Here is a 49,095-nt window from a genome sequence, read left to right on the forward strand (position 1 = left end):
AGCGCGGCTTCTCCGGCGTGCTGAACTTGTCGCAGGCGGCGCGCGCCAGGCGGGCGGCCACGACGTTCATCTCATAGGCGAGGTCCGCCATCTTGTAGTCTTCCTGCGCCACGCGCGTGGCCCCGAACGTGTTGGTCTCGATCAGGTCCGCGCCGGCGGCAAGGTACTGCTCGTGGATCTCGCGGATGACTTCCGGGCGCGTCAGCAGCAGCAGTTCGTTGTTGCCCTTCACGTCGATGCGATGGTCCGCAAAGCGCGTGCCGCGATAGTCGGCCTCGCCAAGCTTGTAGCGCTGGATCATGGTGCCCATGGCGCCGTCCAGGATCAGGATGCGGTCGCGCAGCAACCGGGGCAGGTTGGCGGCCCGCGTGTACGGACGGACAGGTGTGGGAGTGGCGCTCATGACGGGGCTGGGGCGGAAGACTGCCGAATTTTTGGGTAAGAGCGGGATTTTATCAGGGTAATCAAGGCATTGCGGGCAGAAAGGACATCGGAAACCCCGCTATTCCGCGCCGCGCCCGGGTTGTCAGTGCCGGGCGCGGCGGCCTACACTGGGAGACGTAATCGGCACCGCACTTGTTCCCGTCCGCCCAAACCCGCCCTAACCCGCCCCAACCCGCCCCAACCCGCCCGAACCGCATGCAACACCTGAGCCCCGCCGACGCCCGCGCCCTGCTCGACAGCGCCCCCGATGCGCTGTTCATCGACTGCCGCAGCGAGATGGAATACCTGTTCGTCGGCCATCCGCAGGGCGCCCACAACGTGCCCTGGAACGATGGCCCGGACTGGGAGGTGAACCCGCATTTCGTCCAGGCGGTGAAGAAGCTGGCCGGCCATGCCTCGGCCCGCCCGGTGCTGCTGATCTGCCGCAGCGGCAACCGCTCCACGGCGGCGGCGCGTGCGCTGGAGGGCGCCGGCTTCACCACGGTGTACAACGTCCTGCACGGTTTCGAGGGCGACCTGGACCCCCAGCGGCATCGCAATACACTGAATGGCTGGCGCCACGACGGGCTGCCGTGGGAACAGTACTGACACCGGCTGTTGACCCGCCCGCGCCATGAAAAACGCCCGCTTGCGCGGGCGTCGTCGTATCGCGGTGGGGCAGACGGTGCCGGGTCAGTGCATGACCAGCGGGTTGTTCATCACCGTATCGAACTTGCCGAGGAATTCATCCACCTCTTCCACGGATGGCTCGCTCTCGATCAGACGCGTCACATCGGCGCGGAAGGTCTCGGCCATATGGCCGCCGAGGAAAATTTCGCGTTTCAGGTTCTTGTCGACGATTTCGTAGCCGCCCGAGGCAAGGGGCGCATGCTCGACATCTGCTCCAAACTCGACAATGCAGTAATTGTCGCTGTTGTAGATCATTTGCATTGCGCTACCTCCTGGCGTCATGGTTGGCGACAATCCCGCAGATTATTGCGGTTTCCGGCGTTAAACCGGCGTGAATGCCGCGATTTCACCTCCAAGCTGAGGGTAGTCGTCCGTAATTCAAGTTCTGCTGCCGGACGAAACCTTGCGTGCCATTGCTGCCCTCCTAGGTTGGGCATCGGCGCCGCACGCAAGTTTCTTGAGCGCCGAGCAGTTCTGTATTCCAAATCTTTCAGCGTATTACTAGGGCACGTCGCATTGACCGCCGCATGCCGCATTGCCGAGGAACGCATCGAATACCGCGAAGAAGCGTTCCGGCTGTTCCAGGAACGGCAGGTGCGCGGCCTCGGGCAATACCTCCAGCTTCGCACCATGGATCTTGCTGGCAATGGATTGCGCCATCGAAACGGGCGCACCCTCGTCGTTTTCGCCCACGATCACCAATGTGGGGCAATGAATCCGGCCGATGGCCTCCGAGAGGTCGAAGGCCACGATGGCTTGCGCCACCCCGACGTAGCCTTCCACCGGCGTACCCAGAAGCATCCTGCGGACCCGCTCGACCGCCTCCGGATGCGCTTCCCGGAATCCGGCCGTCAACCACCGCTCCAGCGTGGCGTTGACCATGCCCGCCATGCCATGTGCCTCGGCCTGGCCGATGCGGTTGGCCCACATCGGGTGGGCCGTCATCGGCGTATGGTCGTGCGTGTCGACCAGCGTCAGCGACAGCAGCCGCTCCGCATGCCGCACGCCGAGCGTCTGCCCGATCATGCCGCCCACCGACACCCCGCAGAAATGCGCCTGCGGAATCTCGAGGGTGTCCATCAGCGCCGCCACGTCATCGGCCAGGCGCGCCATCGTATAAGACCCGATCGGGGCATCGCTGCCGCCATGGCCGCGCAGGTCGTACCTCAGTATGCGATACCGGGGCGCCAGATGCCGTGCGGTGTCGTCCCAGAGCGACAAATTCGCACCCAAAGCGTGCGCCAACACCACCCACGGGCCGTCCGAACCGTCGATGCGGACCTGCAGGTCCACGTCGCCAGTGCGTATTCGTCGGGTGTTCGTGTCAGCCATATGTCGATCTCCGGAGTGTCACGGCACGAATGATTCTCAACGTCCCTCAGTACTACGATAGACGAGATCAATCTGAGTGCCATCGGGTTCCGTCTGACGCAGACGCGCCGGCAGCCATTTCAGCGCGGGCGCCAGCCACACTTCCACGCGCCGTTTATCGCCCGGATGACGTGGCAGGCGCACGAAGTGCTTCGTGGTGACCATGCCATGCACGCCGATCTCGATGGTCTCCTCCCCCACGTATTGCACCTGCATCGGCTCCACCTCGCGGGTATCGGCCACATTGAAGGTGTCCGTCACGCCCGGCGCGGCGTAGCGCTGGGGGTCGGCGGCGACCCATCCCACCAGTTGGAGGAACACGCTGAAGCGGTCCTGGAAGTTCTGCGGCATCGGCGCCTGGCCGCCACGCGTTTCAAACACGATCAGCCCGGCCGCAGGGTCGAAGCGCGCCACTTCCTTCTTGCTGCGGCGGGCTTCCTCGTAGCGCAGCGGGGTCAGCCCGCCCGGCCCCATCTCGCCGGCGCTCTGGAACACGAAGCGGAACCACAGCACGCGCGTCTCCACCACCAGCCGGTAGCGGCCGCCGTCCTGCTCCCAGCGGATCAGGCCGTCCGGGTTCTGCACGCCATTGACGTAGCTCGAGTAATGCATGGTGGCCGATGGCGGCGGGGTGTACTGGGGTGATGCCGGCGCGGGCGGGGCCGGGGGGGCCGGCGCGGCGGTGGCGCTGGTACCGGCTGGCGCGGCACCCTCCCCGCCGATGCCGGTCACGGCGCTGGTCTCGCCAGATGGCGCCGTGGCCAGGTCCGGCGCCGCCTGGGGCTCGGCCGGCGCGGGTTGCGGCTGCGGCGTCGGCTGGGCCTTGGGCATGGGGCGCGGCCGGGGGCGCGGGGCCGGGGCGGGCGGGGTGGGCGGCGGCAGCAGCACCGCCTCCATCGACGGCGGAATGCTGATCTCGGGCAGGCCCGGCAACGGCATGCGCAGCAGCCCGAGCAGCACCAGCAGGTGCGCGATCACCACGCACACGGCGACCACGATCACCGCGACCCAGCGCTGCCTGAGCCGCCTGCGTGGTTTCGTGCTAGCGCGAGGGGTGGCCGGCGGGTCCGGCCGAGTGGCTGGCGCCAAGGTATCCGAGTTCCGAAGATATCTGTCGGGCGATGTCCCGCACGCGGCGGTCCACCGAACCGCCCCATTCTGCATCGAATACGCTCTGCGCGCCGAGCACAATCAGCGCCATCGACAAATGCCCGTTGGCGTCGAACACCGGCAGCGAGATCGCGTTGATGCCCGGCAGTACGCCGCCGCGCGTGCGCGCCGCGCCCTGGGCGCGGACTTCGGCGCAGATGGCGTCGTATTCGGCCAGCGAGGCGGGCATGTCCGGCAGCGGCGTGGCGCCGCGCGTGGCGAATTCCCGTTCGATCAGCGGCAGCGTCTGGCGCCGCGACAGGTAGGCGCCATACAGCCGCCCCGTGGCCGAGTTCAGCATCGGCATGACATCGCCCAGCCGCAGGCTCACGCTGACCGGATGGCTCGATTCCTCCCAATGGACGATGGTCGGCCCGTGGTTGCCCCACACGGCGATGCCGGCGGTCTGGTCGATCTCGTCGCGCAGCTGCGACAGCAGCGGCCGCGCCTTGCGCACCGGATCGAGCCGGTTCAGCCCCGCCAGACCCAGTTGCAGCGCGAACGGCCCGAGGTCATAGCGCCCGCTCACGGCGTCCTGCGCCACCGCGCCGAGCCGCTGGAAGCTCACCAGGTAGCGGTGGGCCTTGGCCGGCGGCATGTCGGCCGCGGCGGCCAGGTCGCGCAGCATCATCGCGCGCGGCGAGGCCGCCAGCGCCTGGAGCAGCCGGAAGCCGACCTCGATCGACTGAATGCCCGCGCGCTTGCCATCGTCCTCACCGGCGTTGTCGTCCGGGCGGTCGGCGGCGTCATCGAGGCGGGAATCGTCGTGTGCGGTCATGCGGGGCGAAGGTGGGAGCGGCGTTGCCGGCCATTCTATACGGCGGACGGCGGGCGGCACCCCGGCGTCCGGTAGACTTGCGGCCACCGCACATCGACGATTGCCCGAACCCCCATGAAACTCGCAACCCTGAAGGACGGTTCGCGCGACGGCCAGCTCGTGGTCGTCTCCCGCGACCTCAAGACCGCGCACTTCGCCACCGACATCGCCGGCACGCTGCAGCGCGCGCTCGACGACTGGTCTTTCCACGCCCCGCAGCTCCAGGACCTCTACGACGCCCTGAACGCCGGCCGCGCGCGCCATCCGTTCCCGTTCCAGCCGAAGGACTGCATGGCGCCGCTGCCGCGTGCCTACCAGTGGGCCGACGGCTCGGCCTACGTCAACCACGTGGAACTGGTGCGCAAGGCCCGAGGCGCCGAGATGCCGCCCGAGTTCTGGACCGATCCGCTGATGTACCAGGGCGGCTCGGACGACTTCCTCGGCCCGCAGGACGACATCGTCTGCGCCAGCGAGGCGTTCGGCATCGACTTCGAGGCCGAGGTGGCCGTGATTACCGGCGACGTGCGCATGGGCGCCACGCCCGAGCAGGCCGGCGAGGGCATCCGCCTGGTGATGCTGGCCAACGATGTCTCGCTGCGCAACCTGATTCCGGCCGAGCTGGGCAAGGGCTTCGGCTTCTTCCAGAGCAAGCCGGCCACGGCGTTCTCGCCGGTGGCCGTCACGCCGGATGAACTGGGCGAGGCCTGGCACGACCGCAAGGTGCACCGCCCGCTGACCGTCCACTGGAACAGCAAGAAGGTGGGCGCGCCCGACTGCGGCACCGACATGGTGTTCGACTTCGGCCAGCTCATCGCGCACATCTGCAAGACCCGCAACGTACGCGCGGGCAGCATCGTCGGCTCGGGCACCATCTCGAACGTGGACCGCAGCAAGGGCTACTGCTGCATCGCCGAGCAGCGCATGATCGAGACCATCGAGGGCGGCCAGCCGGTCACCGCGTTCATGAAATATGGCGACGCGGTGCGCATCGAGATGCTCGACGCCCAGGGCCAGTCGATCTTCGGCGCCATCGACCAGCTCGTGGCGCCGCGCTGACGCGCAATGTGCCTATAATTGTCCGACCGACCGGTCGGACAATTGATCCCATGCCGGCGGGACCACCCCTTGCCACGGAAGCCGCCCCCATGACCGCAGAGAACCCCGAGACCCCGGACACCACCCTCTCCCCGCGCCTGGCGCGCTATGCGTCGCTGACGCTGCGCCGCCACGGCCCCGTGCTCGAGGTCATCATGGGCGCGGCGCAGTCCGCCAACCAGAAGCTGGCCACCGCCGACGCCGGCATGCACCGCGAGCTGGCCGAGATCTGGCGCGACATTTCCGCCGATCCGGACATCCGCGTGGCCATCATCCGGGGCGAAGGCCGCGGCTTCTCGGCCGGTGGAGACCTGTCCCTGGTTGAGGACATGGCCAACGACTTCGCCACCCGCACGCGGGTCTGGCATGAAGCGCGCGACCTGGTCTACAACGTCATCAACTGCGACAAGCCCATCGTCTCGGCCATGCACGGCCCGGCCGTGGGCGCCGGGCTGGTGGCGGGGCTGCTGGCCGACATCTCGATTGCCGCCAAGACCGCGCGGATCGTCGATGGCCATACCCGGCTGGGCGTGGCGGCGGGCGATCATGCGGCCATCGTGTGGCCGTTGCTGTGCGGAATGGCCAAGGCCAAGTACTATCTGATGCTGTGCGAGTCGCTCAGCGGCGAGGAAGCCGAGCGCATCGGCCTGGTCTCGCTGGCAGTGGACGAAGACCAGCTGGTGGCCAAGGCGTTCGAAGTGGCCAACCGGCTCGCGGCGGGGTCCCAGACCGCCATCCGCTGGACCAAGTACGCGCTGAACAACTGGCTGCGCATGGCTGGCCCGGCGTTCGATACCTCGCTTGCACTCGAATTCATGGGCTTCGGCGGCCCCGATGTACATGAAGGCATGGCGAGCCTGCGCCAGAAGCGGCCGCCCGAATTCCAGTAACCGGCCAGCCAAGGTGGAATGATCGGCCCTGGCGGCCCCCCCACGGAGCGTGCGCGACCATGTTCGGACAGATCCCCGATTTCACCAATGGCTTCGAATTCCTGCGCCGTATCTGGAGCGCCGGCGGCAGCCTGCCGGGCGGCGGCATGATGCCCGGCCTGAGCGCGATGACCCCGCCGATGGACCTCGAAGAGATCGACAAGCGCATCCACGACCTGAAAGCCGTGGAAGGCTGGCTGCAACTGAACGCGAGCCTGCTGCGCACCACCATCCAGGGGCTGGAGGTACAGCGCGCCACGCTGGTGGCGCTGCAAACCTTCGGCAACGCGCTGTCCCCGGAAGCCATGCAGACCGCGATGGAGAACGTGGCGCGCGCGGCCAACGCGCCAAGCACCTCGCCGCCGCACCCCTTCCGTCCCAGCGCCGCCCCCGAGACCGTCTCCGAAGCCGAAGCCGACGCGGCCAATGCCGAGGACGACGACGACTTCGACGCGCCGCCCGACACCGCCGCCGAGGCCGCCGAAGCCGAGGGCGACGAAGCCGCAGAATCGGCAGAATCCGCCGAAGCCGGCCCCGCACCGTTGCCACCCAACGCCAGCCTGTGGTGGGACCTGCTCCAGCAACAGTTCAGCCAGATCGCCAGCAGCGCGACGGCGGCCACCACGGCACCGTTCGGCAACCTGGGCGGATTTGGCGCGATGGGCGGCATGGGTGCCCCCGGCGCGGAGGGCGTGGAGCCTGCCGCTCGGAGCCATCCTGCCCCGAACGGCAAGTCAACGCCGAAGCCGGCGGCCAAGCGCGCGGCGGCCAGGAAGCCTGCCGCGAAGAAGGCTGCAACCAAGACTGGGACCAAGGCTGCAACAAAGGCTGCGACAAAGGCTGCAACAAAGGCTGCGAAGGCCGCCACCAAGAAACCCGCCGCGAAAAAGCCCAGGCAGCCCGCCGCCAAGACACCCGCCGCGCCAGGCACCCCCGAGGACAGCGTCGAGTGAGCCGCCAGTGAACGTCGCGCACGCCGACCCGGCCATCCGCGCCAGCCAGCGCCAGCGCACGGCGCTGGTCATGATGGGCGGCGGCGCACGGGCGGCCTACCAGGCCGGCGTGCTGGCCGGCATCGCCCGCATCGCTACGCGGCATGGCCTCGGGCATTGCCCGCTGCCGTTCGGCATCGTCACCGGCACCTCGGCCGGGGCGATCAACAGCGCCGGCATGGCGGTGGGCGCTGCGGACTTCCAGGCCGCCACCGATCGCCTCGGCGCGCTCTGGCACGGCATTCATGCCGATGACGTCTATCGCACCGGCGTGCTGGGCGTGGGCGTCTCCGGCGCGCGCTGGCTTTCGTCGCTCGCATTCGGCTGGATCACGCGCCAGGCCCCGCGCGCGCTGTTCGATAACGCCCCGCTCGACAGCTTCCTGACCGAGTTGTTCGAACCCGGCCGCGTGCAGGCCAGCCTGGACGCGGGCGTGCTCCAGGCTTTCGCCGTGACCGCGCTGTCCTACAGCACCGGCCGCCATGTCACGTTCTACCAGTCGCACCGGCGCATCCAGCCGTGGCAGCGCAGCCAGCGGCTGGCCGTGGAAGCGCCGATTGGCGTGGACCACCTGCTCGCTTCCTCGTCGATTCCGTTTTTGTTCCCGTCCGTGCCGCTCGAGATCGAGGGCCATCACGAGTGGTTTGGCGACGGCACGATGCGCCAGATGTCGCCGCTCTCGCCGGCCATCCACCTTGGCGCGTCGCGCATCCTGGCCATCGGCGCGGCGTCGCGCCAGCGGCCGGGCTGGTTCGATACCGTACCGTCCGGCGGCTATCCGTCGCTCGCGCAGGTGGGCGGGCAGGCGCTGGCCAGCATCTTCCTCGATGGCCTGCAGGCCGACATCGAACGGCTGACGCACATCAACCGGCTGCTCGCGCGCATGCCCGAGGCCGCCGGCGATACCGACGGCTGGCGCCCGGTGGAAGTCATGACGATTGCCCCGAGCGAGCCGATCGAGGCCATCGCCGCCCAGCATGTGCACCGCTTGCCGCGCACGGTGCGCGCGCTGCTCGCCCCGCTCGGCGGGACCGAAGCGCGCGGCGCCGCGTTCGCGAGCTACCTGCTGTTCGAGCCGGAATTCACCCAGGCCCTGCTGGCGCTGGGCGAGCGCGATGCCGCGGCGGAGGCTGACGCCATCGCGGCCTTCCTCTATGGCGTGGTGCCCGAAACCGGGCACGCCACCGCGCGCGCCACGGATCCCGCTCTGGCGCCCTAAGGGCCCCCTGAGCAGCCGTCCCAGCGCCGCTTTTCAGGCTCCCACGTCGCAATTCGTCCACTTTCCCGGGGCAAACCTCGCTGATTCCTCAGCCATCGCTTCCCAGAAAAAGGGCAACGTCTGTTGCAATCCCTCGTAATCGCACTAAAAAGGAACTAGAGAAAAGATTCGAGAATAATTCCCATCTGGTAGAATCCGCCCGTAATTTCAAAGGCTTACCATGCTCTACCCCGAACTGTTCAAATCATTGGAATCGGTCCGCTGGCACATGGACAAGGACATCCCCTGGGATTCCTTCGACCCCAGCCTGCTGACGGACGATCAGGCGAAGACCATCCGCATGAATGCCATCACCGAATGGTCCGCCCTGCCGGCCACGGAGATGTTCCTGCGCGATAACCGCCATGATTCCGACTTTTCGGCGTTCATGAGCATCTGGTTCTTCGAGGAACAGAAGCACTCGCTGGTGCTGATGGAGTACCTGCGCCGCTTCCGCCCGGACCTCGTGCCGACGGAAGAAGAGCTGCACGCGGTGCGCTTCGAGTTCGATCCGGCCCCGCCGCTGGAGACGCTCATGCTGCACTTCTGTGGCGAGATCCGCCTGAACCACTGGTATCGCCGTGCCGCCGAATGGCACACCGAGCCGGTGATCAAGCACATCTACCGCACGCTGTCGCAGGACGAAGCCCGCCATGGCGGCGCCTACCTGCGCTATATGAAGAAGTATCTGGCGCAGTTCGGCGACTCCGCGCGCGCCGCCTTCGCCAAGATCGGCGTGCTGATGGCTTCGGCCCGCCGCACGGAAAAGCCGCTCCACCCGACCAACCTGCACGTGAACAAGGCGTTGTTCCCCAACGACACCGTGCAGTCCCGCCTGCCGGACCCGGACTGGCTCGAGCACTGGCTCGACGAGCAGATCCGCTTCGACGAAGTGTGGGAAAAGAAGGTGATCGAGCGCATCCTGCACAACATGTCGCTGCTGTTCGAACGCACGTTCGACACCGTGCAGGAACTGAACCGCTACCGCAAGGAACTGAACGCCAGCCTCGTGGCGGCGGGCCAGCAACCGGCCTGACCCCGCGACCCGCGCCGTTTCATGACCGCTCCCGCCTTCGAATCGAAGCTCGTTCCCGCTGACGACGCGGCCGCGCTGCGCGCCGCCGTGGCCGCCCTGCCGCGCCCGCTGGTCTTCACCAACGGCGTGTTCGACATCATGCACCGGGGCCACGCCACCTACCTCGCGCAGGCGCGCGAGCTGGGCGCGGCGCTGATCGTGGGCGTGAACAGCGACAGTTCGGTGAAGATGCTGGGCAAGGGCGATGACCGCCCGCTGAACCATGAGTCGGACCGCATGGCGCTGCTCGCGGCGCTGGCCTCGGTCGATCTCGTGGCGATGTTCCGCGAAAAGACGCCGGTGGAGCTGATCCGCCTGGTGCGGCCCGACATCTATGTGAAGGGCGGCGACTACGACATCGACACCCTCGAGGAAACCCGCCTCGTCCGTAGCTGGGGCGGCCAGGCCTACGCCATCCCCTTCCTGCACGACCGCTCCACCACCAAGCTGCTGACCAAGGTACGCCAGCAGGGCTGATCAGCCTCGCTGTTCAACCTTCGGCGCCAGTGCCTGGCTGCTTCGCGCCGCGCGCCTGCGTGCCGGCACGGCAGGCCTGGAGCGACTCCGCGCCATAACGCAGGCGCACTTCATCCATCCTTGCCCGCACCGCGTCGTCCGAGGACGTCACGCGTAGCCATTGGCGCGATACCGGCCGCGGTGCGTCCGTAATCAGCGCCGTGCGCACGCCCTGGGCGCGCAGGGATTCGAGGAAGCGGTCGGCGCGCTCGCGCTCCCGGAACAGTCCCAGCGACACGGTATAAGACGCCGGCGACGCCTCGGAGGCACCCTCCTCGCTGCTCACCACGGACACATCGGTCACCTTGCGGCGCTTCAGCTCCGCCAGCTTGCGGTCAGCGTTCTCGCGCGTGGGCTGCGCCGGCAGGTGGACCCACCAGCGCACCTGTTCGGTCCGTTCGAACTGCTGCACCGGCAGCGTGGCGCCGGCGGCGATGGCGGCGAGGTCTTCACGCGCCCGCGCCACGGTCTGGGCCGAGAAACCGCCGATCTCGAAGCAGGCATCGGCGCGCGGGGCCGGCTGGGCCACGGCCAGCGAGACATTGCCGGCAGGCGTGGGCGTCAGCGCGCCGCGCGGTGAACCTGCCGGGGCCGGGCGCCCGGTGGCGGTGTCGGCGGGCGGCTCCAGCCGCATCCGCTCGCCGCGCACTTGCTGGGCCACCCGCTGCGGCTCGCGCGGGCTTTCCATCCAGCCGGCCAGCGGGTCCGGGCCAAACCCGCCCAGCACGGCGGCCAGCAGCAACGCGTTGACGAGCAGCAGGATCAGCAGCAGGGCAGTCTGGCCTTTCTGGGACATGGAAGACGGATTCGGTTGGCGATGCTGGGAAGCTTGGATGCTGGGCCGCCTGGCGGCTGCCTCAGGCCCCCGTGGCCATCGCGTGCAGTCCAAGCAGCACGAGATTATCGTGCATCTCGAACGGCATCGCGAGTGCGCCGGAGAGCGCCTGTCGCGCGCCGCCCGAAAGCAGGCAGCGCACCGGCCCGCGTTCGCCCAGCGCCCGCCAGGAGCGCTCCACGGCGCCAGCCTGGGCGGCCAGGCAGCCGGCGGCGATGGCGTCATGGGTGTTGTCAGCGCCCAACGCCCGCACCGCCCGCGCTGCGCCCGCGCCGGTATCGAGCACGTCCAGCGCCGGCAGTTGGGCCGTGTTGCGGGCCAGCGAGCCGAGCATCAGCGCCACGCCGGGCAGGATCAGCCCACCCTCGAAGCGCGCGCCGCCATCGGCCTGCGCGGTGACGATGTCCAGCGTCGTGGCCGTGCCGGCCGTGACGATCAGCAGCGTCTCGCCGGGCAGCCAGCGGTGCGCGCCGATGCTGCCGACCCAGCGGTCCACGCCCAGTTGCGTGGGCTCGCGATAGCCGTTGACGAGATCGCCATGGGTGGCCGTGGTGCGTACCCATTGCAGCGTTGGGGCGGCTCCGAAGGCGTCGGCCAGCGTGGCCGTCACCGCCGCGCCGATCGCCGCCCCGGCCACGTTGGCGATCCAGACCGATGGCACGCCGCCGTCCGCCAGCCCCCGCCACGTGCCGGCCAGCGCCGCCAGCTCGTTCGATGCCGCCGGGGCGGCGTGGGTGGCGGCGCCCGCGTGGCGCCACGGGGTGGGCAGGGTGCCGGCCGGCGCGGTCGCGTCGGTGTCATCCGTGCTCCACGCCCACTTGAGCCGGGTATTGCCGATATCGATGAGCAGGCGCGCGCTCATGCCGCCGCTTCGCGCAAGGACACCTCGCCGCTGGCGATCCGTTGCAGCCCGTCCGCCGTCTCCAGCAGCAGGTGGCCGTCGCCATCCACGCCCCGGGCGAGGCCCTCGGCCAGCAGCGTGCCGTCGTGCAGCAGCCGCACCGGTTCGTCGCGGAAGGCATCGCGCGCGGACCAGCGGGCCGCCATCGGCGCGAAGCCTTCGGCCAGGAACACGGCGCGCATCGCCGCCAGCCGGTTCAGCACCGCGCCGAGGATCCGGGTGGGATGGTGGGCCGGGTCGAAGCCCGGCAGCGCCTCCGCCACGCCGGCCAGCGGACGGCCCAGCGCGGCTTCCATGCGGGCATCGCGCACCAGGTTCAGGCCGATGCCGATCACCGCCCAGAGCGCGCCGGGCCGCGCCGGCACCGATTCGATCAGGATGCCGGCCAGCTTACGGCCATCGATCTGGAGGTCGTTGGGCCATTTCAGGCCCACGCGGGGGCCGAGCGCCGGGTCCACATCCTCGAGCGCCTCCGCCAGCGCCAGTCCCACGGCCAGGCTCAGCCCGCTCAGGCGGGCCGGCGGCAGGGCCAGCGGCATGGCCACCGAGAAGGTCAGCCCCGCCTGCCCCTGCCACGGCCGGCCCTGGCGGCCGCGCCCGGCGGTCTGGCGATAGGCCACGCGCACCTGCGCGCTGTCTTCACCCTCCACCCAGCCGGCGCTGCGGCAGGCCTGGGTCAGGTCGGCGTTGGTCGAGCCGGTTTCCTCCACCACGTCCACGGTCCAGCCGCACGCGGGGCCGGCGTCCAGCGCGGTGCGCAGCATGGCGGCGTCGATGTGCCACGCGGGCAGCGCGGCGGCATCGTCGGCAAGGCTGGGAATGCTGGGGGGCGAGCGGTCGGGAGGCGCGGTCATGCAGGGCGGGTCAGGGTCAGCGCGAGGTCGTGCGCGGGTTGGGGGTGGCTTGGGGCAGTTAGCCGCGATTGTAGCCGCGTCGCCCGATTTGGCCGGATTGGCCCGATGGCGTGGCTGTCGGACGGCGCCGCGTGGCCGTGTCAGAGGATGCCCGGTCGCCACGTCACGGCCGGTAGCATAGAATCGAGACTCCCCCATCACATCGCCGCCCCCCTTTGGATTCACCCTTGGATCGCCCATCGACGCCGGCCATCACGATTTCGCGCCAGGACGAAGCCTGCAGCATCGCACTGCAGGGGGACTGGACCGCACTCGCGCTCGCCGGCTGCCACGAAGCGCGTGGGCTGCGCGCGCAGTTGCACGAACTGACCGAGGCGCCCCAGCACGCCGCGTGGTCGCTGGCCGGGGTGAACCGGCTCGACCATATCGGCGCGCAGCTGATCTGGCAGGCGTGGGACGGCAAGATGCCGGCGAACGTGGAGCTCAACGACGGCCAGCGCCGCGTGTTCGACCGCATCGCCTCGCTGCGCCGCGACGGCTGGAAGAAGCGCATGGTGGACCGCTTCAACCCGATCACCATCCTCGGCGCGAGCCTGCTGTCGTTCTTCGCCCAGTTCGCCATCGGGGTGACCATGCTGGGCCAGCTCACCTTCGACCTGCTGCGCTTCGCGCGGGCGCCGCACCGGGGGCCATGGCGCGAGATTTCGGCCAACGTCTATAACGTGGGATACAAGGCGCTGGGCATCACGGCGCTGGTGGGCTTCCTGATCGGCATCGTGCTGTCCTACCTGTCGGCCAACCAGCTGCGCACCTTCGGCGCCAGCACCTTCATCGTCAATATCCTGGGCATGGCCGTGATCCGCGAGCTGGGGCCGGTGCTGGCCGCCATCCTGATCGCCGGGCGCTCCGGGTCCGCCATCACCGCGCAGATTGGCGTGATGCGCGTGACCGAGGAACTCGATGCGATGCGGGTGATGGGCATCTCGCACGGCTTCCGGCTGATCATGCCGCGCGTGATCGCGCTGGCCGTGGCCATGCCGCTGCTGGTGGCCTGGACCGACATGATGGCGCTGCTGGGCGGCATGACCGCCGCGCAGTTCCAGCTGGGCATCAGCTATTCCTTCTTCCTGCGCCAGCTGCCCGAGGCGGTGCCGGTGGCCAACCTCTGGCTCGGGCTGGGCAAGGGCGTGGTGTTCGGCATGCTGATCGCGCTCACCGCCTGCCACTTCGGCCTGCGCATCCGGCCGAACACGCAGAGCCTGGGCGAAGGCACGACGGCCTCGGTGGTCACGTCGATCACCGTGGTCATCATCGCCGACGCGATCTTCGCCATCCTGTTCAAGGACGTGGGCCTATGAACCATCCGGCCAATCCCTCCCCCGCCCGCCGCGAGACGATCATCGAGGTGCGCGACCTGGTCAAGCGCTACGGCGACAACGTGGTGCACGACCACCTCAACCTCGATGTCTATCGCGGCGAGGTGCTGTCCATCGTGGGCGGCTCGGGCACGGGCAAGACCGTGCTGCTGCGCCAGATCGTCGGGCTGGAACGGCCCACGTCCGGGACCATCAAGGTCTTCGGCGAGAGCCCCGCCAAGCTGAAACCGGCCCAGCTGCAGGCGCTGCGCAACCGCTGGGGGCTCCAGTTCCAGCGCGGGGCGCTGTTCTCGGCGCTCTCGGTCATCGACAACATCGCCCTGCCCATGCGCGAGTTGCGCGCCCTGCCGGACAACCTGATCTGCCAGGCCTCGCTGCTCAAGCTGCAACTGGTGGGACTCTCGGCCAAGGACGCCGACAAGATGCCGGCCGACCTGTCCGGCGGCATGATCAAGCGCGTGGCGCTGGCCCGCGCGCTGGCGCTGGAGCCGGAGCTGGTGTTCCTCGACGAGCCCACGGCCGGCCTGGACCCGATGGCCTCCGACGACTACGTGGCCCTGATCCGCGAACTGCGGCGCGAGCTGGGCCTGACCGTGGTGATGATCACCCACGACCTCGACACCCTGGTGGCGCTGTCCGACCGCGTGGCCGTGCTGGCCGACCGCAAGGTGCTGGCCGCCGCCCCGATCCCCGAACTGGTGAAGGTGGACCACCCCTTCATCCGCGAATATTTCCTGGGCGACCGCGCCCAGCGCGCGTTGCAGGCCCTGCCGGCCCCGAGCCGGCCCGAGGCCCCGCGCCCCCCTTCCGGAGACACCTGATGGAAAACAAGTCGAACGCCTTCCTTGCCGGCGTTTTCACCATCGGACTGGCCGTGCTGGTGCTGTTCTCGCTGTTCTGGTTCAGTTCCGACCACGCCGTGCGCGTGCCGTACGACCTCATCACCCGCTCCACGGTGAACGGCCTCGGGCCGCAGGCCGATGTGAAGTATCGGGGGCTCGACGTGGGCAAGGTGGTGTCGATCAAGTTCGATCCGCAGGTGCCGGGGCAGATCATCGTGCGCATCAGCGTGAACCAGGACACGCCGATTACCCGCACCACCTACGCCACGCTGGGCTTCCAGGGCGTGACCGGCATCGCCTACGTGCAGCTCGATGACACCGCGCGCGAGGCCGGCAACGACAAGGCGTCGCCGCCGCTGCCCACCTCGGCGCGGGCGCCGGCGCGCATCGCCATGCGGCCGGGCTTCTTCGAGGAACTGGAGAAGCGCGGCGACTCGCTGCTGACGCAGACCGAGACGCTGATGGCCTCGCTCAACGAGATGTTCCAGACCACCAACCGCGACGAGCTGATGGCCGCCATCCGCTCGGTACACAAGACGGCCGAGGATTACTCGAAGCTGTCCGCCTCGCTCCAGCCGGCCGCCGCCAAGCTGCCGCAGGCGGTGGACAACCTCAACGCCACGCTGGCCTCCACGCGGCGCCTGGCGGACGAACTGGCCAGCCCCAGCGGCACGGTGTTGCGCACGGTCAACGGCGTGGGCACCAACCTCCAGGGCGCGGCGGACTCGGTGCAGTCGGCCGCCGGCATCCTGAGCGAGGAAACGCTGCCGCAGCTGAACGGTCTGGCGCGCGATGCCCGCCAGACCGCGCGCACCATCGACCGCGCCGCCGGCACCTTCAACGACCGGCCCAGCAGCGTGCTGTTCGGCGGCCCCTCGCCCACGCCGGGCCCGGGCGAAGCGGGGTTCAGCGCACCATGACCATCGCCCATCGCTCTCACTTTCATCTGGACCAAGCCATGACGCCTGTAGGACTCGTACGAATCGCTGCTTTGGCCGCACTGCTGGCACTGGCCGGATGCAGCGCGCTGTCGCCGGGGCCGTCCGCGCTGACCTACGACCTCGGGCCGATGGCCGGCACGCCGTCCCAGTCGCCCGCGCCGCTGCCCAAGCTGCGCGTGGCCCAGACCGATGGCCCGGTGTGGATGGACAACCAGTCGCTCTACTACCGCCTGCAATATTCCCAGGCGCAGCGGCTGCAGGCCTATGCCACGCAGCGCTGGGTGGATTCGCCGCCCCGGCTGTTCGATGCGCGGCTGCGCGATGCGGTGTCCGGGCGCGGCGCGCTGACGTGGTTCGGCGATGGCTCGGTGCCGGCGCTCAAGGTGGACCTGCTCGCCTTCGAGCAGGTGTTCGACAGCGCCACCGCCAGCCGCGGCGTGGTGCGGGCGCGCGCCACCGTCTATCACAAGGGCCTGATCGGGCAGAAGACCTTCGTGGCCGAGCAGCCCGCCCCCAGCGCCGATGGGGCCGGCGGCGTCAAGGCGCTCTCCACCAGCAGCGATGCGGTGATCGCCGCCATTCTCGACTGGGCCGCCACGCTGCCGCTGGCTGCCGCCACGGCATCCGGCCCGGCCACGCTGCCCGCCGCCAACCCGCCCGGCGCCAATGCGGTGCCGCTGCCGGCCTCGCCGCCGTCACCGAATCCGCCCCGGCCGTAACGGTTCTTCGGGCCCCTCGCATTTGAACGCATGACACTGGTCGCGCCCCCGACATCTCCCCCGCCCCCGCCGCAGCAGCCGCGCCAGACGGAGCTGGACGGCTGGCTGCCGCGCCACTCGCCGCTGGCGCGCGTCGGGCTGATCTGCTTCACGCTGCTGGTGGCCTACGCCAGCCTCTATCCGTTCACGGGATGGGTCAACAACGGCATCTCGCCGATGGCCTTCCTGACCGCGCCCAAGCCGCGCTACATCACCGAGTTTGACCTGATGACCAACGTGCTCGGCTATTGCCCGTTCGGGGCGCTGGTCGTGCTGGCGCTGCACCCGCGCATCTCGGGCGCGCGCGCCACGTTGATCGCGCTGGTGGCGGGCGCGCTGCTGTCGGCGGTCATGGAGGCGTTGCAGACCTGGCTGCCCAGCCGCATCTCGTCGAATATCGACCTGATTACCAACGCACTCGGCGCGCTGCTGGGCGCGGCCATGGTGGCGCCGTTCACCAGCGCGCTGGTCGATCGCGGCACGCTCACGCGCCTGCGCATGGCCTGGTTCGAGCCCCATGCCAGCTTTGCGATCCTGCTGGTGCTGCTGTGGCCGTTCGCGCAGATCTTTCCGCAGGAGCATCTGTTCGGCATGGGCGGCATCGTGCGGGAATGGATGACCGACCCCGATTCCTGGCCGATGGAGATCCTGCAGAGCTACTTCCCGGCGCTGCTCGACTGGCAGAACAACGTGGGACTGCGGCCCGACGACATGCAGTCCCAACTGATGCTGGAAACCATGGTGACCGCGTGCAGCTGGATCGGCACGGGGCTGTTCGCCTCGCTGGCGATGCGGCGCACCGCGCCGATGCTGCGCATCCTGGCCGGGCTGCTCGCCTTCGCCCTGCTGCTCAAGGCCACCGTGGCCGAGTTGCAGTTCGCGGACGACAACACCTTCAACTGGCTGTCCGAGGGGGGCCGCTTCGCGCTGACCACGAGTTCGCTGGTGCTGGTGCTGCTGCTGCGCCTGCCGCGCTGGCTGCGCGCGCTGCTGGCCATCGTGGCGCTGGCGGGACTGGTGGTGCTGACCAACGTGCTGCCGCCGAACCCGTATGCGTGGATTTCGGAGCAAGGCTGGCGCATGGGACGTTTCGTGCACTTCAACAGCCTGGCCCAGTGGCTGGGCTGGCTGTGGCCGTTCGCGGCGTTCTTCTATGTGCTGTGGCGCGTGGAGCAGATGAGCATGCGCCGGCGGCTGCAGCGGCTGGCGCGGCGGCGTGCCACGGCGCGCGCCGTGGCGGCGGCGACGGACCGGCAGGCGGATGCCGGCCCGGGTCCGGGCCAGCCCTGATCCCGATCGAATCGATTAGTGGAGCTGGCCGCCCTGCTCGCGGATATCCGTGTCGGTGGCCAGCGTGGTCTGCACCGCCACGCGCAAGCCGGCGATCAGCGTGTCCAGCGCCAGGCTCGGCGCGCCGGGGTGCCGCGCCGCCTGTTCCGGCAGATAGGGAATGTGGATGAAGCCGCCGCGCGTGCCGGTCAGGCCCTGCCGCGCGATGGCATCCATCAGCCCGTAGAACACATGGTTGCAGACGAAAGTGCCGGCGGTCTGCGACACCATCGCCGGCACGCCCGCCGCGCGCAGGTCGCGCACGATGGCCTTGATCGGCAACGTGGCGAAGTAGGCGGCCGGGCCATCGGCGGCGATGGTCAGGTCGATCGGCTGCGCGCCGGCGTTGTCGGCGATGCGCGCATCGTCCACATTGATCGCCACGCGCTCGATCGACAATTCCGTGCGGCCGCCAGCCTGGCCCACCGCAATCGCCACATCCGGCTTCACCGACGCCAGCAGCGCCGACATCGCCTCGATGGCCGCGCCGAACACGCACGGCAGCTGGCGGGCGACGATGACCGCATCGCCCACCTGCTGGCCGTCCAGCGCCCGCACCGCCTCCCATGAGGGGTTGACCGGTTCCTTGTCGAACGGCTCGAAGCCGGTAAGCAGTACGGTACGAAGGGCGGCAGGCAGGGCGGTACGCATAGCGCGTGTCTCCATGGGTTACATCAGGAAGTACAGCAGGACGATATTGGCGGCCAGGATAGCCAGCGCCGTCGGCACCTGCGCGCGGATGACCGCGTTCTTGTCGTCCAGCTCCAGCAGCGCGGCCGGCACGATGTTGAAATTGGCCGCCATCGGCGTCATCAGCGTGCCGCAGTAGCCCGAGAACATGCCGATGGCCGCCATCACGGCCGGGTTGGCGCCGAACATGCCCACCAGGATCGGCACGCCCACGCCGCCGGTCATCACCGGGAAGGCGGCAAACCCGTTGCCCATGATCACCGTGAACAGCGCCATGCCCACGCAGTACACCGCCACGGCCACCAGCTTGTAGTCCATGTTGATGTAGGCGGTGGCCAGGTGCGCCACGGCCTTGCCCACGCCGGCGTCGGCGAAGACCAGGCCCAGCATGGCCAGCATCTGCGGCAGCACCAGCGCCCAGCCCAGCGACTCGATCAGCCGGCGCGACTCGCGCATGCCTTGCGTGACGGTGTCACGCGTGAGCCAGCACACCACGGCCAGCGAGACCAGACAGCCAATGCCAAGCGACACAAACGTCACGTTCTTCGGATCGAGCAGCGGCACGCCGGCCAGCTTCACGTCCTTGAACAGCACCGTGCCGATCACGGTCACCAGCGGAATCAGCAGCGCCGGGATGAACAGCTTGTTGCCCAGGCGCTTGGCGCTGGCGCGGCGCTCCGACTCGGGCAGCGTGCCGTGCTTGCCGTGGCCCACGCCGCCGAAACCGGCGATCAGCGCCATCAGCACGGCGGCGATGCCGACGATGGCCGGCGGGATCTTGTCGCCAATCAGGAAGATCGCGGCGTACAGCGCCCAGAACAGGCCGGTGGACAGGCGCCGCGGGTGCGTCTTGTCCGTGAAGGTCATCAGGGCGGTGATCGCCAGCACGAAGCCGGCCAGCCAGTAGAGATAGTCGATGGATACGATCATGGCTTACTCCCCAACCTTGCCGGATGCAGCGGACGTGGCCGGCGTGCCCGCCGGCGTCTTGCCCAGTTCGCGCTCGAGCCAGCCGTCCAGCCGCTTCAGGCGCACCGCGTGGATCAGGAACGCGCAGATCGCGGTGGGAATGCCCCAGACGGCGATGTGCAGCGGCTCCACGTCGATGTTCGACGACAGCAGGAAGGTGTGCATCAGCGCGATGGCGCCGAAGGCCACGAAGATGTCCTCGCCGAAGAACAGGCCCACGTTGTCGGTGGCGGCGCAGAACGCCAGCACGCGCTGGCGCACCGGCTCGGGCAGGTGCCCGAAGCGGTTCTCGGCCGCGCCCTCGGCCATCGGGGCCAGCAGCGGACGCACCATCTGCGGATGCCCGCCCAGGCTGGTCAGCCCCACGGCGGCGGTCAGCTCGCGCACGGCGAGGTAGACGATCAGCAGGCGGCCAACCGTGGCCGAGGCGATGCGCGAGATCCACGCCTGCGCGTGCTCCCGCAGGCCGTGGCGCTCGAGCAGGCCGATCACGGCCAGCGGCAGCAGGATGATCAGCGGCAGGTTGCGTGCCTTGACGAAGGCCGTGCCGATTGCGGTGAAGATCTGCATCAGCGGCATGGAAGCGGTCAGCCCCGTGACGATGGCGGCAAGCGCCACCACCAGCATGGGATTGAACCGCAGGACAAAGCCGATGATGATGACGCCGACCCCGAGCAGGGGCCAAAGATTGACAGCCGATTCCATGGGAAACACCAGATAGATAGGTGAAGCTAACGGTGGAGCAAAGCCAGCGCGGGCGGGGGGAGGCCCGTCAAGCGCCAGCCCGGATGGCGATGCCTTCCGCGCCGAGCCGTTCCCGGATGCGGCGCGCGAAGGCAAGCACGTGGGCGCCGTCGCCGTGCAGGCACACGGTTTCGGCGCGGATCGGTACCCAGGTGCCGTCGATCGCGCGCACGCGTTGGTCGCGCACCATCGACAGGGTCTGGTCCAGGGCAACTTCCTCGTCGTCGTGCAGCGCGCCCGGCGTGCCGCGCTTGACCAGCGTGCCGTCGGGGTTGTAGCCACGGTCGGCGAACACTTCTTCCTTCACGCGCAGCCCGGCGTCGCGCGCCAGGGTGATCATGCGGCTGTTGGCCAGGCCGAAGAAGACGAGGTCAGGGTTGTAGTCGCGCACGGCACGCACGATGGCGGCGCAGAGGGCTTCATCGCGCACGGCCATGTTGTAGAGCGCGCCATGCGGCTTCACGTGGGCGAGCTGGCCGCCCTGGGCGCGCACCATGGCGTCGAGCGCGCCGATCTGGTACAGCACGTCGGCGTAGACGGCTTCGGGGTCGCGCTGCATCTCGGTGCGGCCGAAGTTCTCGCGGTCCGGGAAGCTCGGGTGTGCACCAATCGCCACGTTGTTGGCGATCGCCCATTTCACGGTCTGGAGCATGGTGGCGGCGTCGCCGGCGTGCCAGCCGCACGCCACGTTGGCGGAGCTGATCAGCGCCAGCAGGGCTTCGTCGTTGCCGCAGCCTTCGCCCAGGTCGGCGTTCAGGTCGATTTGCATGGGGGTTCTCCTTGTTCGGTGGGGTCCAGCCAGCGTTACGCGACGAAGCGCGTGGTGGTGCGGCGGCGCGCGGCGATCTTCATGCCATCGCCCTGCCATTGCAGCGCCTGGTCGATCTGCCGCAGGTAGCGGTCCAGCTCCGCCTGCGCGGCGGCGGCTTCGTCGAGCGTGGCCTGCACGAAGCGCACGGACGCGCCGAGCGGCACCTGCGCCAGCCGCCAGAGGTCGGCGCCGATCACGACGCCAATCTTCGGATAGCCGCCCGTGGTCTGCGCATCGCTCATCAGCGCGATGGGCTGGCCGGCCGGCGGCACCTGCATCACGCCCGGCACCACGCCGTGCGAGAGCAGGTCGCCGCTGCGCTCGGCGCGGCGCGCCAGCGCGGGGCCCTGCAGGCGCAGGCCCATGCGGTTGCTCTGCGGCGTGATGGTCCAGTCGGACTGCCACAGCGCAGCCTGCGCGGCGGGTTCGAAATCGGGATATTCGGGGCCGGGCAGCATGCGGATGGCCCAGGCGTCGTCGATGCGGTTCACGGGCAGCGCCCAGCCCGGGGCGGCCACGCCGAGCCAGTCGCGCTCCTCGTCCAGGCCCGGACGGCCGGCGGGCAGCTTGTCGCCCTCGCGCAGCACGCGCCCTTCGAAGCCGCCATAGCCGGACTTCAGGTCCGTGCTGCGGGAGTTCATGACCAGCGGCACGTCGATGCCGCCCGCCACGCAGAGGTAGGTGCGGGTGCCGCCGCGCGGGGACGGCAGCGTCAGGGTTTCGCCGCGATGCACATCGAAGGCGTGCCAGCACCAGACCGGCACGCCGTCCAGGTTGGCGCCGCACTCTGCGCCGACCAGCGCCACGCGCATATCGACATGAAAGCGCAAGGCCGCACGGCCCAGTGTGAATTCGATGCCGGCGGCGCCGGGCGCGTTGCCGAGCAGCCGGTTGCCCACGTGAAGCGCCAGGCTGTCCGCCGCGCCCGAGCGGCCCACCCCGAAGCGGCGGAAGCCCACCCGGCCGAGATCCTGTACGGACGCCTGCGCGCCGGGACGAATGATTTCGATCACGCCAGATACTCCTCGACGATGAAGCGCACGGTGTCGCCCGGCGCGAAGAGGGACGGCGGATCGCGGTCCGCCACGAAGAGCTGGGCGTCGGTATGCCCGATCAACTGCCAGCCGCCGGGCAGCACGGCCGGATAGATGCCGGTCTGCTCGCCGCCGATGCCCACGGCACCGGCCGGCACGGCCAGGCGCGGCTCGCGCCGGCGCGGCGTGGCCAGTTCGGGGGCCATGCCGCCCATATAGGCGAAACCGGGCTGGAAGCCAAGGAAATACACCACGTACTCGCCCGCCGCATGCCGGCGCACCACTTCCTGCGGCGTCATGCCCGTATGCGCGGCCACATCGGCCAGATCGGGGCCGAACTCGCCGCCGTAGCGCACGGGGATCTCCACCAGCTTGCCGGTGGCGTTGCGCGTCTCGCCGGACGCCCACGCCACCTTCAGATTACGCTCCAGCGCGGCCACGTCGGCGGTGTCGTCGAAGACCACGGTGAGGTTGTTCATGCCGGGCACCACGTCCACCACGCCGCGCCAGTCGGCGGCGCGCTCGGCCATGGCCCAGATGCGGCGCTGGACGTCGAGCGAAGCGGGCGGCGCCACGCTATAGAGCAGCGCCTGCTCGGCCAGGCGATGGACGGTGCAATCGGGCATGTGGGGCAACCAGTGAGGATGGGGCGGATGGTTTCGGACCGAATGTGACCCAGTCGTATTTCATCGACGATTTATCGATAAATTCATCATAACGAAACATGCCAACGCCCAGCACTCGGGGTTGTCCCTAGGGTGTTATGCACCGTTAGCGACAAGATGACGCCAAGACGGGGAATAAGTGCCTTTCACGCATCTTTTAATGAAAGGTACTTGAAAGCCCGTGTGCAGACATTCAGGACGCCCCTTGCCTGCTTGTCGGAACGACAGGCAATAAAAAAGGCCGGGAGCATGTCCCGGCCTTCCTTGTTCCTGCTAACAGCCCGCTTCAGGCAAACCCGGCCTGATGCGCCTGCTGGTCGGCGTGGTACGAGCTGCGCACCATGGCGCCGACGGCGGCGTGGGTGAAGCCCATCTTGTAGGCCTCTTCCTCGAACATCTTGAAGGTGTCCGGATGCACGTAGCGCATCACCGGCAGGTGGTGGTTCGACGGCGCCAGATACTGGCCGATGGTCAGCATGTCGATGTCGTGGGCGCGCATGTCGCGCATGACCTCGAGGATTTCCTCGTCGGTCTCGCCCAGCCCCACCATCAGCCCAGACTTGGTCGGCAGGTGCGGATTCCGGCGCTTGAACTCCTGCAGCAGCTTGAGCGAGTGCGCGTAGTCGGCGCCCGGGCGGGCCTGCTTGTACAGGCGCGGCACGGTCTCCATGTTGTGGTTCATCACGTCGGGCGGGGCGGCCTGGAGCACGTCCAGCGCCTTGTCCAGACGGCCGCGGAAGTCAGGCACCAGCACCTCGATGCGCGTGGCCGGCGACAGCGCGCGGGTCTGCGAGATGCAATCCACGTAATGCTGGGCGCCGCCGTCGCGCAGGTCGTCGCGGTCCACGCTGGTGATCACCACGTAGTTCAGCTTCAACTGGGCGATGGTGCGCGCCAGGTTGCCCGGCTCGTTCACGTCGAGCGGATCGGGGCGGCCATGGCCCACGTCGCAGAACGGGCAGCGGCGCGTGCACTTGTCGCCCATGATCATGAACGTGGCCGTGCCCTTGCCAAAGCACTCGCCGATGTTCGGGCAGCTGGCTTCCTCGCACACCGTGACGAGGTTGTTGGCGCGCAGGATGTCCTTGATCTCGTAGAAACGCGAGTTGCCGGTGGCCGCCTTCACGCGGATCCACTCCGGCTTCTTCAGCTTCTCGGCCGGCACGATCTTGATGGGGATGCGCGCGGTCTTGTCGGCCGACTTCTGCTTGCGGGTCGGATCGTACTCGGCGGGGGATTGCGGGGCTTCGCTGGACGGGGCGATCAGGGCGTCGCTCATTCTGTTCTCCGCACGCTTGGCCGCGTGCATGTTTGGCTGTGGACTTGGCTGTGAATCGGGGCCGGGGGCGCCATCGCTGTGCTCAGGCGGCCTCGGCGGCGGCATTCCCGCGCGCCGGGGCACGCGCTTCGCGCGCCGCCAGCACCTCGCACAGGGCCGCCGCCAGGCGTCGCGCGATTTCCGGGTAGTGGGCCGCAGTGACGGCGCCGTTCATGGCACCCGTCGTGGCACTCAGCGTCGAGGGCGCCGCGCCGGCTTCGCTGGCCACCGGCACGGTGGCGCCCGCCGTGGCCATGTCGACTGTTTCCAGTCCGGCATAGCCGCAGGGATTGATGCGAAGGAACGGTGAGAGGTCCATCTGCACGTTGAGGCTGACACCGTGATAGCTGCAGCCGTTGCGGATCTTGAGGCCGAGCGCGGCAATCTTGGCGCCCTGGTGCGGCCCGTCCGACAGGTAGATGCCGGGGGCGCCGGGCTTGCGTTCGGCTGCGAGATTATACGCCGCGAGCGTGTCCAGCACCGCCTGCTCGATATCGGTCACCAGCTCGCGCACCATCAGGTGGCGGCGGCGCAGGTCCAGCAGCAGGTAGGCCACGACCTGGCCCGGCCCGTGATAAGTGATCTGTCCGCCACGATCGATCTTGACGACGGGAATCGCGGCATCGGGCGAGAGCAGGTGCGCGGGGTCCCCGGCCTGGCCGAGCGTGTAGACCGGCGGGTGCTCGACCAGCCAGATCTGGTCCGGCGTGTCGGGCGTGCGCGCCTCGGTATAGGCGCGCATGGCGTCGAAACAGGGCGCGTACGGCTCCAGACCCCGCTCGATGACTTGGATGGCATGCATGCCCGAGAGTGTAACGAAAAGGGCCGGCATGCGCCGGCCCCTGGTGGGCGACCCCGGTCATGGCGGGGTCTCGCGTTCGGCCTCCCGGCCCGGCCTCGGCGGCCAGACCAGCCTCAGTTCAGGAGGCCGTGACCTGATCCTGGCCCGGTGTCCATTCGGTCCCTCGAACCAAACGCCTCACGGCGCGGTACACGAGGTGTGGCACGTCTGCCACGGTCGCCGCCGGGCGGCGTGCTTCGGCAATCAGCGCCAGCCTGACCGGGCGGGTTGCGCGCGGGTCCACGCTGATCACGATCTCGTCGCCGCGCCGGAGCAACAGGCTGCCGCCACAACGGAGCCAGTAGTCCTCCGAGTCGTTCTCGCGGGTCACCCACACGTCCGTGGCTTTGGCGTCTTCCACAAACAGACGCTGGGCGGCATGGAGCGAGAGGCTGGTGACTTCGCCAGGGACGAGGGTGAACACTGTCGTTGTGAGCAAGGCTTTCATGATGGCTTCTCCGTGTGCCGGGTGCCCGCTGACGGGTCAGATGCGCCGGAACTGGCCTGGATATTGGACCGGGCCAGTTAGGGGGCGCTGACAAGCGGTTCCGGTGCATTGCATTCTAGTGATTGCCCTAGCACTATCAAAACGATATATATTCTTGTGTCTTGTTAGCCAAACTCACATAGAGAGTTCGCATCATGGTCTGGAGCGGCAGCTGGAATCCCGACAACGGGCAGCGCTGGAAGCGCGATTTCCCGCGCCTGCCGGCGCTCTCCGCGCTGCGCGCCTTCGAGGCCGCCGCGCGCCACGAGAGCTTTTCCCGCGCGGCGGCAGAGCTGTTCGTCACCCATGGCGCCGTCAGCCACCAGGTCCGCGCGCTGGAGGAAGAACTGGGCCAGCCGCTGTTCGAGCGGCGCGGCAAGCGGGTGATGCTGACCGCCAACGGCCGGGTCTACGCCGAGCGCGTGCGCGACGCGCTGTTGCAGATCGCCGATGCCACGCGCGTGCTCCAGGCCGGCAACCGCGACAAGCGGCTGACCATCAGCACCATGCCGTCCTTCGCCGCGCGCTGGCTCACGCCGCGCATCGGCAGCTTTATCGAGCAGCATCCGGAGCTGGACGTGGAACTGCTGTCGTCGAACTCGCTGGTCGATTTCGCCAATGAGGAAGTGGACGTCGCGCTGCGCATGGGCAACGGCGACTACCCCGGCCTGTACGTGGAACGGCTGCTCGACGATGTGTTCTTTCCGGTGTGCAGCCCCGACTTCAACGGCGGCCGCCTGCCCGAGCAGCCGGCGCACATGGCCGGCATGCCGCTGCTGCGCGGCGAGGGCGATCCGTGGCAACCGTGGTTCGAAGCCGCCGGGCTGGACTGGCCCGAGCCGCGCAAGGGCCTGCTGCTGCAGGATTCCTCGCTGCTGCTGCAGGCCGCCGCCGAGGGCCAGGGCATCGCCCTGATCCGCTCCTCGCTGGCCTACAACGACCTGCTCTCCGGCCGCGTGGTGCGGCTGTTCGACGTAAGCATCGTCTGCCCGTGGCTGCTGTACTTCGTCAGCACGCACGCCAGCCTGGAATTGCCGAAGGTGCAGGCGTTCCGCCAGTGGCTGCTGCCCGAGATGGAGCGCTTCCGCAACATTTTGTCGCAGTGGTCCGACTAGTTGGCCTGACCCGGCCGCTCACCTATTTCTCGTCTTTGTCCGAAGGTTTGGTGGGCGCCGGCGCGCTGGCCTTGGCGCGCCCGGCGCGCGGGTGGGCCTGGTCGTAGACCTTGGCCAGATGCTGGAAGTCGAGCGAGGTGTAGACCTGCGTCGTGGCGATGCTGGCGTGGCCGAGCATCTCCTGCACCGCGCGCAGGTCGCCCGACGATTGCAGCATGTGGGTGGCGAATGAGTGGCGCAGCATGTGCGGATGCACGTGGGTCGGCACGCCCGCCGACAGCGCCTGCTTGCGGATGCGCGACTGCACGGTCGCCCCGGACAGCCGCTTGCCGCGCGTGCCGAGGAACAGCGCGTGGGCGTCCTCGGGCGCCGCGCCCGGGCGCAGCAGCGTGTCACGCACGGCCAGCCAGGCCCGCAACGCCTCCATCGCCTTGCTGCCCACCGGCACCGAGCGCCGGCGCGACCCCTTGCCGATCACGGTGACCTCGGCGCCGGCCAGGTCGATCCAGCCGATCGAGCGGTACGCGCCGTCTTCGGTATAGCGCAGGTCGAGCTGCACCAGTTCCGACAGCCGCAGCCCGCTCGAATAAAACAGTTCGAAGACCGCCTGGTCGCGCCGCGCCTCGGCCGAGTCGCCGGGGCGATGGGCGACCAGCGCCACCGCATGCTCCACCGACAGCGCCTTGGGCAGCGGCTGGCCGCGCTTGGGCGCGCGCACGCCATCGACAGGATTCATCACCACGCCGTGGCCATGGCGCGCCGCCCACAGGTAGAAGCCGCGCCAGGCGGAGAGCGTGCGGGCGATGGTCCGCGCGGACAGGCCGCCGCCGTGCATGCGCGCGGCAAAGGACCGGATGTGATGGGTTTCCAGCGCCAGCAGCGCCACGCCCGGCGCGTGGCGCGCGGCGTGGGTCTGGAGTACGGAGAGGTCATGGCCGTAGCTGGCCAGCGTGTGCTCGGCCAGCTTGCGGCCGGTGGCCAGCCAGTCAAGGTAGCGCACCACCCGCGGATCGGGCGCCGGCTTGGGGTCCGGTGCCTCGCTCTCCGATGGCGGGCGGCGGGCCATGTCAATCGCGCAGGCGGTTCAGCGCGGCGCCGGCCACTTCGCCGATCTGGCCCAGGTAGGCCGTGCCCATGCCTTCGTGGAAGCGGCGCGCATCGGGCGAGCCCAGCACCAGCAGGCCGAAGGCGGCGCCCAGCGCGTCTTCGTCCGGGCGGGCCGGCACGCGCAGGGCCACCATCGCCAGCGAGGCGATGTCGTCACGCTCGAGCAGCGCGGCGGCCTCGAAGCCGCTGTTCGGGCCGCAGTACGGCGCGCGCAGCCCTTCGGCAAACAGGCGCAGGTCGTCGCTGGCGCCCTGCGCCACTTCGATGTGGGCGAAGGCTTCGCCGACGTTCCACACGCGCAGCGCCACGGCGGGCACATCGAACACCTGCTGCAGGCCGTCCTGCACGGCGTACGGCAGCGCGTGCGAGTCAGCCTCGGCCAGCAGGCGCAGTTGCCAGGCATGCATGCGCTGCTGGGTGCGGTCGTTGTCGTGCCCGTGGCGGACCAGGTCGGCCAGCTTCAGCTCCAGCCCCTTGTTCTTCTCGCGCAGGATTTCCATCTGGCGTTCCTGCAGCGACACAGCGCGATGGCTGTGCGGGCTGGTCAGCTGCACCGCGGCCAGCAATTCGGCGTGTTCCTCGAAGAACTGCGGATTGCTCTGCAGCCAGGCGGCGACATCTTGGGCGTTCATAAGCTTCTACCGGAGTATTTTTCGGATGGCAGTGTAGCAAACGGCACTGCTAGGTCTGGATCAGCCGCTTCTGACGCGAAATGCTCATCAGGATGCCGATACCCATGCCCAGTGTCACCAGCGCCGTGCCGCCATAGCTGAGCAGCGGCAGCGGCACCCCCACCACCGGGAGGATCCCGCTCACCATGCCCATGTTCACGAAGGCGTAGGTGAAGAAGATCAGTGTGATGGAGCCCGCCAGCAGCCGCGAGAACAGGGTCGGCGCATTGGCGGCAATATACAGCCCGCGGAAGATCAGCATCAGGTACAGCACCAGCAGCACCGCGTTGCCGATCAGGCCGAATTCCTCAGAGAACACCGCGAAGATGAAGTCGGTGTGCTTCTCGGGGATGAATTCCAGGTGGGTCTGGGTGCCCTTGAGCCAGCCCTTGCCGGTCACGCCGCCCGAGCCGATGGCGATGATCGACTGGATGGTGTGGAACCCCTTGCCGAGCGGGTCGGTGGTGGGGTCCAGCAGCGTGCAGACGCGATGCTGCTGGTAGTCGTGCAGGATCGGCCAGTTCACGCCCGGAGCGCAGATCTGGCTTTCATACGAGATCAGCAGCGTGATCGCCACCACACCGATGCCCAGCAGCGGCAGGATGATCTTCCACGTCAGCCCGGCGAAATAGATCACATAGAGGCCAGCCGCCAGCACCAGCAGCGCCGTGCCAAGGTCCGGCTGCTTGGCGATCAGCCCCACCGGAATGCCGAGCATGACCAGCGCCACGACGAAGTCGAACCACTTGACCACGCCCTCGCGCTTCTGGAAGTACCACGCCAGCATCAGCGGCATCGAGATCTTCATGATCTCGGACGGCTGGATCACCATGCCCACGTTGAGCCAGCGCCGCGCGCCTTTGCGGATCAGGCCGAACATCGCCACGGCAATCAGCAGCGCCACGCCCACCGTATACAAGGGGACCGCGACCCGCATCAGCAGCTGGGTCGGCATGTAGGCAATCACCATCATCACGGCGTACGAGAGCAGGATGTTGCGCAACTGGTCTTCCACGCGGCCCGGCATGTCGATGGCGGCCGAGTACAACGCCACGATGCCCGTGGCGAACAGCAGGAAGACGATCAGGGCCAGCGGCTTGTCGAAGCCGGTGAGGGCCGTCCGGATCACGGACACGACGCGGCGTTTATCCATGGTGCCCGTCTCCTTTACTCTGAAGCATTGTTACGGGGGGCGGGTGCCGTGGTGCTGACCGGCCGGACGCGTGGCTTGGCCGGCGCCGGCGCCGAGGCAGGCGCGGGGCGCGCGGCGGGCACCGGGGTCGGCGCGGGCGCGGCCGGCTTGCTGTGGCCGAGCGCCTGGAGCATCCGTTCGTCGAGCGTGGCCACGGCCGAGGCCGGCGCGATGGCGGCCGGGTCGAGCTGGGCGGCGATCGACTCCGAAGCGCCGCGCGCCCCCGCGCCCGATGCCACGGTGGCGCCGGAAGCCCCGGCAAGTGCAGCGCTCGCCGCACCAGCAGCACTGGCGTCCGCGCCCGACGCCGCGCCCACTGGCGCGTTGGCCATCACCGTGGCCGTCGCGGCATTCGCCGTCAGGCCGGTGGTGAACACGCTCGGCGTATCTACCGGCGGCTTGCCGCCCGCGCGCTCACGCTCGGCCGGCGGCGGCGCGCTGGCCTGCAGCTCCTCGGGCCACTTGCCGAGCAGGTAGTAATCCATCACCTTGCGCGCGATCGGCGCCGCCACGGCCGCGCCGAAACCGGCGTTCTCGACGATCAGCGCCAGCGCGATCTTCGGGTTGTCCGCCGGCGCGAACGCGGTATACAGCGAGTGATCGCGCTTGCGCTCATCGAGCGCATGGTGGTTGTACTTTTCACCCTTGGCCAGCGTGTAGGTCTGCGCCGTGCCGGTCTTGCCGGCCGATTCGTAGGCCGCGCCCGCAAACACGCGCGCGGCGGTGCCCGAGTGCGTCACGGCCACCATGGCCTTCTTGATCACGTCGATATCGGCCTGCTTGAGCGGAATCCGATAGCTTTCCTTCGGCACCGTCAGCGTGCGCTGGCGCGAGACCGAATCCTCCACCGCCTTCACCAGGTGGGGCTTCATCGCCGCGCCGTTGTTGACGATGATCGACACCGCGTTGGCCAGCTGCAGGATCGTGAAGCTGTTGTAGCCCTGCCCGATGCCCAGCGAGATGGTCTCGCCGTCATACCACTTCTGCTGCTCCGGCTTGCGGTACGCCTTGCGCTTCCACTCGGTGGACGGCAGGATGCCGCGGCTTTCGCCCTCGATGTCGATGCCCGTGATCTGGCCGAACCCGAGCGGCTTCATGAAGTCGTGGATGCCATTGACGCCCATGTCGCGCGCCAGCGCGTAGTAATAGGTGTCGCAGGACTGCACGATCGAGGTCTGCATGTCCACCCAGCCGTGGCCGCCCGGCTTGTCGTCGCGGAAGGTATGGTTGCCCAGCGTGAAGAAGCCCGGGTCGTGCATGCCCCAGGCGGCCGTGCGCTTGCCGGTGGTCAGCGCCGCCAGCGCCATGAACGGCTTGTAGGTGGAACCGGGCGGATAGGTGCCGCGCAGCGGGCGGTTCAGCAGCGGCTTGTCCGGCGAGCTGTTGAGTTCGTCCCAGGTCTTCGAGTCGATGCCTTCCACGAACAGGTTCGGGTCGTAGGTGGGCTTGGAGACGAAGGCCAGGATGTCGCCCGTGGCCGGCTCGATCGCCACCAGCGCGCCGCGCCGGTCGCCAAACAGCTGCTCGGCCAGCTGCTGGAGGCGGATGTCCAGCGACAGGATCAGGTTGTTGCCCGGCGTGGCCGGCGAGGTGGACAGCGTGCGGATTGGCCGCCCGCCCGCGCTCACTTCCACTTCCTCGAAGCCGGTCAGCCCGTGCAGCTCGGCCTCGTAGCTTTGCTCCAGGCCGATCTTGCCGATGTAGTTGGTGCCCTTGTAGTTGTCGGCGTCCTTGCGCGGATCGTACTTGGCGCCCTCGGCGTCGTTGGCCTCGTCCATCGCATCGATGCGCTCCTGGTCGCGCTGCGAAATGCGCCCCAGGTAGCCAATCACGTGGCTGGCCGACTCGCCGAGCGGGTACTGGCGGAACAGCCGCGCGCGCACATCCACGCCGGGAAAGCGGAAGCGCTGGGCGGAGAACTTGGCCACTTCCTCGTCCGACAGCTGGCTGCGGATCGGCAGGCTTTCGAAGCTGCGCGACTCCTCCAGCAGCCGCTTGAAGCGGCGGCGGTCACGCGGCTGGATATCGACAAGTGACGAAAGCGCCTCAATCGTATTATCGAGCGTATCGGTCAGCTTCGACGGCGTGATTTCCAGCGTGTAGGCGGAGTAGTTGCGCGCCAGGATCACGCCGTTGCGGTCCATGATGATGCCGCGATTGGGCTCGATCGGCGCCACGGAAATGCGGTTGTCCTCCGCCTTGGCCGAGTACTGGTCGTGCTTGTACCACTGGAGCCAAAGGAAGCGGGTGAACAGCAGCCCGAAGCAGATCACCGTAAACAGGGCAGCAGCCGCCACGCGGATGCGGAAGCGGCCGATTTCCAGTTCGACGTTGCGGATTTCGGTCATGGCGGTACTGCGGCTGCGGGTTCGGCGTGGGCGGTGGCCCGGGCGGCTCTAACTATCGATCCGGCCCGGGAAGGCTGGATCGGCTAAATCGGTCTGGTTTCGTCGACGTCGTGCGAACGCCGTTGTGGCGCCAACAGCACACTGGTGGCCAACGGCCACAGCAGCGCCTCGATGCAGGGCGCCAGCAGCAACTGCCAGCCCGGCAGGGGCGCGCCCATGGCCAGGCGGATCACCACCGGCACGGCGTGGACGATAAACAGCAGCGGCAGCACATGCAGCGCCTGGGTATAGACGGAAAACCACAGCACGCGGCGATGGATCGTGATGGCGAAGTAGGCCAGCAGCGTGTAGGCCATGGCGTGCTCGCCCAGCAGGCGGGCATCGTGCACATCCATCAGCAGGCCCAGCAGGAACGCCACGCCCATGCCGACCTTGCGCGGTTGGTGGATGTTCCAGAACACCAGCACCAGCGCCACCATGTCCGGAATCCAGAGCGTGGTGCCCCACGGCATCAGGTTGAACAGGAACGCGGCGATGAACGTCACCGCGATGAACGCGGGATTGACCGGGCGCAGCAGATACTGGGGATTGGTCACCGTGCGGGCTCCGTGGCGTCAGGTTTTTCGCCGTTTTTCTCTGCCGACTTCTCGGCACCGGCGCGGGCCGCCGCCGAACGCGCGCCGCGCTCGGCCTTCTGCGGCTTGTCCTCGTCCTGCGGACGCGGGCCCAGCCCGGACTCATAGCGCACCACCAGCAGTTGCCGGTGCGAGCGCACGCCAGCCACCGGCTCGCAATACACGCGCGAGAAGGCCGTATCGGCCTTGCGCTCGATATGGGTGATCTTCGCCACCGGCAGGCCGGGCGGATAGGTACCGTCCAGGCCGGATGTGACGAGAAGGTCGCCTTGCTGAAGATCGGCCGAAGCGGCCATGAAGCGCAGGTCGAGCTGCCCTGCGCGCGAGCCGCCAAAGGCCACGCTGCGCAGCCCGTTACGCACCACCTGGACCGGAATCGCCTGGTCCTTGTCGGTCAGCAGCGTCACCTCGGCCTGGAGTGGCGAGACCCGCGTGATCTGGCCGATCACGCCGCGTTCGTCGATCACCGGATAGCCGGCGCGCAGGCCCTGCACGCTGCCCCGGTCGATCACGATGCGCTGGCTGTACGGGTCGCGGGCGTCATAGAGGATCTCGGCCGCCACGACCGGCGTGGCCGATTGCTGGGTCAGGTTCAGCAGCTTGCGCAGCTGGTTGTTCTCGGCCTCGAGCTGGGCCTGGCGCACCGCAGCGCTGGCCTGCTCCACGGCGCTGCGGCGCAGTTCGCGGTTCTCGTTGGCCAGCGTGACGGACGACTGGGCGTAGTCAAAGACGCCGCGCAGCGCGTCGCGCGGCACCAGGACCACGCGTTCCACCGGCATCAGCACGGTGGCGGCAACCTGCCGCGCGACGCGCATGGCGTCGAAGCGGGCATCGACCACGAGCAGCGCCAGCGCGATGGTCACGAAGATGACCAGCCGCGCCACGGCGGACGTGCCTTGCTTGAAGAGCGGCGGTGGGGAGTAATCCATTTACCCGTGCGCAGGCGAAGTCATCCCGCCGGGGGCGGCGGGAGAGGGCGGAAATCTCGTGGCGCACGCGCCGGCGCAGCCTGCGGGGGCCGGCATGCCGCGTGTCGCCACGTTGCGGTTCCTGTTCTTACTCGTACGAGAAGATGCTGCCGAGCTTGTCCATGCGCTCGAGCGCCATGCCGGAGCCGCGCACCACGCAGGTCAGCGGGTCTTCGGCCACCAGCACCGGCAGGCCGGTTTCCTCGGCCAGCAGGCGGTCCAGGTCGCGCAGCAGCGCGCCGCCACCGGTCAGCATCATGCCGCGCTCGGCGATGTCGGCACCCAGTTCCGGGGGCGTCTGCTCGAGGGCGATCTTCACGGCGGACACGATCTGGTTCAGCGGATCGGTCAGGGCTTCGAGGATTTCGTTCGACGAAACCGTGAACGCGCGCGGAATGCCTTCGGACAGGTTGCGGCCCTTGACTTCCATCTCGCGCACTTCGGAACCCGGGAATGCCGAGCCGATTTCCTTCTTGATGGCTTCGGCGGTCTGTTCGCCGATCAGCATGCCGTAGTTGCGGCGGATGTAGTTGACGATGGCTTCGTCGAACTTGTCACCGCCCACGCGCACCGAACCCTTGTAGACCATGCCGCCCAGCGAGATGATGCCCACCTCGGTGGTGCCGCCGCCGATGTCCACCACCATCGAGCCCGACGGTTCCGACACCGGCAGCCCGGCGCCGATCGCGGCCGACATCGGCTCCTCGATCAGGTACACCTGGCTGGCCCCGGCGCCCAGCGCCGATTCGCGGATGGCGCGGCGTTCCACCTGGGTGGAGCCGCACGGCACGCAGATGATGATCCGGGGGCTCGGGCGCAGCAGCTTCGAGTCATGGACCATCTTGATGAACTGCTTGAGCATCTGCTCGGTCACGGTGAAGTCGGCGATCACGCCGTCCTTCATCGGGCGGATGGCCTCGATATTGCCCGGCACCTTGCCCAGCATCTGCTTGGCTTCCTTGCCAACCGCCTGGATCGTCTTCTTGGCGTTGGGGCCGCCTTCCTGACGGATGGCCACGACCGACGGCTCGTCCAGGACGATGCCCTTGTCGCGCATATAGATCAGCGTGTTGGCGGTGCCCAGGTCGATGGCCAGGTCGTTGGAGAAATAGCTGCGGAGAAATCCGAACATCAGGAATCCTGTCTTTTGTTGGTTCGCGAGTATGCGAAACGGCCGGCGCCGTGTTCGGCCCGGCCAGGTATACGTTTGCAAGGGTGATGGTTCACGGTTCCCCCGGTGCGCTGCGGCCCGTACCGGCAAGCCGGTACGCCCCGGTGCCGACGGCGAGGGGGCGCATGCCCGCCCGGTCATCGGCGATCCGCAACCGGCGCAGCCTGCACGCCGGACCTACGGGAACCTTTGATTAGACTCTGCGCGAAAGTTCGCCGCCAGATGCGCCGGACAGGTCGGAAAATCGCCTGACGATGGCAGAAGCCTAATCGGAGGAACCTGATTGTGAAGTGTGAAACTGCGATGAAAACCGGCTGCTAATCGCGGACTTGCCGCCGGGCCGTGCCTTTATCGTTCGCCAATCGCGTTTCCTGCCTGCTCTTGCAGTCTGTTGCAGTCTCGCGACGCTCGCGCGCCGCGTGCCCCGCCCGACCGCCCTGCCCGGCACTCATGGTGCGTGCCGGCAGTGGCGACGGCATCACCGGCGCATGCGCCGGAGTGACCCGCGACCTGCCTGGAACCCGCCATTTGGCGCGCCATGTGAAGTCCGCGTTGCGGGAGGCCTGCAACGCGTAATGATACCTTATAATCCACGCTGTTTCGGGGCGTCAGCGCCCGGAAAAACTTGTAACGAAACGATCCCGGGGGCGCCCCCGGACCCCGCTCCGGGCGTCCTGCCCGCCACCCGACCGCAACATCCCCAGTCCGCTGGACTGAACCCGGCGCCCGCGCCGCATCACGCCATGGCTCTCGCACTCTCCGACGTCAAGCGCATCGCGCACCTGGCCCGCATCGAAACCAGCGATGCCGAGGCCGCGCAGACGCTCGCCCAACTGAACAACTTCTTCTCGCTGGTGGAGCAGATGCAGGCGGTGGACACCACCGGTATCGAGCCGCTGGCGCACCCGCTCTCCGCCGTGCGCGACATCGCCCAGCGCCTGCGCGAGGATGCCGTGACCGAGACCGACCGCCGCGAAGACTACCAGCGTCCGGCCCCGGCCACCGAGCGCGGCCTCTACCTGGTGCCGAAGGTCATCGAGTGACGCCCGGGCCCACCAGCCCGGCCCGCCGCCGCCCCTGACCGCCACCGCAGACACCAGACCGACATGTCCTTTTCCGCTGATTCCGTGACTTCCCTGCGCCAGATCGCCGATGCCCTGGCGGCGCGCACCGTTTCCGCCGAGGAACTCGCGCGCGACTACCTCGCCCGCATCGAGGCCGCGCGCGACCTGAATGCCTTCGTCGACGTCAACGCCGACCTCACCCTGGCCCAGGCCCGCGCCGCCGACGACCGCCGCGCCCAGGGCCAGGCCGCGCCGCTGACCGGCGTGCCCATCGCCCACAAGGACGTCTTCGTGACGCGCGGCTGGGCCTCCACGGCCGGCTCGAAGATGCTGGCCGGCTACCAGAGCCCGTTCGACGCCACCGTGGTGGAGCGCCTGGCCGCCGCCGGCATGGTCACGCTGGGCAAGACCAACATGGACGAATTCGCGATGGGTTCGTCGAACGAGAACTCGTACTTCGGCCCCGTGCGCAACCCGTGGGACAAGCAGCGCGTGCCGGGCGGTTCCTCGGGCGGTTCCGCCGCCGCCGTGGCCGCGGGCCTGGCCCCGGCTGCCACCGGCACCGACACCGGCGGCTCGATCCGCCAGCCGGCGTCGTTCTCGGGCATCACCGGCATCAAGCCGACCTACGGCCGCGTCTCGCGCTACGGCATGATCGCGTTCGCCTCGTCGCTCGACCAGGGCGGCCCGATGGCCCGCTCGGCCGAGGACTGCGCGCTGCTGCTCAACGCCATGGCCGGTTTCGATCCGAAGGATTCCACCAGCCTCACACCCGCCCAGGGCGGCGTGGACGAGGACTTCACGCGCCATCTGGGCCAGCCGCGCGCCGGCGCCAGCGCCGACAAGCCACTGGCCGGCCTGCGCATCGGCCTGCCGCGCGAGTACTTTGGCGCGGGCCTGTCCGCCGATGTGGAAGCCGCCGTGCGCGGCGCGCTGGCCGAATACGAGAAGCTCGGCGCGACGCTGGTCGACGTGACCCTGCCCAAGACCGAACTGTCGATCCCGGTGTACTACGTGATTGCGCCGGCCGAGGCGTCGAGCAACCTGTCGCGCTTCGACGGCGTACGCTACGGCCACCGCGCGGCCGAGTACGGCGACCTGCTCGACATGTACAAGAAGTCCCGCGCCGAAGGCTTCGGTGCCGAGGTCAAGCGCCGCATCCTGGTGGGCACCTACGTGCTGTCCCACGGCTATTACGACGCCTATTACCTGCAGGCGCAGAAGATCCGCCGCATCATCGCCGACGATTTCCAGCGCGCCTTCAGCCAGTGCGACGTGATCATGGGCCCGGTGGCGCCCACGGTGGCGTGGAAGCTCGGCGAGAAGACCGCCGACCCGGTGCAGATGTACCTGGCCGACATCTTCACGCTCTCCACCAGCCTCGCCGGCCTGCCCGGCATGAGCGTGCCGTGCGGCACGGGGCAGGACAACATGCCCGTCGGCCTGCAACTGATCGGCAACTATTTCGATGAAGCGCGCCTGCTGCAGGTGGCCCATGCCTTCCAGCAGGCCACCGACTGGCACCTGCGCCGCCCGGCCTGATGACGATGCACGACAAGCGCCTGCTACGCCTCTTCGCCGCGATGGCCCTCGCGGTGGTGCTGGCCGGCTGCTCGCTGCCGTTCGGCGGGCGCTCCACGCCCATCGCCGCGCGCGACATCGACCTGAACGGCGACTGCCGCCGCACCGAGGAAGACGGTTTCCGCGAGGATGCCCAGCTGCGCGTGGCGGACAACGCCGTGCAGCAGTTGCAGTGGAAGCTGTGGGTCGGCAAGCGTGGCTCGTGCAGCTTCAATCTGGCCGACTTCCGCCAGGTGCGCAAGACGCCACATATCGAGTTGCGCGCCAACGATGGCAGCGCCTGCAAGCTGATGGTCTGGCAGGACCCGCGCCGCGTGACGCTGGCGCATGCGAGCTGCCAGTCGCACTGCACGCCCGGCATCTATGAGGAAGCGTGGCCGGTGATGTTCGAACCGGACACGGGCGCCTGCGCGCGCACGCGATAACGTCTCCCCCATGCCGCCACGCCGCCCACTCTCATCCTTCGCCGCCGGGGTTATGCCCGGGGTTATGCCTCGGGTGCGGCGCTGGCTGCGCGCGGGACTGGCGATGATGACGGTGAGCGCGGTGCCGGCGTGGAGCACGGTCTCGGCGCCGCAAGCGCCGATCTCGGCTTCCAGCGCGCCGGCGGTGGCGGCTTCCGCGGCCACGTCCACGCCGGCCGCCCCCGCGCCCATCGTCCAGCGCGTGCGGCTGGCCGGCGATGCCGGCATGCCGACGCTGCCGGCCTACTGGTTCCTGCCGCGCGACAGCGGCCATCCACGGGCGCAGCCGCTGCCGGTGGTGATAGCGCTGCACGGCTGCGGCGGGCTCGAAGACACGCACCGCGTGGCGCGGCGCACGGGTTCCATCGACGAAATCCTCAATCCGGCCGGCACCATGCAGGCCCGCTACCGCGAGTACGCGCACTGGCTGACCGAGCGCGGCTACGCCGTGCTGATGCCGGACAGCTTCGGCCCGCGCGGGCGCATCACCAGCGGCTGCGGCGATACGCCGGACGCACGCGGCATCGACGACAAGACACGCCGCGCCGATGCCCTGGCCGCGCTGCGCTGGGTAGCGCGCCAGCCCGGCGTGGACCCGCGCCGCATCGTGCTGCTGGGTTGGTCGAACGGCGCGCAGGCAGTGCTGGCCGCCATCGACGCCAGCCGCCCGTGGCCGGCCGGCACGCCTGCCGTGGAGCGCGCCGTGGCCTTCTACCCGGCCTGCAAGCGCGTGGTGCGGCAGCACAATTTCAAGCTGCGCGCGCCGGTGCTGATGATGATTGGCGGCGCGGACGACTGGACCCCGGCCACGCGCTGCGCGATGCTCCAGAACGCCGTGCTGGCGCGCCAGCCCGATGCGCGCTTCCGGCTTGAGATCTACCCGGGCGCCTATCATGGCTTCGACGGCACCAGCGAGCTGCACGGCCGGCGCGACGCGCCCCGGCGCACCCCGGGCGCCGATACCGCCAGCGGCGGCGACGCCCTGGCGCGGGTGGCCGCGCTCGCCCAACTCGATTCGTGGCTGTTGAACCCGGCGCCCTGAAGAACGCCGGGTCCGGCCCTATATAGAACAGAACAGAAGACTTAAACCAGGAATACCGCCATGCAATGGGAAGTGGTGATTGGCCTGGAGACGCATACGCAGCTCTCCACCGCCTCGAAGATTTTTTCCGGCACCTCCACCGCGTTCGGGGCCGAACCCAACACGCAGGCCTCGCCCGTGGACCTGGCGCTGCCAGGCGTGCTGCCCGTGCTGAACAAGGGCGCCGTCGAGCGCGCCATCGAGTTCGGGCTGGCCATCGGCGCCCACATCGCGCCGCGCAGTATCTTCGCGCGCAAGAACTACTTCTACCCTGACCTGCCGAAGGGCTACCAGATCAGCCAGTACGAGATTCCGGTGGTGCAGGGCGGCACCATCACGATCCAGGTGGAAGGACGGCAGGGCGTCTACGAGAAGACCGTGAACCTGACCCGTGCCCACCTCGAGGAGGATGCGGGCAAGTCGCTGCACGAGGATTTCGCCGGCATGACCGGCATCGACCTGAACCGCGCCGGCACGCCGCTGCTGGAGATCGTGACGGAGCCGGACATGCGCAGCTCGGCCGAGGCCGTGGCCTACGCCAAGGCCCTGCACTCGCTCGTGGTATGGCTGGGCATCTGCGACGGCAACATGCAGGAAGGCAGCTTCCGGTGCGACGCCAACGTCTCCGTGCGCCCGGTCGGCCAGAAGGAATTCGGCACCCGCCGCGAAATCAAGAACCTGAACTCGTTCCGCTTCCTCCAGCAGGCCATCGACTACGAAGTGCAGTGGCAGATCAACGAGATCGAGGACGGCCGCAAGATCGTCCAGGCCACCGTGCTGTTCGACCCGGACACCGGTGAGACGCGCGCGATGCGCACCAAGGAAGACGCGCACGACTACCGCTACTTCCCCGATCCGGACCTGATGCCGCTCGAGATCGACGCCGAGTGGGTCGAGCGCGTGCGCGCCGGCCTGCCCGAGCTGCCGGTGGCGATGCAGGCGCGCTTCGTCTCGCAGTACGGCCTCTCCGCCTACGATGCAAGCACGCTCACGGCCACCAAATCCCTCGCCGCGTACTTCGAGGCCGTGGTGACCGAGGCCGGCGTGGCCAGCGCCAAGCCGGCGGCCAACTGGCTGATGGGCGACGTGGCGTCGCAACTGAACCGCGAAGGCATGGCCATCGACGACGCCCCGGTGCGCCCGGCGCAACTGGCCAAGCTGCTGGCGCGCATCGCCGACGGCACGGTGTCCAACAACACCGCCAAGAAGGACGTCTTCCCGGCGATGTGGGCCGGCGAGTCCGGCGGCGACGCCGACGCGATCATCGCCGCCAAGGGCCTCAAGCAGATGTCCGACACCGGCGAACTCGAGAAGATCATCGACGACGTGCTGGCCGCCAACGCCAAGTCGGTCGAAGAGTTCCGCGCCGGCAAGGAAAAGGCCTTCAACGCGCTGGTCGGCCAGGCCATGAAGGCCACCAAGGGCAAGGCCAACCCGGCCCAGGTCAACGAGCTGCTCAAGAAGAAGCTCGGCTGACCCGCCCCCGGCGTCATCCGACCCATCTGGCCCATCTAACCTGTCTGGCGAAAGAAAGCCGGTCCGCGCAAGCGGCCGGCTTTTTTGTTGGGCGGACGGTTCTGACGGCGGCTCACTCCACCGGCACCACGCTCACCTCCACCTCCACCGTGTGCTCCCCGCCGCCCACGATGACGCCGTGCAGCAGGGGCACGTCGCTGTAGTCGCGGGCGATGGCCAGGGTGACGTGGCGGGTGTCGGCCAGCATGTCGTTGGTCGGGTCGAGATCGACCCAGCCGTTCTCGGGGCACCAGACGCCGGCCCAGGCGTGCGAGGCGTCGGCGCCCAGCAGGCGCGGTTCGCCCGGCGGCGGGTCGGTGCGGAGATAGCCGCTGACATAGCGCCCGGGCAGCCCGAGCGAGCGCAGGCAGCCGATCATCACCTGGGCGAAGTCCTGGCACACGCCGCTGCGCAGCGCGAAGGCCTCCAGCGCGGGCGTGTGGACCTCGGTGATCTCGGCGTGGTACTCGAAATCGGCGTGGATGCGGTGCATCAGGTCGATGGCGCCAGCCACCACGCTCACCCCGGGCGTGAAGCTGCGCCGGGCGTAGTCGCGCAGGTCCGCGTGCAGCGCCACATTGGGCGAGGCGAAGACGAACTCGGTCTCGGGGTCGAACGGCTGGCCGGCGCGGTAGCGCAGCCGTTGCGCGGCCTCTTCCCACGGCGGGCTGCGGGCCGGGTCGAGCCTGGCCCAGCGCGGCCTCAGCGTGACCGTGCTGGCCGTGGTCAGCCGCATGGTCTCGTGCGGCACGTCGAGCATGAAATGCAGCACGTTGTTGCCGAAGGCATCGGTGCGCACATGTTGGTGCGAGGGCGGCGGATCGATGGCCGTGCAGTGCGTGCTCACCGCCTGCCACGGGTAGGACGGCGGCGTGACCACGGCGCGCTGCTGCGCGTGCTCCACGGGCCAGGCGTACTGGTACGTGGTGACGTGGTGCACGCTCAGGGTGGATGGCTTGGGCGGGGCGTCAGGCGTTGGTGTTGGCGTCGGCGTCGGCGTCGCGGCGATCGGGGCCGGAGGAACGGCAGGCACGGGGTTCACGCTCATGGCAGGTCCGTTTCCGGCGCCACGCCGGCATGGCTGAAGTAGCGGCCGCCGATCTCGTCGGACAGCTTGGCCATGCGCGCGCCGAGCTGGTCGCACAGCGCGGCCAGGGTGGCATGGCGGCCATCGTCATCGGTGGTGCACAGCACCGTGCGCGACGGCAGCGCGCTGGCCGGCGGCAGCAGTTCCGCCAGCGGCACGCGGGCCTGGCCGGTGGCGCCGGTCGGCAGCTGCACCAGCTTCTCGCGCAGGCGGTCCAGCACGCCGTAGAGGCCGCGCGGGTTGGTGGGGTCCAGCACGAGCAGGTCCACCAGCGCCGGCACATCGGTCCGGCCCGGGAACAGCGAGCGATAGGTCAGCGTGCTGTCGAACAGGTGCAGCAGCAGGTCGAAGCCGCTGCGCGAACGCAGCGCGCCACTGCGCTCGGCCACCTCCAGGAACAGCGCCAGCGTGGAGACGCGCTCGATATGACGGCCGATGAACACCAGCCGCCACGCTTCGTCACGCGACATGCGGTCGCCCTGCGCGCCGCTGATCGCGCCAAGCTGCATTGACAGCTGCTCCAGCGCGACCAGCACCCGGGAGCGGTCGTACGCGCCCTCGCCGCTGGCCGAGCCGGCCGGGCATGCCGCAGCGGCCATCGCATCATGGAAGTCGTTGCGGGCGGCCAGGATGGTGCGCCAGTGATCGTTCGACAGCCGGTTGCGGATCTCATTGGCCGCGCGCGCGTGGCTGGCCAGCGTCTGCACCACGCCGGCGCTGCCGCTGGCATCGGCCAGCGCGGACACCAGGCTGCGCTCGAACACCCGCAGCGACGCCTGCGGCGAGGGCGTCTGGGCCGGCACCAGGCCAAACCACTGCGCCAGCTGGCCGATCATGTTCAGCGTGCCATCGTCGGTTTCGTCGTTCGATTCGATCGAGCCGAGGATCTGCCGGCACAGGCGCACCGTGTTCTCGGCGCGCTCCGCGTAGCGGCCGGCCCAGTACAGGTTCTCGGCGGCCCGGCTGGAGACGGCCAGCGGCCGCGAGGCAGGCGCCGCCGCCAGCCCGCTGCGCGCGGCCAGCGGGCTGGCGGCGGCGCCCGAGGTCTGGCTGGAGAGCACCCAGGTGTCAGCGCTGGTGCCGCCCAGCTGCATCGACACCGCCTCCAGCCGGGGCGGCGCCAGTCGCATGAACCCGCCCGGCATGACCTGCCAGCCGCCGTTGCCATCGGCGATGGCAAACACGCGCAGCATGGCCGCCCGCGAGCCAATGCGCCCGCCACCGCGCCCGTCCGGCTCCCAGCACGGCGTGTGCGACAGCGGCAGCGGCGCCTGCAGCGTGTAGCGGTCGGGCGTCTCGGCGATGCGCGCGCGCCAGTCTTCGAGCGGCTGCAGCCCGCGCTCCATGCCCAGGCGCGGCTCGCCCGGCACGCGCGGATAGGTGGGCATGACGAAGGCCTCGGCCAGCGTCGACATGGCCTCGTCCTGCGCGGCGGCCTCGCCGCACCACCAGCTCGACACCGCGGGCAGGATCAGCGTCTCGTCCAGCAGCGCGCGGGCGATGCCCGGCAGGAAGCCGTGGATCGCCGGCGACTCCAGGAAGCCCGCGCCGGGCACGTTGGACACCATCACGTTGCCCGCCCGCATCGCCTCCAGCAGCCCCGGCACGCCGATGGTGGAGTCGCTGCGCAGCTCCAGCGGGTCGCAGAACACGTCGTCCAGCCGGCGCAGGATCACGTCCACGCGCTCCAGCCCGCCGAACGTCTTCAGGTAGACCATGTCGTTGCGCACGGTCAGGTCCTTGCCTTCCACCAGCGTGATGCCGAGGTAGCGCGCCAGGAAGGTGTGCTCGAAATAGGTCTCGTTGAACGGCCCCGGCGACAGCAGCACGATGTGCAGCCCGCCGCTCGACGGCAGCGAGGCCCCTTCATCCGCCCCCGCCACCAGCGGCGCGTGGGCCAGCGTGGAGATCAACTGGGCAAAGGCCGGCGGCAGGCGCCGCACACGCATCTCGCGGAAGGCATCGGCGAACTGGCCCGAGATGATCAGCCGGTTCTCCAGCGCGTAGCCCATGCCCGACGGGGTTTCCGTGCGATGGGCGATGACGGTCCAGCCATCGTCGGTATGGACCAGGTCGATCGCCATGGTCTGGAGGAAGCTGCCGCCCGGCGGCTGGTAGCCCTTGAGGGGCCGCATGTAGCCGGGATGGCCGTAGACCAGCCCCGGCGGCAGCAGGCCGCGCGTGAGCAGCGTCTGGGGGCCGTAGATGTCGGCCATGATGGCGTTGGCGAGCGTGGCGCGCTGGGCCGCGCCGCGCTCGATCACGGCCCAGTCCTCCTCGGCGATCAGGAATGGCAGCAATTCCAGCTGCCACGCCCGCGCGCCGCCGCCCTGGTCGGCATAGACGTTGTAGGTCACGCCGTTGTCGCGGATCTGGCGCGCCACCGCCGCCGCACGCGCCGCCAGCGCGTCCGGGCTCAGGCTGCCGAGGTCGCCCTGCTCGCCCAGTTCCGCGAAGAAGCGCGCCCAGGGCGCGCGCAGCGTGCCGTCCGGCAGGCGCAGCTCGTCCAGATGGCCGTCCGGCACGGGCAGGGCCAGCCGGCCCGCCATGGCAGCCGGGCTGTCCGATCCGTCGAGGGGAAGCGACGACTGCAAGGGCACGGGGAGAGGTCTCCGGGGGAGGGTGTCGGCTTATATCTGCCGCAGATCGAGCGTAAAGGGGAATTCGAGGCTGCGCTCCACCGGCGGCGCCACGGACCGCCCCGGCGTATGGCCGATGGTGAAAAAGCGGGCCAGCCGCCGGCTTTCGGCCTCGTAGGCGTTCACCGGGAATGTCTGGTAATTACGGCCTCCGGGGTGGGAAACATGATACTGACATCCCCCAACGCTGCGATCCATCCACGTATCCACCACGTCGAAGGTGAGCGGGGCATGCGCGCCGATGGTGGGATGCAGCGACGATGGCGGCGCCCAGGCGCGGTAGCGCACGCCCGCCACGTACTCGCCGGCGCGCCCGGTGGGCTGGAGCGGGATGGTCCGGCCATTCACCGTCACCACGTGGCGGGTCTCGTTCATGCCGAGCACGCGCACCTCGAGCCGCTCCACCGACGAATCGACATAGCGCACCGTGCCGCCCGCCGCGCCCTCCTCGCCCATCACGTGCCACGGCTCCAGCGCCGCGCGCAGCTGCAGCGACAGCCCGGCCGCCTCGGCCTCCACCTCGCCCACGCGCGGGAAGCGGAACTCGAAGTGCGGCGCAAACCACGCGGACTCGAACACGAAGCCGGCGCTGCGCATCTCGGCGAGCACGTCCTCCAGATCCATCTGCACGAAGGTGCCGAGCATGAAGCGGTCGTGCAGCGCGGTGCCCCAGCGCGTGAGCCGCGCCGTATAGGGCGTGCGCCAGAAACGGGCGACCATGGCCCGCAGCAGCAGTTGCTGCACCAGGCTCATGCGCGCGTGCGGCGGCATTTCGAAGGCGCGCAGCTCCAGCAGGCCAAGCCGGCCCGTGGGCCCATCGGGGGAATAGAGCTTGTCGATGCAGAATTCGGATCGATGCGTATTACCCGTCACATCTACCAGCAGGTTACGCAGCGCCCGGTCGATCAGCCATGGCGGGGTGTAGCCATCGCCGGCGCCTTCGTGCAGGGCCACCTGCCGGCGCAGTTCCGCGAAGGCGATCTCCAGTTCGTAGAGCTGGTCGTTGCGCGCCTCGTCCACGCGCGGCGCCTGGCTGGTCGGCCCGATGAACAGGCCCGAGAACAGGTAGGACAGCGAGGGATGGTTGTGCCAGTAGGCGATCAGGCTGGCCAGCACGTCAGGCCGGCGCAGGAAGGGGCTGTCCGCCGGCGTGGCGCCGCCGAGCACGAAGTGGTTGCCGCCGCCCGTGCCGGTGTGGCGGCCATCGAGCATGAACTTGTCGGTGGAGAGGTGCGTCTCGTGCGCGGCCTGATAGAGAAACTCGGTGTGCTCCACCAGCTCCGCCCAGTTGCTGGCCGGGTGGATGTTGACCTCGATCACGCCCGGGTCCGGGGTGACCTGGAGCAGCTTCAGGCGCGGATCGCGCGGCGGCGGGTAGCCTTCCATCACGATCTTCATGCCGAGTTCGGCCGCCGTGGCTTCCACCTCGGCCACCAGTGCGAGGTAGTCCTCCAGCACAGTCAGCGGCGGCATGAAGACATAGAGGATGCCGCGCTTGTCGCCCATCGCCTTCAACTCGACGGCCGGGCCGGCGGCGCGGCTGGGGTGGCGCACTTCCACGCAGAGCGCGGTACGGATGATGTCCGCCGCCGACTCGCCAAGCGCGGGCGGGCGGGTGAAGGCCGGGGCCAGGCCCGGTGCGGCGCCCGTGGCGGATGGCGCGGATGCTGGCTCGGCTGGCGCCCCGGATGGCATCGGGGCGACGGCCTCGCCGCGCGCCTGCGCACGGCGTGCCGCCATCGCGGCCGGGCCCAGCCCGGTGGGGTCGAGCGACAGCCCGCCGGCTGGCGCGGGCGACTGGCTGCGCAGCGGCGTGGTGGCCGGCAGCGGCGCGCGCGGGGCAAAGGGGTCCTGGTCGAACTGCCACGGATAGTCAGCCTCGGACACCCAAGGCAGCGCGTCGAGCGGCAGCCGGTAGCCCATCGGCGAATCGCCGGGCAGCAGATACATGCGGTCATCGCGCAGGAACCACGGGCCGGTAATCCATGCGGCGTCATTGCGTGACGGCGGGTCCTGCGTGGCGCGGGCCAGCGGCAGCACGTAGCCGGTCACGCGTGACAGGCCGCTCTCGAACACCCGGCGCAGCCGCGCGCGCTCCATGGCGTCTTCCAGCCGCGCCTCGTGCGGATCGACGTTGACCGGCAGGCTGCGCTCACGCCACAGGTAGTACCAGACGTCCTCGTAGCCGGGCAGGATGAAATGCGAGGCCAGGCCAAGCCGGGCGCTCAGGGTTTCGATGAAGCGCCGCGCGTCGGCGTCGGTGTAGGCGTCCGGCTCGCGCTCATCGGCGAACAGCGCCGGGTTCTCCCAGCACGGCACGCCATCGGCACGCCAGCAGATCGACAGCGCCCAGCGCGGCAACTGCTCGCCCGGATACCACTTGCCCTGGCCAAAGTGCAGGAAGCCGCCCTCGCCATATTGCGCGCGCAGCTTCTGCACCAGTTCGGTGGCCAGCCCGCGCTTGGTGGGGCCGAGCGCGTCGGTGTTCCATTCCGCGCCCTCCCGGTCGCGCGCGGCGACGAAGGTGGGCTCCCCGCCCATCGTCAGGCGCACGTCCATCTGCTCCAGGGTGCGGTCGACGGCGGCGCCGGCCGCATCGACGGCCATCCACTGCGCCTCGGTATAGGGCTTGGTCACGCGCGGGGACTCATAGATGCGCGTGATCGACATATGGTGCTCGAAGGAGACCTCGCACTCGTCCACCGCCCCGCTCACCGGCGAGGCGCCGCCGGGCTCCGGCGTGCAGGCCAGCGGGATGTGCCCCTCCCCGGCCAGCAGCCCGGAGGTGGGGTCCAGCCCGATCCAGCCGGCGCCGGGCAGGTAGACCTCGCACCAGGCGTGGAGATCGGTGAAATCGGTCTCGGCGCCCACCGGGCCATCCACGGCCTTCACATCGGGCGTCAGCTGCAGCAGGTAGCCCGAGACGAAGCGCGCCGCCAGCCCAAGATGGCGCAGCGTCTGCACCAGGAGCCAGCCGGTGTCGCGGCACGAGCCGGAGGCGTTCTCCAGCGTGGTCTCGGGCGTCTGCACCCCCGGCTCCATGCGGATCAGGTACCGGATGTCGTGCTGGAGGCGCTGGTTCAGGGCCACCAGGAAGTCCAGCGTGGCGGTGGGCGTGCGGTCGATGCTGGCCACGAAGGCCGCCAGCCGCGGCGTCAGCTCGCCGCGCACCAGATAGGGGGCGAGGTCGTGCCCGAGGCTGGCGTCGTAGTCGAACGGAAACGTCTCGGCCGATGGCCCCAGGAAGAAATCGAACGGGTTGTAGACCGCCATTTCCGCCACGAGGTCCACCGTGACCTTGAAGCTGGTGGTCTTCTCCGGGATGACCAGGCGGGCGAGGTAGTTGGAGAACGGGTCCTGCTGCCAGTTCACGAAGTGCTGCGCGGGCTCGATGCGCAGGGAATAGGACAGGATCGGGGTCCGGCAATGCGGCGCGGGGCGCAGCCGCACGACTTGCGGTGACAGATTCACCGGCCGGTCGTAGCGGTAATGCGTGACATGGTTCAGCGCGACGTGCGTAGCCACTACAACCTCCCAGGGGTGCGGTGAATCGTCAGTGAAGCGTCAGTGAATCGTCCAGATAGGCATCGGCCGGATGGGAATGCAGCAAGCAAGACTTGTACCGAGCCCTGTCGGCAGACCGCGCACTGGCCCCGGCAAGGTGGCGCGGGCGGCGCTTCACATCGACCCGCCGCTACGCTTGGCGCGCAGCCCCTCCTCCAGCAGCGACCGCAGCTTGGCCAGCGCGCCGGGGTCCCCGCCCGCCGCCGCGCGGGCATACCAGATCTTGGCCTGCTCGATGTCCTTGTCCACCACCCCGGGCTCGCCGCGCTCGTAATAGCTGCCGACGATGTACTGCGCGCCGCCGTCGCCGGCTGTGGCGGCCCGGCTGTACCACGTGAACGCCTTGCCGTAGTCGCGCGGCACGCCCCGGCCGGTGAAGTAGTTGGTGGCCAGCGCCATCTGCGCCTGCACATGCCCGCCCTGCGCCGCGCGCGCGTACCAGCGGTTGGCCTCCTCGAGCGACTTCGGCACCAGCTCGCCGCGCTCGCTCAGATCGCCCAATGTGAACTGCGCATGTGTCATCTGGTTGTCAGCGGCCTTGCGCAGCCAGCCCAGCGCCTCCTGCGGCTTGGGCGAGGTGCCCTCGCCACGCAGCAGCATCATCGCGTAGTTGAACTGGGCCAGCCGGTTGCCCTTCTGCGCTGCCGCGGCAAACCCCTGGAGCGCGACATCGAACTGCCCGGCCTCGTAGGCGCTGACGGCATCGCGCGTCTGCGCCTGCGCGGGCGCCCGCGGCTCGGTGGCGGCCCGCATCGGCGCGGCATGGGCCACGGACAGCAGGAGGACCATCAGCACCATGCTCGCCAGCACAGCGGCAGCAGCGGCCTGGCGAATCGAGACAAGGGAGGCAGACATGACGTGACTCCGGCGAACGGGGGTCGGACGGAACGGGGCGCTATCGATTCAGTGTAGCGGACGACGCTTCGACTGGCTCGCCAGAATGCGAGTCGTCTCATGTACGTGGATTGGGCGGCACAGAAGACTGGGGGACACCGCCTGCAGAGAATGGGGATGCAAACGAAAAAGGCTCCCGAATGAACTGACCCCCTAAAGTTGGACGGGTAAGTTAGGCCGCGGCCAAGGGCTGGGTCCTGTATTGCACAGGACTCAGCCCTTTTAGCTTGAGCTTGATGCGGTCGTGATTGTAGTACCGGATGTATTCGGCTATGCCACGACGCAACTG

The 49,095-nt window shown here is 69.0% G+C and carries 47 protein-coding genes (1 of these 47 running past the window's edge); 18 read left to right on the top strand and 29 right to left on the bottom strand.

Translation table 11 applies throughout. The annotated features are described in order from the left end of the window. Positions 1 to 403, bottom strand: the beginning of a protein-coding gene (locus AB4120_RS03105) for a homocysteine S-methyltransferase family protein (protein ID WP_149136940.1). It extends 674 nt beyond the left edge of the window; the window shows 403 of its 1,077 coding nt (coding positions 1-403); the start codon lies at positions 401 to 403; its stop codon lies beyond the left edge, outside the window. Positions 404 to 639: 236 nt separating this feature from the next. Here AB4120_RS03105 and AB4120_RS03110 point away from each other — a divergent pair, with 236 nt between their 5' ends. After that, on the top strand, positions 640 to 1,032 hold the full coding sequence (locus AB4120_RS03110) for a rhodanese-like domain-containing protein (protein WP_144202528.1): 393 nt from the start codon (positions 640 to 642) through the stop codon (positions 1,030 to 1,032). An 84-nt stretch (positions 1,033 to 1,116) separates the two neighbouring features. On the opposite strand, the gene AB4120_RS03115 is transcribed toward AB4120_RS03110, so the two are convergent. From AB4120_RS03115 to AB4120_RS03130, 4 genes are all read right to left on the bottom strand, one after another. After that, positions 1,117 to 1,374 carry a BTH_I0359 family protein gene (locus tag AB4120_RS03115; RefSeq protein WP_092291295.1) on the bottom strand — a complete coding sequence of 86 codons (258 nt, stop codon included), beginning with the start codon at positions 1,372 to 1,374 and terminating at the stop codon, positions 1,117 to 1,119. A 240-nt stretch (positions 1,375 to 1,614) separates the two neighbouring features. Next, positions 1,615 to 2,445 (bottom strand): 3-oxoadipate enol-lactonase, encoded by an 831-nt coding sequence (gene pcaD, locus AB4120_RS03120; RefSeq protein WP_149136941.1) that lies wholly within the window; start codon positions 2,443 to 2,445, stop codon positions 1,615 to 1,617. A gap of 36 nt (positions 2,446 to 2,481) precedes the next feature. Further along, the gene (locus AB4120_RS03125; RefSeq protein WP_441641836.1) at positions 2,482 to 3,486 is read right to left on the bottom strand and encodes a DUF3108 domain-containing protein; all 1,005 of its coding nucleotides are present in this window, start codon (positions 3,484 to 3,486) and stop codon (positions 2,482 to 2,484) included. 40 nt (positions 3,487 to 3,526) lie between these two features. Then, positions 3,527 to 4,411 (bottom strand): IclR family transcriptional regulator, encoded by an 885-nt coding sequence (locus AB4120_RS03130; protein WP_149136943.1) that lies wholly within the window; start codon positions 4,409 to 4,411, stop codon positions 3,527 to 3,529. A 114-nt stretch (positions 4,412 to 4,525) separates the two neighbouring features. Between AB4120_RS03130 and AB4120_RS03135 the strand changes: the two genes are divergently transcribed. The 6 genes from AB4120_RS03135 to rfaE2 all read left to right on the top strand — a co-directional run bounded on the left by AB4120_RS03135 (position 4,526) and on the right by rfaE2 (position 10,276). Beyond that, positions 4,526 to 5,506 carry a fumarylacetoacetate hydrolase family protein gene (locus AB4120_RS03135; protein ID WP_144202534.1) on the top strand — a complete coding sequence of 327 codons (981 nt, stop codon included), beginning with the start codon at positions 4,526 to 4,528 and terminating at the stop codon, positions 5,504 to 5,506. A gap of 89 nt (positions 5,507 to 5,595) precedes the next feature. Next, on the top strand, positions 5,596 to 6,435 hold the full coding sequence (locus AB4120_RS03140; protein ID WP_149136944.1) for an enoyl-CoA hydratase/isomerase family protein: 840 nt from the start codon (positions 5,596 to 5,598) through the stop codon (positions 6,433 to 6,435). A gap of 59 nt (positions 6,436 to 6,494) precedes the next feature. Further along, positions 6,495 to 7,427: a PhaM family polyhydroxyalkanoate granule multifunctional regulatory protein gene (locus AB4120_RS03145; RefSeq protein ID WP_149136945.1), complete on the top strand. Its 933-nt coding sequence runs from the start codon at positions 6,495 to 6,497 to the stop codon at positions 7,425 to 7,427. 70 nt (positions 7,428 to 7,497) lie between these two features. After that, positions 7,498 to 8,685: a patatin-like phospholipase family protein gene (locus AB4120_RS03150; RefSeq protein WP_149137610.1), complete on the top strand. Its 1,188-nt coding sequence runs from the start codon at positions 7,498 to 7,500 to the stop codon at positions 8,683 to 8,685. A 220-nt stretch (positions 8,686 to 8,905) separates the two neighbouring features. After that, the gene (locus AB4120_RS03155; RefSeq protein ID WP_092291283.1) at positions 8,906 to 9,760 is read left to right on the top strand and encodes a ferritin; all 855 of its coding nucleotides are present in this window, start codon (positions 8,906 to 8,908) and stop codon (positions 9,758 to 9,760) included. A 21-nt stretch (positions 9,761 to 9,781) separates the two neighbouring features. Further along, the gene (rfaE2, locus tag AB4120_RS03160; protein ID WP_144202540.1) at positions 9,782 to 10,276 is read left to right on the top strand and encodes a D-glycero-beta-D-manno-heptose 1-phosphate adenylyltransferase; all 495 of its coding nucleotides are present in this window, start codon (positions 9,782 to 9,784) and stop codon (positions 10,274 to 10,276) included. Between the two features lie 13 nt (positions 10,277 to 10,289). Here the strand turns inward: rfaE2 and AB4120_RS03165 are convergent, their stop codons facing one another. The 3 genes from AB4120_RS03165 to AB4120_RS03175 all read right to left on the bottom strand — a co-directional run bounded on the left by AB4120_RS03165 (position 10,290) and on the right by AB4120_RS03175 (position 12,905). Further along, the gene (locus AB4120_RS03165) at positions 10,290 to 11,111 is read right to left on the bottom strand and encodes an SPOR domain-containing protein (RefSeq protein ID WP_149136946.1); all 822 of its coding nucleotides are present in this window, start codon (positions 11,109 to 11,111) and stop codon (positions 10,290 to 10,292) included. Between the two features lie 61 nt (positions 11,112 to 11,172). Continuing rightward, positions 11,173 to 12,012 (bottom strand): type III pantothenate kinase, encoded by an 840-nt coding sequence (locus AB4120_RS03170; RefSeq protein ID WP_149136947.1) that lies wholly within the window; start codon positions 12,010 to 12,012, stop codon positions 11,173 to 11,175. Then, positions 12,009 to 12,905: a biotin--[acetyl-CoA-carboxylase] ligase gene (locus AB4120_RS03175; protein ID WP_441641837.1), complete on the bottom strand. Its 897-nt coding sequence runs from the start codon at positions 12,903 to 12,905 to the stop codon at positions 12,009 to 12,011. The genes AB4120_RS03170 and AB4120_RS03175 overlap by 4 nt, the downstream gene beginning before the upstream one ends. Positions 12,906 to 13,132: 227 nt before the next feature. Here AB4120_RS03175 and AB4120_RS03180 point away from each other — a divergent pair, with 227 nt between their 5' ends. The 5 genes from AB4120_RS03180 to AB4120_RS03200 are packed head-to-tail and all read left to right on the top strand — an operon-like array spanning position 13,133 to position 18,112. After that, the gene (locus AB4120_RS03180; protein WP_149136949.1) at positions 13,133 to 14,263 is read left to right on the top strand and encodes an MlaE family ABC transporter permease; all 1,131 of its coding nucleotides are present in this window, start codon (positions 13,133 to 13,135) and stop codon (positions 14,261 to 14,263) included. Further along, positions 14,260 to 15,102, top strand: a complete 843-nt coding sequence (locus tag AB4120_RS03185; RefSeq protein ID WP_149136950.1) for an ABC transporter ATP-binding protein — start codon at positions 14,260 to 14,262, stop codon at positions 15,100 to 15,102. The genes AB4120_RS03180 and AB4120_RS03185 overlap by 4 nt, the downstream gene beginning before the upstream one ends. Continuing rightward, the gene (locus tag AB4120_RS03190) at positions 15,102 to 16,043 is read left to right on the top strand and encodes an MlaD family protein (protein ID WP_187645094.1); all 942 of its coding nucleotides are present in this window, start codon (positions 15,102 to 15,104) and stop codon (positions 16,041 to 16,043) included. Before AB4120_RS03185 ends, AB4120_RS03190 begins: the two co-directional genes overlap by 1 nt. Positions 16,044 to 16,081: 38 nt before the next feature. Further along, entirely contained in the window at positions 16,082 to 16,783 is a 702-nt protein-coding gene (locus AB4120_RS03195) for an ABC-type transport auxiliary lipoprotein family protein (RefSeq protein WP_149136952.1), read from the top strand. Positions 16,784 to 16,813: 30 nt separating this feature from the next. Beyond that, the gene (locus AB4120_RS03200; protein WP_149136953.1) at positions 16,814 to 18,112 is read left to right on the top strand and encodes a VanZ family protein; all 1,299 of its coding nucleotides are present in this window, start codon (positions 16,814 to 16,816) and stop codon (positions 18,110 to 18,112) included. Positions 18,113 to 18,127: 15 nt separating this feature from the next. Here AB4120_RS03200 and pcp read toward each other — a convergent pair whose 3' ends face one another. The 9 genes from pcp to AB4120_RS03245 form a co-directional block, all read right to left on the bottom strand. After that, a complete protein-coding gene (gene pcp, locus AB4120_RS03205; protein ID WP_149136954.1) occupies positions 18,128 to 18,802 on the bottom strand; it encodes a pyroglutamyl-peptidase I in 675 nt (224 codons plus the stop codon). An 18-nt stretch (positions 18,803 to 18,820) separates the two neighbouring features. Next, entirely contained in the window at positions 18,821 to 19,771 is a 951-nt protein-coding gene (locus tag AB4120_RS03210) for a DUF979 domain-containing protein (protein WP_149136955.1), read from the bottom strand. Between the two features lie 3 nt (positions 19,772 to 19,774). Beyond that, positions 19,775 to 20,515 (bottom strand): DUF969 domain-containing protein, encoded by a 741-nt coding sequence (locus AB4120_RS03215; RefSeq protein WP_149136956.1) that lies wholly within the window; start codon positions 20,513 to 20,515, stop codon positions 19,775 to 19,777. A gap of 67 nt (positions 20,516 to 20,582) precedes the next feature. Further along, positions 20,583 to 21,323, bottom strand: coding sequence for a 5-oxoprolinase subunit PxpA (pxpA, locus tag AB4120_RS03220; protein ID WP_149136957.1), 741 nt, complete (start codon positions 21,321 to 21,323; stop codon positions 20,583 to 20,585). A gap of 35 nt (positions 21,324 to 21,358) precedes the next feature. Then, on the bottom strand, positions 21,359 to 22,378 hold the full coding sequence (locus AB4120_RS03225; protein WP_149136958.1) for a biotin-dependent carboxyltransferase family protein: 1,020 nt from the start codon (positions 22,376 to 22,378) through the stop codon (positions 21,359 to 21,361). Continuing rightward, complete coding sequence (gene pxpB / locus AB4120_RS03230; protein ID WP_441641838.1) at positions 22,375 to 23,025, bottom strand: 5-oxoprolinase subunit PxpB; 651 nt, start codon at positions 23,023 to 23,025, stop codon at positions 22,375 to 22,377. Before pxpB ends, AB4120_RS03225 begins: the two co-directional genes overlap by 4 nt. A gap of 325 nt (positions 23,026 to 23,350) precedes the next feature. Beyond that, positions 23,351 to 24,343: a lipoyl synthase gene (lipA, locus tag AB4120_RS03235; RefSeq protein WP_144202568.1), complete on the bottom strand. Its 993-nt coding sequence runs from the start codon at positions 24,341 to 24,343 to the stop codon at positions 23,351 to 23,353. 82 nt (positions 24,344 to 24,425) lie between these two features. Next, the gene (gene lipB, locus AB4120_RS03240) at positions 24,426 to 25,184 is read right to left on the bottom strand and encodes a lipoyl(octanoyl) transferase LipB (protein ID WP_149136959.1); all 759 of its coding nucleotides are present in this window, start codon (positions 25,182 to 25,184) and stop codon (positions 24,426 to 24,428) included. A gap of 118 nt (positions 25,185 to 25,302) precedes the next feature. Further along, entirely contained in the window at positions 25,303 to 25,671 is a 369-nt protein-coding gene (locus AB4120_RS03245) for a DUF2917 domain-containing protein (RefSeq protein WP_149136960.1), read from the bottom strand. A gap of 194 nt (positions 25,672 to 25,865) precedes the next feature. Here AB4120_RS03245 and AB4120_RS03250 point away from each other — a divergent pair, with 194 nt between their 5' ends. Beyond that, positions 25,866 to 26,825, top strand: coding sequence for a transcriptional regulator GcvA (locus AB4120_RS03250; RefSeq protein ID WP_149136961.1), 960 nt, complete (start codon positions 25,866 to 25,868; stop codon positions 26,823 to 26,825). Positions 26,826 to 26,847: 22 nt separating this feature from the next. Here AB4120_RS03250 and AB4120_RS03255 read toward each other — a convergent pair whose 3' ends face one another. From AB4120_RS03255 to AB4120_RS03285, 7 genes are all read right to left on the bottom strand, one after another. Beyond that, a complete protein-coding gene (locus AB4120_RS03255; protein ID WP_149136962.1) occupies positions 26,848 to 27,891 on the bottom strand; it encodes a tyrosine recombinase XerC in 1,044 nt (347 codons plus the stop codon). Position 27,892: 1 nt separating this feature from the next. Then, positions 27,893 to 28,564, bottom strand: coding sequence for a DUF484 family protein (locus AB4120_RS03260; protein ID WP_149136963.1), 672 nt, complete (start codon positions 28,562 to 28,564; stop codon positions 27,893 to 27,895). Between the two features lie 49 nt (positions 28,565 to 28,613). Beyond that, complete coding sequence (gene rodA / locus AB4120_RS03265; RefSeq protein ID WP_149136964.1) at positions 28,614 to 29,756, bottom strand: rod shape-determining protein RodA; 1,143 nt, start codon at positions 29,754 to 29,756, stop codon at positions 28,614 to 28,616. 14 nt (positions 29,757 to 29,770) lie between these two features. Continuing rightward, on the bottom strand, positions 29,771 to 32,143 hold the full coding sequence (gene mrdA / locus AB4120_RS03270; RefSeq protein ID WP_149136965.1) for a penicillin-binding protein 2: 2,373 nt from the start codon (positions 32,141 to 32,143) through the stop codon (positions 29,771 to 29,773). Positions 32,144 to 32,226: 83 nt separating this feature from the next. Then, a complete protein-coding gene (mreD, locus tag AB4120_RS03275; protein WP_149136966.1) occupies positions 32,227 to 32,739 on the bottom strand; it encodes a rod shape-determining protein MreD in 513 nt (170 codons plus the stop codon). Further along, on the bottom strand, positions 32,736 to 33,707 hold the full coding sequence (mreC, locus tag AB4120_RS03280) for a rod shape-determining protein MreC (protein ID WP_149136967.1): 972 nt from the start codon (positions 33,705 to 33,707) through the stop codon (positions 32,736 to 32,738). Before mreC ends, mreD begins: the two co-directional genes overlap by 4 nt. Before the next feature lie 127 nt (positions 33,708 to 33,834). Continuing rightward, positions 33,835 to 34,878 (bottom strand): rod shape-determining protein, encoded by a 1,044-nt coding sequence (locus AB4120_RS03285; RefSeq protein ID WP_011296266.1) that lies wholly within the window; start codon positions 34,876 to 34,878, stop codon positions 33,835 to 33,837. A gap of 782 nt (positions 34,879 to 35,660) precedes the next feature. Between AB4120_RS03285 and gatC the strand changes: the two genes are divergently transcribed. The 5 genes from gatC to gatB all read left to right on the top strand — a co-directional run bounded on the left by gatC (position 35,661) and on the right by gatB (position 40,583). Beyond that, positions 35,661 to 35,960 (top strand): Asp-tRNA(Asn)/Glu-tRNA(Gln) amidotransferase subunit GatC, encoded by a 300-nt coding sequence (gene gatC / locus AB4120_RS03290; RefSeq protein ID WP_092291232.1) that lies wholly within the window; start codon positions 35,661 to 35,663, stop codon positions 35,958 to 35,960. Positions 35,961 to 36,023: 63 nt separating this feature from the next. Continuing rightward, positions 36,024 to 37,523, top strand: a complete 1,500-nt coding sequence (gene gatA / locus AB4120_RS03295) for an Asp-tRNA(Asn)/Glu-tRNA(Gln) amidotransferase subunit GatA (RefSeq protein ID WP_149136968.1) — start codon at positions 36,024 to 36,026, stop codon at positions 37,521 to 37,523. Further along, a complete protein-coding gene (locus AB4120_RS03300; RefSeq protein WP_149136969.1) occupies positions 37,523 to 37,987 on the top strand; it encodes a hypothetical protein in 465 nt (154 codons plus the stop codon). The genes gatA and AB4120_RS03300 overlap by 1 nt, the downstream gene beginning before the upstream one ends. Positions 37,988 to 38,090: 103 nt before the next feature. Further along, positions 38,091 to 39,068, top strand: a complete 978-nt coding sequence (locus tag AB4120_RS03305; protein ID WP_262389500.1) for a dienelactone hydrolase family protein — start codon at positions 38,091 to 38,093, stop codon at positions 39,066 to 39,068. Positions 39,069 to 39,128: 60 nt separating this feature from the next. Then, positions 39,129 to 40,583 (top strand): Asp-tRNA(Asn)/Glu-tRNA(Gln) amidotransferase subunit GatB, encoded by a 1,455-nt coding sequence (gene gatB, locus AB4120_RS03310; RefSeq protein ID WP_149136971.1) that lies wholly within the window; start codon positions 39,129 to 39,131, stop codon positions 40,581 to 40,583. A 112-nt stretch (positions 40,584 to 40,695) separates the two neighbouring features. Here the strand turns inward: gatB and AB4120_RS03315 are convergent, their stop codons facing one another. The 5 genes from AB4120_RS03315 to AB4120_RS03335 all read right to left on the bottom strand — a co-directional run. Continuing rightward, complete coding sequence (locus AB4120_RS03315; protein ID WP_149136972.1) at positions 40,696 to 41,670, bottom strand: transglutaminase family protein; 975 nt, start codon at positions 41,668 to 41,670, stop codon at positions 40,696 to 40,698. Beyond that, a complete protein-coding gene (locus tag AB4120_RS03320; RefSeq protein WP_149136973.1) occupies positions 41,667 to 44,309 on the bottom strand; it encodes a circularly permuted type 2 ATP-grasp protein in 2,643 nt (880 codons plus the stop codon). The genes AB4120_RS03315 and AB4120_RS03320 overlap by 4 nt, the downstream gene beginning before the upstream one ends. A 30-nt stretch (positions 44,310 to 44,339) precedes the next feature. Beyond that, positions 44,340 to 47,873, bottom strand: coding sequence for a transglutaminase family protein (locus tag AB4120_RS03325; RefSeq protein ID WP_149136974.1), 3,534 nt, complete (start codon positions 47,871 to 47,873; stop codon positions 44,340 to 44,342). A 153-nt stretch (positions 47,874 to 48,026) separates the two neighbouring features. Then, entirely contained in the window at positions 48,027 to 48,710 is a 684-nt protein-coding gene (locus AB4120_RS03330; protein ID WP_441641842.1) for a tetratricopeptide repeat protein, read from the bottom strand. 268 nt (positions 48,711 to 48,978) lie between these two features. Further along, on the bottom strand, positions 48,979 to 49,095 hold a 117-nt coding region (locus tag AB4120_RS03335), incomplete at its 5' end, for an IS3 family transposase (protein WP_441641843.1).

This window comes from Cupriavidus sp. 2KB_3, assembly GCF_052115685.1.
GTDB lineage: Bacteria > Pseudomonadota > Gammaproteobacteria > Burkholderiales > Burkholderiaceae > Cupriavidus > Cupriavidus campinensis.

Coding starts and splice junctions, on each gene's coding strand:
- AB4120_RS03200 (WP_149136953.1), top strand. CDS start 16,814: ATGACACTGGTCGCGCCCCCGACATCTCCCCCGCCCCCGCCGCAGCAG.
- gatA (WP_149136968.1), top strand. CDS start 36,024: ATGTCCTTTTCCGCTGATTCCGTGACTTCCCTGCGCCAGATCGCCGAT.
- AB4120_RS03115 (WP_092291295.1), bottom strand. CDS start 1,374: ATGCAAATGATCTACAACAGCGACAATTACTGCATTGTCGAGTTTGGA.
- pxpA (WP_149136957.1), bottom strand. CDS start 21,323: ATGCAAATCGACCTGAACGCCGACCTGGGCGAAGGCTGCGGCAACGAC.
- AB4120_RS03190 (WP_187645094.1), top strand. CDS start 15,102: ATGGAAAACAAGTCGAACGCCTTCCTTGCCGGCGTTTTCACCATCGGA.
- AB4120_RS03210 (WP_149136955.1), bottom strand. CDS start 19,771: ATGATCGTATCCATCGACTATCTCTACTGGCTGGCCGGCTTCGTGCTG.
- pcp (WP_149136954.1), bottom strand. CDS start 18,802: ATGCGTACCGCCCTGCCTGCCGCCCTTCGTACCGTACTGCTTACCGGC.
- mreC (WP_149136967.1), bottom strand. CDS start 33,707: ATGGATTACTCCCCACCGCCGCTCTTCAAGCAAGGCACGTCCGCCGTG.
- gatB (WP_149136971.1), top strand. CDS start 39,129: ATGCAATGGGAAGTGGTGATTGGCCTGGAGACGCATACGCAGCTCTCC.
- AB4120_RS03185 (WP_149136950.1), top strand. CDS start 14,260: ATGAACCATCCGGCCAATCCCTCCCCCGCCCGCCGCGAGACGATCATC.
- AB4120_RS03110 (WP_144202528.1), top strand. CDS start 640: ATGCAACACCTGAGCCCCGCCGACGCCCGCGCCCTGCTCGACAGCGCC.
- AB4120_RS03135 (WP_144202534.1), top strand. CDS start 4,526: ATGAAACTCGCAACCCTGAAGGACGGTTCGCGCGACGGCCAGCTCGTG.
- AB4120_RS03245 (WP_149136960.1), bottom strand. CDS start 25,671: ATGAAAGCCTTGCTCACAACGACAGTGTTCACCCTCGTCCCTGGCGAA.
- AB4120_RS03215 (WP_149136956.1), bottom strand. CDS start 20,515: ATGGAATCGGCTGTCAATCTTTGGCCCCTGCTCGGGGTCGGCGTCATC.
- AB4120_RS03165 (WP_149136946.1), bottom strand. CDS start 11,111: ATGTCCCAGAAAGGCCAGACTGCCCTGCTGCTGATCCTGCTGCTCGTC.
- pcaD (WP_149136941.1), bottom strand. CDS start 2,445: ATGGCTGACACGAACACCCGACGAATACGCACTGGCGACGTGGACCTG.
- lipA (WP_144202568.1), bottom strand. CDS start 24,343: ATGAGCGACGCCCTGATCGCCCCGTCCAGCGAAGCCCCGCAATCCCCC.
- AB4120_RS03255 (WP_149136962.1), bottom strand. CDS start 27,891: ATGGCCCGCCGCCCGCCATCGGAGAGCGAGGCACCGGACCCCAAGCCG.
- gatC (WP_092291232.1), top strand. CDS start 35,661: ATGGCTCTCGCACTCTCCGACGTCAAGCGCATCGCGCACCTGGCCCGC.
- pxpB (WP_441641838.1), bottom strand. CDS start 23,025: ATGCCCGATTGCACCGTCCATCGCCTGGCCGAGCAGGCGCTGCTCTAT.
- AB4120_RS03260 (WP_149136963.1), bottom strand. CDS start 28,564: ATGAACGCCCAAGATGTCGCCGCCTGGCTGCAGAGCAATCCGCAGTTC.
- AB4120_RS03140 (WP_149136944.1), top strand. CDS start 5,596: ATGACCGCAGAGAACCCCGAGACCCCGGACACCACCCTCTCCCCGCGC.
- AB4120_RS03155 (WP_092291283.1), top strand. CDS start 8,906: ATGCTCTACCCCGAACTGTTCAAATCATTGGAATCGGTCCGCTGGCAC.
- AB4120_RS03330 (WP_441641842.1), bottom strand. CDS start 48,710: ATGGTGCTGATGGTCCTCCTGCTGTCCGTGGCCCATGCCGCGCCGATG.
- AB4120_RS03175 (WP_441641837.1), bottom strand. CDS start 12,905: ATGACCGCGCCTCCCGACCGCTCGCCCCCCAGCATTCCCAGCCTTGCC.
- AB4120_RS03145 (WP_149136945.1), top strand. CDS start 6,495: ATGTTCGGACAGATCCCCGATTTCACCAATGGCTTCGAATTCCTGCGC.
- AB4120_RS03305 (WP_262389500.1), top strand. CDS start 38,091: ATGATGACGGTGAGCGCGGTGCCGGCGTGGAGCACGGTCTCGGCGCCG.
- AB4120_RS03130 (WP_149136943.1), bottom strand. CDS start 4,411: ATGACCGCACACGACGATTCCCGCCTCGATGACGCCGCCGACCGCCCG.
- AB4120_RS03170 (WP_149136947.1), bottom strand. CDS start 12,012: ATGAGCGCGCGCCTGCTCATCGATATCGGCAATACCCGGCTCAAGTGG.
- AB4120_RS03300 (WP_149136969.1), top strand. CDS start 37,523: ATGACGATGCACGACAAGCGCCTGCTACGCCTCTTCGCCGCGATGGCC.
- AB4120_RS03250 (WP_149136961.1), top strand. CDS start 25,866: ATGGTCTGGAGCGGCAGCTGGAATCCCGACAACGGGCAGCGCTGGAAG.
- AB4120_RS03195 (WP_149136952.1), top strand. CDS start 16,082: ATGACGCCTGTAGGACTCGTACGAATCGCTGCTTTGGCCGCACTGCTG.
- lipB (WP_149136959.1), bottom strand. CDS start 25,184: ATGCATGCCATCCAAGTCATCGAGCGGGGTCTGGAGCCGTACGCGCCC.
- AB4120_RS03315 (WP_149136972.1), bottom strand. CDS start 41,670: ATGAGCGTGAACCCCGTGCCTGCCGTTCCTCCGGCCCCGATCGCCGCG.
- rodA (WP_149136964.1), bottom strand. CDS start 29,756: ATGGATAAACGCCGCGTCGTGTCCGTGATCCGGACGGCCCTCACCGGC.
- rfaE2 (WP_144202540.1), top strand. CDS start 9,782: ATGACCGCTCCCGCCTTCGAATCGAAGCTCGTTCCCGCTGACGACGCG.
- AB4120_RS03285 (WP_011296266.1), bottom strand. CDS start 34,878: ATGTTCGGATTTCTCCGCAGCTATTTCTCCAACGACCTGGCCATCGAC.
- AB4120_RS03150 (WP_149137610.1), top strand. CDS start 7,498: ATGATGGGCGGCGGCGCACGGGCGGCCTACCAGGCCGGCGTGCTGGCC.
- mrdA (WP_149136965.1), bottom strand. CDS start 32,143: ATGACCGAAATCCGCAACGTCGAACTGGAAATCGGCCGCTTCCGCATC.